The organism is Agrococcus sp. Marseille-Q4369, from assembly GCF_018308945.1.
Classification (GTDB): domain Bacteria; phylum Actinomycetota; class Actinomycetes; order Actinomycetales; family Microbacteriaceae; genus Agrococcus.
Map to the genome: position 1 here is coordinate 1,560,285 of NZ_CP070501.1, position 55,332 is coordinate 1,615,616.

A 55,332-nucleotide genomic window follows, 5' to 3' on the forward strand; every position below is an offset into this window, starting at 1 on the left:
GTCGAGCGGGCGACGGTCGCGCTCAACGAGCGAGCCTTCACGGGGCTCGACATCGACGACGAGGACGCGGCGGAGCTCGTGCGGCTCATCGCGCGGATGCGGAAGCGCGCGGGCGACTTCGAGGATCCGCGGCCGGTGGCGGAGCCGCTGTGAGCATCCCCGGCCTCAGCGGTGCTGGAACCTCGGCTCGCGCTTCTCACTGAACGCCGCCATCCCTTCCTTCTGGTCGGCCGTGTCGAACAGGCCGGTGAAGCGCTCGGCCTCGATGGCGAGCCCCTCGGCGAGCGGCACCTCGAGCGCCGCATCCATCGCCGCCTTCGCGGCGCGGAGCGCCGGCAGCGACTTCGCCGCGATGCCCGAGGCGACCTTCCCCGCCTCCTCGAGCAGCGCATCCGCCGCCACGACGCGCGAGACGAGCCCGATGCGCTCGGCCTCCTCGGCGCCCACCCGCCGCCCGGTCAGGATGATCTCGGCCGCCTTCGGGTAGCCGACGGCGCGCACGAGGCGCTGCGTGCCGCCGATGCCCGGGATCACGCCGAGGCCGACCTCGGGCAGGCCGAACGTCGCGGTGTCGGCGGCGAGGATGATGTCGCACATGAGCGCGAGCTCGCAGCCGCCGCCGAGCGCGTAGCCCGACACCGCCGCGATGACGGGCTTCTCGACGGCCGCGAACTCGAGCCACGCGTCGAAGTGGCCGTCGGCGCGCATCTCGGCGGTCGACTTGCCCGCCATCTCCTTGATGTCGGCGCCGGCGGCGAACGCGCGCTCCGAGCCGGTCACGACGATCGCGCCGATCGCGTCATCGGCGTCGAGCTCCTTCGCGACCGCGACGACCTCGCGCATGAGCTGCGCGTTGAGGGCGTTGAGCGCCTCGGGCCGGTCGAGGTGGATCCAGGCGACGCGGCCCTGCCGCTCGACGCGGATGGTCTCGTGCTCACTCATGCGTGCTCCTCGTGCGATCGGTGACGGCGGGCAGCTGCAGGTCGCCCTCCGGCGGCGCTGCGAAGCTCGCCTCCACCATGGCAGGCGTCACCTCCGCGAGCGACGATGGGCGCCACTTCGGAGCGCGATCCTTGTCGATGAGCTGCGCCCGCACTCCCTCGGCGAAGTCGGGCTGCAGCGTGGTCGCGCGCGAGACGCGGTACTCGTCGACGAGCGCCGCCTCGAGGCTCGGCAGGCCGCGCGCGCGGCGCAGCGCCGCGAGCGTCACGGTGACGGCGAAGGGCGAGCGCTTCCGGATCGTGGCAGCGATCGCCTGCCCCTCGGGGCCGGATGCGTCGAGCCGCTCGAGCAGGGCCGTCACGTCGTCGCCGGCGAGCGCCTCGTCGACGACGGCGCGCTCGCCCTCGAGCCGGCCCTCGGGCGGCTCGGCGGCGAAGCGGCCGATCGCGTCGTCGGGCTCCGCGGCCTCGAGCGCCGCGAGGAGCTCGGGGAGCCGGCGCTCTGGCACGTAGGTGTCGGCGAGCCCGAGCAGGATCGCGTCAGCGGCGCCGAAGTGGTCGCCGGTGAGCGCGGCGCGCGTGCCGAGCTCCCCGGGCTGCCTAGTGAGCAGCCACGTGGCGCCGACGTCGGGCACGAAGCCGATCGTCACCTCGGGGAAGCCGATGCGCGTCGAGTCGGTGACGACGCGGTGGCTCGCGTGCCCCGAGAGGCCGACGCCGCCGCCGAGCACGATGCCGTGCTGGATCGCGACGATCGGCTTCGGGTAGCGCGCGATCGCGGCGTTGAGCGCGTACTCGTCCCGCCAGAAGCGGCCGGCGCCCTCGCCGCCCGTCGCGCGGATGTCGTCCACGAGCGAGACGACGTCGCCGCCCGCGCAGAGCGCCCGCTCCCCCGCGCCCGTGATCGCCACGCGCTCGACGCGCGCGTCGTCCGCCCACTGCCGCAGCGCATCCGCCACCCCGAGCACCATCTCGTGCGTGAGCGCGTTGAGCGCCGGCTGCCGGTCGAGCACGATGACGCCGAGCGCGCCGCGCAGCTCCGTGCGGACGTGCTCGGTGCGCACGTGCCCGCCCGTCATCGAGCGCCCAGCAGCGAGCGGCCGACGATCATGCGCATCATCTCGTTCGTGCCCTCGAGGATGCGGTGCACGCGCAGGTCGCGCACGACGCGCTCGATGCCGTACTCGTGCAGGTAGCCGTAGCCGCCGTGCAGCTGGAGCGCCTCATCGGCGACCGTGAACGCCGCGTCGGTCGCGAATCGCTTCGCCATCGCGCACGCGGCGGGCGCGTCGGCCGCCTTCGCGTCGAGCTTCGCCGACGCCTGCACGAGCAGCGCCCGCGCCGCCTGCAGCTCGGTCTCCATGTCGGCGAGCTGGAACATGACGTGCTGCCGTCTCGCGAGCGGGGCACCGAACGTCGAGCGATCCTTGACGTAGGCGATCGTGCGCTCGAGTGCGAACTGCGCGCCGCCGATCGAGCACGCGGCGATGCCGAGCCTGCCGCCGTTGAGGCCGCGCATCGCGATGCCGAAGCCGTCGCCCTCCGCACCGAGCCGGTTCGCGCCCGGCACGCGCACGCCGTCGAGGATGACTTGCTTCGTCGGCTGCGCGTTCCAGCCCATCTTGTGCTCGTCGGGGCCGAACGAGAGGCCCGGTGCGTCGGCCGGCACGATGAACGCCGAGATGCCGCGCGCGCCGGCCTCGCCCGTGCGCGCCATGACGACGTAGACCGCCGAGCTGCCCGCGCCCGAGATGAACTGCTTCGTGCCGGTGAGCACGTAGTCGTCGCCGTCGCGCACGGCGCTCGTCGCGAGCGCCGCCGCGTCGGAGCCCGCGCCGGGCTCGGTGAGGCAGTAGCTCGCGAGGTGCTCCATCGAGCACAGCTTCGGCAGCCACGCGTGGCGCTGCTCGTCGGTGCCGAAGGTGTCGATCATCCACGCGACCATGTTGTGGATCGAGATGTAGGCCGCGATCGCGACGTCCCCGCGCGCGAGCTCCTCGTAGATCGCGGATGCGTCGACCCGGGCGAGACCGGATCCCCCGACGTCCTCGCGCACGACGATCGCGCCGAGGCCGAGGGAGCCCGCCTCGCGGAGCGTCTCGACGGGGAACTCGTGGTCGGCGTCGCGCTGGTTGGCGAACGGCGCGAGGCGCGCGTCGGCGAAGTCGCGCACCGCCTCGACGAGCGCGGCGCGCTCCTCGGCGCTGATCGCCGACGTCGCCTCGGCCGGGTGGGTCAGGGTGCTCACGGCACGACCTCCTCGTCGCATGCTTGCGCGTCCACTCAGTTCGGTGGACGTCCACATATCTACCACTCGCGGCGCGTGGCGCGCCACCCCGCTCTGTCTTCAACCGGACAGCCGGTGGGGCGAGGAGATATGTGTCGCGCCCCACCTGCTATCCGGTTGAAGACCTCTCAGTTGAGGTGGGGCGGATGCGCTCGCTAGGTTCAGGGGCGATGGTGCCGATGGCGGCGCCGCGAAGGGTGCGCATGGACATCACCGGGCAGGTCGCCCTCGTCACCGGCGGAGCATCGGGGCTGGGCCTCGCGACCACGCGCGCGCTGCTCGCCGCAGGCGCGAAGGTCGTCGTCGCCGACCTCGGCGGCACTCCGCAGGCCCAGGCCGTCGAGCAGCTCGAGGGCGCGCGCTTCGCGGCCACCGACGTGCGCGACGAGGCCGCGGTCGCCGCGGCGCTCGACGTCGCAGCCGAGCTCGGCGACCTCCGCCTCGTCGTCAACTGCGCCGGCGTCGCCGCCGCCGCGAAGGTGCTCGGCAAGCGCGGCGTCTTCTCGCTCGAGACCTTCCAGCGCGTCATCGACATCAACCTGGTGGGCACGTTCAACGTCATCCGGCTCGCCACCGAGCGGATGGCCGCGCTCGAGCCGATCGGTGAGGAGCGGGGCGTGATCGTGAGCACCGCATCCGTCGCCGCCTTCGACGGCCAGATCGGGCAAGCCGCCTACTCCGCGTCGAAGGCGGGCATCGCCGGCATGACCCTGCCGCTCGCGCGCGAGCTCGCGGCGCTCCAGATCCGCGTCATGACGATCGCGCCGGGCCTGTTCGAGACGCCGATGCTCGCGGGGCTCCCCGAGGCCGCGCAGGTCTCGCTCGGCCAGCAGGTGCCCCACCCCGCCCGGCTCGGGCGGCCTGCGGAGTACGCGCTGCTCGTCACGCAGATCGTCGCGAACCCCATGCTCAACGGCGAGACCATCCGGCTCGACGGCTCCATCCGAATGGCACCGAGGTAGGTCACGATGCGCTCCAGCTTCTACGACGACGAGCACGACGCGTTCCGCGAGAGCGTGCGCGAGTTCACCGCTCGCCACATCGCGCCCCACTACGCGCAGTGGGAGGAGGCGGGCATGATCGGCGACGAGCTCTACCCGCTCATGGGCGAGGCAGGGCTCATCGGCATCGCGGTGCCCGAGGAGCACGGCGGCATGGGCGTCGACGACTACCGCTTCCGCATGGTGATCAGCGAGGAGTTCGCCCGCATCGGTGCCGCCTCTGTCGACGCGACGCTCGGCGTGCACGACGACATCGTGCTGCCCTACCTCATGGACCTCTGCACCCCCGAGCAGCTCGAGCGCTGGCTGCCGCCGATGGCCGCCGGCACCTCGATCGGTGCGATCGGCATGACGGAGCCGGGAGCGGGCAGCGACCTGCAGGGCATCCACTCGAACGCCGTGCGCGACGGCGACGACTGGATCCTCAACGGCTCGAAGACGTTCATCACGAACGGCTTCCACGCCGACAAGGTGCTCGTCTTCGCCCGCACCGACCCAGCCGCCGGCTCGCGCGGCTTCACGCTCTTCCTGGTCGAGAACGGCATGGCCGGCTTCGAGCGCGGCCGCAAGCTCAAGAAGCTCGGCCTGCACGCGCAGGACACCGCCGAGCTGTTCTTCAAGGATGTGCGGATCCCGGCGGAGAACGTCGTGGGCGAGCCCGGTCGAGGCCTCGTCTACCTCATGGAGCGGCTGCCGCGCGAGCGGCTGTCGATCGCGTGCGGCGCGCTCGCGTCGGCCGAGGCCGCCTACGACTGGGGCCGCGAGTACGTCTTCCAGCGGCAGGCGTTCGGCGCCGCGATCGGCGACCTGTCGACGGTGCGCTTCACGCTCGCCGAGCTCGAGACCGAGCTCGACGTCACGCGCGCCTACGTCGAACGCTGCATCCTCGCGCTCAACGAGCAGCACCTGACGACCGTCGACGCGTCGAAGGCGAAGTGGTGGGCGACCGAGCTCGAGCAGCGCGTCATCACGCGCAGCCTCCAGCTGCACGGCGGCTACGGCTTCATGGACGAGTTCCCCATCTCGCGGGCGTTCCGCGACTCGCGCGTGCAGACGATCTACGGCGGCACGACCGAGATCATGAAGGAGATCATCGCGCGCGACATCGCGAAGCGGACCCGGGCGTAGCGGCGATCGACGGGGCGGCGGAGGGATGACGGATGCGTGAAGCAGTGATCGTCGACGTGGTGCGCACCGCGTCGGGCAAGGGCAAGCCGGGCGGGGCCCTGTTCGAGGTGCACCCGGTCGACCTGCTCGCGAGCGTGCTCGAGCAGCTCGTCGCGCGCACGGGCATCGACCCCGCGATCGTCGACGACGTGATCGGCGGGTGCGTGCAGCAGGTCGGCGAGCAGTCGGGCAACGTGACGCGCAACGCCCTGCTCGCCGCGGGCTTCCCCGAGCACGTGCCCGGCACATCCATCGACCGGCAGTGCGGATCGAGCCAGCAGGCGGCCACCTTCGCGGCGCAGGCGATCATGGCCGGCTCGCAGGACGTCGTGATCGCGTGCGGCGTCGAGTCGATGAGCCGGCTGCCGCTCGGCACGGCCGCGATCGAGCGCGACATCCACGGCTCGCGGCTCGCCGAGCGCTACCCCGACGGGCTCGTGCACCAGGGCATCTCGGCCGAGCTCATCGCCGCGAAGTGGGGCTTCAGCCGCGCCGAGCTCGACGACTTCGCCGCCCGCTCGCACGAGCTCGCCGCGGCGGCCGCGGCCGACGGCCGATTCGACGGCGAGGTCGTGCCGATCGCGACGCCCGCGGGCGAGCATCGGCTCGACGAGACGGTGCGCGCGTCGACGACGCGCGCGGGGCTCGCGGGTCTGAACCCGTCGTTCGAGCATCCGCGCTACGCGGAGCGCTTCCCCGAGATCGAGTGGCGCATCACGCCCGGCAACTCGTCACCGCTCACCGACGGCGCGTCGGCGGCGCTCATCATGTCGAAGGAGAAGGCGGATGCGCTGGGCCTCCGACCGCGCGCCCGCTTCGTCGCGTTCTCGGTCGTGGGCGACGACCCGATTATGATGCTCACCGGACCGATCCCGGCGACCGCGAAGGTGCTCGACCGGGCCGGCATGCGGATCGACGAGATCGATGCGTTCGAGGTGCACGAGGCGTTCGCGTCGGTGCCGCTCGCGTGGCTGCGCGAGACGGGCGCCGACCTCGATCGGCTCAACCCCCGCGGCGGCGCGATCGCGCTCGGGCACGCGCTCGGCTCGTCGGGCACGCGGCTGCTCGCGACGCTCGTGAACGAGCTCGAGCACAGCGGCGGGCGCTTCGGCCTGCAGACGATGTGCGAGGGCGCGGGCATGGCGAACGCGACGATCATCGAGCGCCTGGACTGACGCCCCTCAGCTACGCGGCGAGCGCCTGCTCCACCTGCGGCCGCAGCTCGGCGGGCGTCGTCGTCGGGGCGAAGCGCTCGATCACGCGGCCATCCCGGCCGACCAGGAACTTCGTGAAGTTCCACTTGATCGCGCCCCCGAGCATCCCCTTCTTCTCGTCCTTCAGCCACTGGAAGACGGGATGCGTCGACGGTCCGTTGACCTCGATCGGCGCGAACATCGGGAAGCTCACGCCGTAGTTCTGCTGGCACACCTCGGCGATCTGCTCGACCGAGTCGTGCTCCTGCTTGAACGAGTCGGAGGGGAAGCCGAGCACGACGAGCCCGTCCTCCTGCAGCTCGCGATAGAGCTGCTCGAGCCCCTCGAACTGGGGCGTCAGCCCGCACTGGCTTGCGGTGTTCACGACCAGCACGACCTTGCCCTCGAAGTCCTTCAGATCGACCTGCTCGCCCGTGAGGGCCTCTGCCTGGAAGTCGCTGAGCGTCGTCATGCCGCCACTCTGCCGCGCGTTGCTATGCGCGCACCGAGAGCCGCCCGCCCGCCCGACGCCGCGCAGAGTGCCGGAACTCTGCACTCTGCAGACCTCAAGACGACAGAGTGCCGGAACTCTGCGGTGCGGGGGCGGCGGGCGGCGCGTCGAGGCGGCGGCTCGACCACGCTGCGAGCGCCGCGACGAGCACGCCGGCCGCTGCCACCCCGACAAGCCAGCGGAAGTCGACGACCGTCAGCAGCGCGCTGCCGAGGGCGAGCATGAGCATCTGCGGCACGTTGATCGACACGTTGAGCGCCGCCGAGGTGCGGCCCTGCAGGCGCGGCGGCGTGAGCCGCATCCGCAGCGTCACGACGCCCACGATGATCCACGGCACGCAGAACCCGATGAGCGCTTGCGCGCCGCCCATCGCGCCCCAGCGCATCCATGCCTCCACGAGCGGCCACTGCACCGCGACGAACGCGAAGACCGTGCCGAGCCCGAGGAGCGCGAGCCCCGCCGCGACGAGCCGCCGCTCGCCGATGCGCCGCAGCACCGCCGCAGAGCACAGGCCGCCGAGCAGCCCGCCGACGCCCTGGATGCTTCGCAAGGGTCCTTTCGAAGAGATCGCCTCGGCGTGACGCGGGGCATGGAGAAGGCCCTCGCCGAGCAGGCGAGGGCCTTCGGGCGACGCGCGTCAGCGCATCGAGACGAGGATCTTCACCTCGTGCTCCTTGTTGTCGATGAGCTGACGGAATCCCTGCTCGACGATATCGTCGACGAGGATGCGTCCGGTGATGAAGGGCGCGAGGTCGACGGCGCCGCTGCGGGCGAGCTCGATCGCCTCGACGTGGTCGTTGGCGTAGCCGATCGACGCGCCCATGACGCGGTCCTGCATCGTGAGGCCCGCGGTGACGTCCAGCTCGTACGGCTTCGTGTGGATCGCGACGATCTCGAGCCGGCCCCCGGGCCCGAGCACGTCGAGCAGCTGCGTCACGACGGCGCCGACACCCGCCGCGTCGAACGCGACCTCCGCGCCGCGGCCCTCGGTGTCGGTGCGCACGACCTCGGCGAGGTCTTCCTTCGCCGGGTCGACCACGACATCCGCGACCCCGGTGTCGCGCGCCTTCTCGCGGCGCGCGGTCGACATCTCCGACACGATCACCCGCAGGCCCTTCGCCTTCAGCACCGCCGCGACGAGCAGGCCGATGGGGCCCGCGCCGCCGACGACGGCCGTCTGGCCCTCCTCGGCACCCGCGTGCTTGACGGCGTGCAGCGCGACGGCGAGCGGCTCGATGAGCGCCGCCTGGTCGAGCGGCAGGTCGCCGACGGGGTGCACCCAGCGACGATCGACGACGATGCGCTCGCTCAGCCCGCCGCCGAGGCCAGAGATGCCGATGAAGCCCATCTGCTCGCACAGGTTGTACTTCCCGGCTTGGCACGCGGGGCACGTGCCGTCGACCATGAGCGGCTCGACGACGACGCGATCGCCGACCTCGAGGCCGTCGACGCCCTCCCCGAGCTCCTCGACGACGCCCGAGAACTCGTGGCCCATGACGACCGGCAGCGTCTCGTTCGAGAGCGGATGCGGCTGGTCGGCCGAGGGCGCGGGCGGGATCGGGCCGTCGTGGTACAGGTGCAGATCGCTGCCGCAGATGCCGTTGAAGGCCGGCGCGATCTTGACGGTGCCGGGGCGCGTCTCGGGCTCCTCCACCTCCTCGACGCGGATGTCTTCCTTGCCGTAGTACATCGCCGCCTTCATGTCGCGACTCCCTTCGTCGATGGAGCCTCCACCATGGCGCGCGCGCATCAGAGCGCGCTGGACGCGCGCGTCAGCCTGCCGCGACGAGCTCCTCGCGGCGCAGCTCGATCCAGGGCCCCGCAGGGTTGATGACGATCGCGGCGAACGGCCCCTGCTGCAGCTGCTCGAGCACGTGCGTCGTGGTCGTCGTGACGATGCCGTCGCGCAGGTCACGGGCAGCGAGCTCGGGAGCCGACGTGTAGGCGACGAGCGCCGTGCTGCCGTCGTCGCGGCGCGTGACGCGCAGCTGCGGGGGCGCGTCGCTCTCCTGGCCCTCGGCCGGCTGACCGGCGAGCAGGAGCGGCCCCTCGGCGACGAGCGCGGTGATGACCTCCGCGCGCGAGCCGGTGCCCGCATCTGCCGCCGCGATCGCGGCGCTCAGCCGGTCGTTGCGCGGATGGCGCAGGGCGAAGTCGATGTCGGCCGCCGAGAGGGCTGCGGTCTTCTCGGCCGGGTCGATGTAGAGCCACGCGGCACCCTGGCGCTGCGCGAGCTCGAGCACCGCGGCCGCCGGCTGCGCGATCGACTGGTAGCGCGTGCCCTCCGGGTGGATGCGGGCGATCTCGGCGTTGCTCGTGAACGCGAGCAGCGCGCGCTGCCCGTCGGGCCCGACGCGCTGGTTGATGCGCAGCTTCGACCCCGTGTGGAGCCGGCCGTCGGAGATGTCGAGCTCGGAGCCTGTCACGTCGAGCAGCAGCTCTCCCGTGAGGCACGCGCGCAGCACGTCGATCATCGTCTCCTGCGAGCGGTCGGCGGCGAACGCCGCCACTGCCCGCCGCACCCGGCTGTTGTCCACGAGCTCTGCCATGCGACCACGCTAGCGATTTCTCGGGCCGCGCGGCAGAGAGTCTGCCGACGATGCACGATTCAGTCTTGACTTATATAAAGCACGATGCAACAGTGCTCGCATGCACGCGTTCGACGTCCTCGGCGATCCGGTGCGGCGACGCATCCTCGAGCTGCTCGCCGACGGCGAGTCGAGCGCGGGCGAGCTCGCCGAGACGATCGGTGCCGAGTTCGGCATCAGCCAGCCGGCGGTGAGCCAGCACTTGCGGGTGCTGCGCGAGCAGGGCTTCGCGAGCGTGCGGCCCGAGGGGCGACGGCGCCTCTACGCGGTCGATGCGGCCGGTCCGCGCGCGGCGAGCGAGTGGCTCAGCGCGTTCGACCGTTCCTGGGCGCCGCGGCTCGCGGCGCTCGACACCGAACTCGCGCGAGGACGCCGCCAGCGGCGGCTCGACGCCGAGCGCGACAGCACGACGGAGGGATGACCATGGTGGATGTCCAGGCACAGCTCGGCGCGGTGGAGCGCACGGTGGGGAGCACGGAGGTCGACGGCGCGCCCGCGCGCGTGCAGTCCCTCGCGCAGCGCTACCCCTCCCCGATCGACGACGTGTGGAGCGCCGTGACGGATCCCGCGCGCATCGGGCGCTGGTTCCTCCCGGTCTCTGGCGAGTTGCGGCTCGGCGGCCGCTACCAGACCGAGGGCAACGCGGGCGGCGAGATCCTCGAGTGCGAACCGCCCGCTGACGACCGCGCGCGCTATCGCGTGACGTGGGAGTTCGGCGGCGGCATGTCGTGCCTGGTTCGATCCCACCACCGGCCACCCACATGTGACGGGGCCGCGACACGCCGTCGTCGAGGTGCCGGCGACCCGGCAGCGTCGCCCGGGCTCGAGCTGACCCGTTCCCGCCGACGCGAGCCGTTGCAGCGGGTCGCGTCGCCGATAGGGGGTCGCCTGGGCGCTGCGAAGGGTCGCGTCGGCGAGACGGGGTCGGGTGGCTGCCGCGACGGGTCGAGTCGGCGCGAAGGGGTCGCGTCGGCCGGCCCGCCTGGCGTTCACCGGACGAGCAGGATCTTGCCGCCCGGCGCATCCGCCGAGCCCATGAGCGCGTGCGCCGCGCCGGCCTCGGCGAGCGGCATCGTCGTGCCGATCACGGGGCGGATCTCGCCGGTCGAGAAGAGCGGCCAGACGTGCTCGCGCACCTGGGCCACCGCATCCGCCTTCGAGCCGCGCCCCTCGATCGGGCGCGCGCGGAGCGTCATGGCGCGGAGCGTCACCCGGCGCTGCATGAGCCGGCGCAGGTCGATCTCCGCCCTCGAGCCACCCTGCACGGCGATGATCGTGAGCGACCCGTCGAGGGCGAGCGCGTCGAGGTTGCGGTCGAGGTAGTCGGCGCCGATGACGTCGAGCACGAGCTCGGCGCCGCGGCCCTCGGTCGCGCCGAGCACCGCCTCGACGAAGTCCTCCGAGCGGTAGTCGATCGCGAGCTCGGCGCCGAGCGAGCGCACGAGCTCGTGGTGGCGCGCGCTCGCGGTCGTCGCGACGCGCCAGCCGCGGGCGCGCAGCAGCAGGATCGCCATCGTGCCGATGCCGCCGGAGCCCCCGTGCACGAGCGCGACGCCGTCGGGCGAGGGCGGCGGCACGTCGCGGATGGCGGTCCAGACGGTGAGCACCGCCTCGGGGAGCGCCGCCGCCTCGTCGAGCGCGATGGCGGCAGGCACGGGCAGCACTTGCGTCGCCGGCACCGCGACCCGCTCGGCGTAGCCGCCGCCCGCGAGCAGCGCGCACACCGGCTCGCCGAGCGTGAACCCCTCCACGCCCTCGCCGAGCGCCGTGATCGTGCCCGAGCACTCGAGCCCGAGGATCTCGGAGGCGCCGGGCGGCGGCGGGTACTTGCCCGCCGCCTGCATGACATCGGCCCGGTTGACGGCGGTCGCGACGACGTCGATGACGACCTCGCCGTGCCCCGCGACGGGATCGGGCGCATCCTCCCACTCGAGCGGCGCGCCCGCCGCGCGCTGCCGGATCGCCTTCACGTCGTCAACGCACCGCGATCGTGAGCAGCAGCACCGCGTCGGTGAGCGCATCCACCGCGTGCGTCTCGTCGGGGATGTCGACGAGGTCGCCGGCCGCGAGCTCGACCGACGCGCTCCCCCACCGCAGCCGCACGCGGCCGACGAGCACGTGCAGCGTGCCCTCGCCGTTCGCGGAGTGGTCGTCCATGCCGTTGCCCTCGGTGAGCGCGAGCACCGTCTGCCGCAGCGAGAGCGCGCGGCCCGAGCGGGTCGACCGCCCGGCGCGGCCGCTCGAGGCCTCGCGCGCGGTCGCGAGCAGCTCGTCGGTCAGGGTGGGCAGGTGCACGGTGTCCATGCCCCCAGCATGCCGGGAATCGCGCCGGGGCTCTAGCCTGGCCGCGGAGGCGGACATGACGGATGCGGTGGGTCACGAGGGCGCGCTCGGCGCGCCTCGCGTCGTGGCCGACGGCGCAGCGCTCGCCGCGCGCACCGGCGCGGCCGACGAGCGCGGCGCGGTGTGGCGGCTCGCGGAGCCCGAGCGGCACCTCGACGCGAACGTCATCGCGCTCCCGCCGCTCGGGCGCATCGAGCCGCACGACGGGCCGGCCGAAGACGTGCTGTGGCACGTGCTCGCGGGCGCCGGCACGCTCGAGGGCGACGGCGAGCCGATCGAGCTGCGCGCCGGAGCGATCGTGTGGCTGCCGCGCGGCTCGCGGCGCGCGGTGACCGCGGGTGAGGAGGGCCTGCGCTACCTCTCGATGCATCGCCGGAAGGGCGGCCTCGGCATCGGCGGGCGGCCGGTCGGCTGACCCGGCTCAGCCCTCGATCAAGATCGCGGGCCCGCGGCGCGGGGAGGGCGCTCGCGCGCGCTACATTCGGCTCTCGTGAGCAACGTCGCGCCCTCCGCCGTCATCCTCGTACGCTCGCGCCGGTTCCGCGTGAACCCCGCGACGGCCGCCGACAACGCCTTCCAGGCCGACCCGCCCGCGGTCGACCCCGCGGCCCTGTCGGCGCAGGCGACGCGCGAGATGGACGCGGTCGCCGACGCGCTCCGCGCGGCGGGCGTGACGGTGCACGTCTTCGACGACGACGACCCCACGCGCCCCGACAGCGTCTTCCCCAACAACTGGATCTCGACGCATCCGGGTGGCATGGTCGGCGTCTTCCCGATGTTCGCCGCGAACCGCCGGCACGAGCGCCGCGGCGACGTGCTCGAGATGCTCAAGGCGCACTACCGGGTGCAGACGATCGTCGACTACTCGGGCCTCGAGGCCGACGGCATCTTCCTCGAAGGCACGGGCGCGATGGTGATCGACCACGACTCGCGCGTCGCCTACATGGCGCGCAGCCACCGCGCCGACCAGGTGGCACTCGAGCGCTTCTGCGCCGACTTCGCCTACGAGCCGATGGCGTTCGACGCCGTCGACTCGGGCGGCCTGCCGGTCTACCACACCAACGTGCTCGGCTGGATCGGCACCCGCATGGCGATGTTCGCGCTCGAGATGGTGCCGGATGCGTCGCGTCGCGAAGCGCTGCGCGAGCGGCTGTCGGTGCACGGTCGGCAGGTCGTCGAGCTCACCGAGGCGCAGGTGGGCGAGTTCGCGGGCAACGCGATCGAGCTGACCGGCCGGCACGCCGACGGCAGCTGGCGGCCGATCGTCGCGATGTCGGCGCGGGCGCGGCGCTCGCTGCGCGATGACCAGGTCGCCGCGATCGAGCGCTCGGCCGAGATCGTCGCGGTCGACATCCCGACGCTCGAGCTCTCAGGCGGCTCGGTGCGCTGCATGATCGCCGGCATCCACCTCGACCCGCGGCCGGGCGTGAAGCCCGGGCACGCGGCGGCGGACGACGCGCTCGCCGCGGAGGGCAGCGGGCTCCTCGCGTAGCCGAGGAACTCTCCGCCGGTCGCGCTTCGCGCGCGGACCGGCGCAGCCCGCGGGATGGGGCTCAGCCGCCGGCGGAGCGGTAGTGCGCCGCGAGGCGGCGGAGGCCCTCGTCGATCGAGACGCTCGGCGCCCAGTCGAGGTCGCGGCGCGTGTCGCGCTGGTCGAACCAGTGGGCGGTCGAGAGCTGCTCGGCGAGGAAGCGCGTCATGGGCGGCTCGTCCCGACCCGGCCGGATCGCCCAGGCGCGCTCGATCGCGCTGCCGGCCGCCTTCGCGAGCGCGGCTGGCACGCTGAAGCGCGGCGGCTGCACGCCTGCGGCGAGGCAGATGCCGGCCATGAGGTCGCCGACCGCGCGCGGCTCGCCGTTCGTGATGACGTAGGCCTTGCCGTGGGCGGTGTCGGCGCGGCGCAGCGCTGCGACGATCCCGGAGGCGGCGTTGTCGACGTAGGTCGAGTCGATGAGCGCGGTGCCGCCGTCGAGCAGCGGCACCGTGCCGCGGCGCGCGCGGTCGATGATGCGCTCGGTGAGCTGCGCGTCTCCCGGGCCCCACACGAGGTGCGGCCGCACGGCGACGACCCGCATCGAGGCGGAGTCGCGGGACAGCGCGAGCAGCTCGGCCTCCGCCTTCGTGCGCGCGTAGTCGCCGCGCGCGTGCTCGGGCGAGGCCGGCTCGGCGCCGACGCCCGCGAGCGCCGCGCCCGCGTGCGCGACCGAGGGTGACGAGACCTGCACGAAGCGCGAGACGCCCGCGCGCTCGGCGGCGTCGAGCATGGTGCGGGTGCCGTCGACGTTCACGCGCCGGAAGTCCGCCGGGTCGCCCGCGAGCGAGACCTTCGCGGCGAGGTGGATGACGCCCTCGGCGCCGTCGAGGGCGCGCGCGACGAGGGATGCGTCGGTGACGGAGCCCAGGACATCCGTCGCCCCGGGCACCTGCGACGGGCGCCGCTGGAACGTGCGCACCTCGTGCCCGGCCGCGACGAGCTCGGCGGCGACCGCGCGGCCGAGGAAGCCGGATGCGCCGGTGACGACGATCACGGCGCGCTCGGCTTCTCGCCCGCGAGCACGCGCTCGGCCCAGGCGGACAGGCGCGAGCGGTCGATCTTGGAGTTGTGGCGGATGTCGGTCGGCAGCTGCGGCACCGCGAGCACGGCGGCGAGCGGCACGCGGGAGCGCTCGCGCACGGCGGCGGCGAGCTCCGGCTCGGCGAGGCCCGGACGGGCGACAGGCGGGATCGTCTCGACGACCGCGACGGCCTGCCGCAGCCCGTGCGGGCCGACGCCGACGACGCCCGCGCGGCGCACGCCGTCGACCGACTCGGCGTCCTGCTCGGGGCCGACGGGCGCGATCGGGCCGTCGGCGGCGACGATGACATGCTGCGTGCGGCCCTCGATCCACACGCGCCCCTCGGCGTCGAGGTGGCCGAGGTCGCCGGTGCGGTGCCAGCGGGGCGCGTCCGCGTCGACGAGCGCCTCGGTCTCGCGCGCCGCCATCCGGTCGGTGAGCCAGAGGCGGTCGTAGTGGTCCTTGAGGTGCCCCGCGGCGATGACGATCTCGCCGAGCACGCCCGGCTCGGCGCTCGGCGCGCCGGTCGCGCGGCCCTCGGCGTCGAGCGCGCTCACGAGCACGCGATTGTCGCCGATGGGCTCCCCGACGCAGACGCCGGCGTCGGGGGCGGATGCGGCGGCCCGGATGCCCTCGAGCGTCACGTCGGTCACGAGCAGGCACTCGGTCATGCCGTAGGGCGTGTGCGGGGTCGCGTTCGGCATCACCTCGGCGGCCGAGGTGAGCAGGGCCTCGCCGATGGGCGCCCCGGTGGAGAGGAACGTGTGCACGCGCGCGAGCGCAGCGCGCTCGTCGGGACCGAGCGCATCCGCCGTCGCCACGACGTTGAGCACCGCCGCGGGCGAGAGGAACACGATGCCGGCCTCGGACTCGCGCACCGCCGCGGCCACCGCGGTCGCGGTGAGCGTGCGCGGCGCGGAGACGTCCATGTCGGGCGTCGCGGAGCGCGTGCCGAGCGCCGGGCCGAGGAGCGCGAACGGCGCGAAGCCCGTGACGAGGCCCGTTTCGGGCGTGATCTCGAGGTGGCGCGCGAGCACGTCGCGGAGGGCGCTCAGCTGGCCGTGGCGGTAGACGACGCCCTTCGCGGGGCCCGTGGAGCCGGAGGTGAAGAGGATCGCGGCGTCGTCGTCGGGGCCGGGTTCGGGCGGCGGCGCCGCGCCGCTCGAGCGGATCGCGGCGCCGAGCGCGGCGACCTGGCCGAGGCTGTGCGAGACGTCGAGCGCGGCCTTCGCGGCGTAGGGCAGCCGCTCGGCGGAGATGCGCATGCCGGGCCAGCCGAGCGCGCGGGCGGCGGTGAGGCCGAGCCGCTCGCCGATGATGGCGTCGGGCCACGCGCCGCGGACGGCGCGGGTGAGGCCCTTGACGCCGAGGCCCGCGTCGGCGACGACGACGACCGCGCCGATGCGGAGGCACGCGTAGATGACGGCGGTGAGGGTCGGGCCGGGCTTGACGAGGAGCGACACGCGGTCGCCGCGCTGCACCCCGAGCTCCGCGAGGCCCGCGGCGAGGTCGAGCACGCGGTCGTGGAGCTGGCGCCAGGTGACGCGGCGGGCGGGGCCGCGCTTCGTGGACATGTCGATGACGGCGACGTCGTCGTCGGTGGCGCGGGCGTCGAGGCCGGACCAGAGGGGGACGAAGTCCTCCGCCATCCCGTTGGTCGAGTAGTCGACCGCAGGACGACGCATCGAGACCGCGCTGCCGCTCAGCCACTGCAGGATCGCCTCTGCGTAGGGGCGCTCCTCAGCGATGAGGTGGTTCGCGCCCTCGAAGCGGTGCACGTCGGCGTGCGGCAGCCGGTCGACGAGGTCGTCGAGGTAGCGGTCGCTGAAGATCGGGTCCTTCGGCCCCCACAGCATGAGCGCCGGCACCTCGAGCGCCGCGACGCCCGCGGCGATGCGGTCGAGCTCCGCGCGACTCTCGTGCGAGGCATCGACGGGGATGTCGGCGACGAAGCCGCCGATGCCGCCGCGCCGATCGGCCGAGCCGTACGGCGCGCGGAACGCGTCCTTGACCTCAGCAGGCAGCGGCGGGCTCGCGAGCGTGAGCGTCGTGTCGAGGAACGCGGTCGTCGCGACGGTCGAGGCGGCGAGCACGCCGCGCGCGCCCGCGAGCCGCAGCGGCGCGGGGATCGGCACACCCTCCGGGTGGTGGATCGCCGTGTTGAGCAGCGTCACGCCCGCGAGCGGCCGCGGGTGGTCGACGGCCCAGCCGAGCGAGACGACGCCGCCCCAGTCGTGCCCGAGGGTGACGACCGGGCCCTCGAGCTGCAGCGCATCCGTCAGTCCCGAGAGGTCGGCGACGCGCTGCGCGAGCGGCCGGTGCATCCCGGTGCGCTCGGAGTAGCCCATCTCGAGCTGGTCGACGGCGATCACGCGCCACGCGGGCTCCCCCGCTGCAGCGGCCGCGACCGACGCGGCCAGCAGCGACCGCCACAGGTAGCTCCACGTCGGGTTGCCGTGCACCGCGAGGATCGTGCCGGCGCGGGCCGCGCCGAGGCGCTCGAGCTCACCACCCGTGTCCAGGACGTGCCACGTGCGGGTGCGTCCCGCATCCGCCCCCGTGCCCGGCACGGCGACGAGCCGGCTCCAGGCGGGGTCGAGCCCCGGCAGCCCCGTCGGCGGCAGCGCGGCGGGGGCGGCGGGAGCAGTCACCAGGCGAGCTCCATCATGGCCGTGTTGAGGCCCGAGCCGACGCCCATGAGCAGCACGCGATCGCCGCGCTGCAGGTGCTCCCGCTCCTCGACGAGCGTGATGGGGATGGATGCGGGGCCGACGTTGCCGAGGCGCGGGAAGGTCGTGGGCACGCGGGCCGGGTCGAGGCCCGCCGCCTTGATGATCGCGTTCGTGTGCACCGAGGAGACCTGGTGCGTGATGTAGCGATCCATCTTCGACCAGTTCCACTCGGGCGCGGCCTCGCGCCAAGCGGAGACGACGAGGTCGAGGCCGCCCTTCAGCAGCTCCTTCGCGTTCGTGTACATGCCGTCGACGCTTCCGACGCACAGGTCGTGGAACTGCGTCGCGGCGCGCGTGACGCCCCCGAGGATGCGGTGGCCGTCCGGGTGCTTGTCGGCGCGGCCGAGCACGGCGGCGGCGGAGCCGGAGCCGAGCGTGAGAGTGGCGAACTCGCTCAAGAAGCCCGTGCGGTCGACGTCGTCGCGCAGCAGCCGGTCGATCGTGTTGACCTGGATGTCGTCGGCATCCTCGCCGTTGACGACGATCGCGTAGTCGATCTGCCCGGCCTCGATCATGCCGCTCGCGAGGCTCATGCCGTTGACGAAGCCGAGGCACGCGTTCGCGACGTCGAAGTTGATCGCGCTCGTCGGCAGGCCGAGCTCATGGTGCAGGCGCACGGCGACGGAGGGCTCGAGGTGCTTGCGCGTGACGCTCGTGTTGATGAGGAGGCCGACCTGGCCCGGCTCGACGCCGGCTTCGGCGAGCGCGCGACGACCCGCGTCGACGGTCGCGGCGTCAGCGGACTCCCCCGCCGTCGCATCCCAGTTGCGGCGCTCGAGCACCCCCGCGACCCGGCGCAGCAGTCCGCCCTTGAGGCGCAGCCGCGAGAGCGCGTCATCGAGGCGGCGCTCGATGTCCTCGGAGGTCGTCACCCGGCTGGGCAGAGTGCTCGCGACCGACAGCAGGGCGACGTTGTCGAAGCGGGTGGTCGCGTTGCCTGTCATATGAGGTCTCCGTGGGAGGCGGCTGGGCGCGGTCGCGCACCGATAACGGTATCGACGCGACCTGTGGTCGATCTGCATGGGCGCGTGGGAAACGCCTCGGCTTCAGCGTGCCGGATGCCTGGGTGCGCGATCGCGCGCACCGAGCGTGCCGCTCGCACTGCGTCGCGCGAGCCAGCCTGCCGCGAGGCCGACGGCGACGCCGGCGAGGTCAGCCAACGCATCCCACGCATCGCCCGAGCGGCCGGGCAGCAGCAGGTGCTGCACGACCTCCGACAGCACGGCGTGCGCCGCGAGCGCCGCGCCGAGCCAGAGCGGCCGGAGCCCGGCGAGCACGCCGAGCAGCGCCGGCGCGGCGAACACTGCGAAGTGGACGAGCTTGTCGGAGCCCGGCGGCGCGGGGGTGCCCGACGGCGGGTCGGGCACGTAGAGCACCACGAGCTGCGCGACGAGCGCGAGCGCGAACAGCACCGCCGCGGTGCGGCGCCACGCTCGAGAGCTCATGCGTCGATCGTCGCACCCCGTACACGCCTGCAACCTCTCCCTCTACATGTAGCGCCGGATCGACTCGCGGATCGCTTCGGCGTGCGAGTAGATGTCCTCCAGGGAGTCGATCGGGTGGCGAGTCTCGACCTTCGCCTCGTCGAAGACGCCGATGTACTTCTGCTTCTTGTTGTTGAAGTGCAGTCGCGCGACCGGCTTGCGATTGTTGTCATCGAGGAGCACCGCGAAGTACGACTTCGCGTCGCGGTGAGCGATGCGCTGTGGCTTCACCTCGCTGCAGCCGATCGCCTTGATGATCTGGTAGCCCTCGAGCTCCTCGAGCGTGGTGTCGATCTCGGTATCGCGGTCGAGATCCTGCTCGGCCACTGGGCCGCTCGCGACCTCCGCCCCAGTCGCGGGGGAAACGACGGCAGGCGTGTACCCCGTCGCTGCCAGTGCCGTCTTCAGCCGATCGTTGACCTGGTCGCTCAGGAACTGCTTCGCTGCCTTGGTGACGAGACCCGTGAACTGCTCACGCACCTTCTGCGTGAACGCCTTGTCGTAAACGCGAGAGGTCAAGAATTTCACCCACTCGTCCGACGGCTCCTTGAACTGCGCCGCGATGACCCGCTTGATGGCACCGACGTACTTGAGTTCCTCCGCAGCGCTGATGATCGAGTCGAGATCGAAGTTCTCCTTCGTCAGCTTCCGCAGCTCCGGAACTACCGAGGGGTCGATGTCGCTGAGGTCGAGCACCAGGAACGGCTTCTCATCCATCCGGTTCGGCGCATCCAGGTCTGTGTAGAACTGGTAGACCTCCCCATTCGTGAGGATCGCAATGCGCGCGTTCGTCACGGCGAAGTAGCGGAAGAGCTGCGACGCGTGCTCGAGCTTCAGGTTGCCGACCGACGCCTTGCACTCTAGGAGCATCTGCACCTCACCGTCGCGCATGATGGCGTAGTCGATCTTCTCGCCCTTCTTGAGACCGACATCCGCCGTGAACTCCGGCACCACTTCGAGGGGGTTGAAGACGTCATAGCCCAGGATCGACGAGATGAACGGCATGATGAGGGCGTTCTTGGTCGCCTCTTCGGTCTGAATCGCAGACTTCTGGTTCTGCACCTTCACCGAAAGCGCTTCGAGCCGGTCGTTGAACTCCATCGTTCCTCCTCGCGTTGGGACGAACGTAGCGCGAGCTTGCGACATTTCTTCAGCACACCACCGCAGTGCTCGAATATCGCGGTGCGTCAAGGGAAAGCGCTGCTTCCAACGAGGCGTTCGCCCCGAGACGACGAGCCCGGGCGCACCTCCGAAGAAGCGCGCCCGGGCTCGGATCGTACGGATCTCTCAGCGTCACGGCGTCGGCATGCCGCCGTTCACGTTGAGCGTCTCGCCGATGACGTAGCTCGACTCGGGCGAGGCGAGGAACACGTAGGCGGGCGCGAGCTCGGTCGGCTGGCCGGCGCGGCCGAGCGGCGTCGACTTGCCGAACTCCGGCAGCTCCTCGGTCGGCTGGCCGTCGGTCGGCTGCAGCGGGGTCCAGATCGGTCCGGGCGCGACCGCGTTGACGCGGATGCCCTTCGGCGCGAGCTGCTGCCCGAGCCCCTTCGTGAAGTTGTTGATCGCGGCCTTCGTCGACGCGTAGTCGAGCAGCACCGGCGGCGCCATGTAGGCGACGACCGACGTGGTGTTGATGATCGTCGAGCCCGGCTGCAGGTGCCCCAGGGCCGCCTTCGTGATGCGGAACATCGCCAGCACGTTGACGGCGTAGGTGTCGACGAGCTGCTCGTCGTCGATGTCCTCGAGCGACTCCTGCGCGATCTGCTTGCCCGCGTTGTTCACGAGGATGTCGAGCCCGCCCAGGCCCTCCACCGCATCCGTCACGAGGGTCTCGCAGAAGGATGCGTCGGTGAGGTCACCGGGGAGGAGGACCGCCGTGCGCCCCTCGGCCTCGACGATGCCCTTGACCCACTGCGCGTCGGACTCCTCAGCCGGCAGGTAGTTGATGGCGACGTCGGCGCCCTCGCGCGCGAACGCGATCGCGACGGCCGCGCCGATGCCGGAGTCGGCGCCGGTGATGAGCGCCTTGCGGCCCTGCAGGCGGCCGGTGCCGCGGTACGAGTGCTCGCCGCGGTCGCTCTTCGGCGTCATCTCGGAGTCGAGGCCCGGCTCCTCCTGGTGCTGCTCGGGCGGCTCGATCGCGGGGTAGCGATCGACGGGGTTCTGGAACGTCAGCTGGTCGGTGGTCTCGAGGTGCGCGTCGTCGGCGTGCGTCTGGTCGGTCATGACTGGCTCCTTCGCGTCGGGATCAGCACGGTAGCCAGCCGGGCTGAGCGCGGTGTGCGGCTGGTGCACAGCGCGCGTGGAGGTGCGGGTTCTCCACAGGCCGCCATCCGAGCGTCACGTGGCCGCCCTGTTCGCGCGCATCCTTCGGTCATGAGAGCGGATGCGACCCACCGGTTCACCTTCGACGTCGAGGGAGGCGGGTCGTTCGAGTGCATCGCGCGCACGCGCTCCGAGGCCGAGCAGGTCGCGCGGCACGCGGGTGCGCCCGTACGGCTGCGCGAGCAGGCGCGGCTCGGCTCCGCGGAGGGCGACGTCGCAGGCAGGCGGGCGATCACCGGTTCACGACTCGGCAACCCGGTCTGGAAGCGCGACCTCCACGAGCTCGTGCAGGTGCTCGACCACGTGCGCCTGCGCGGTGGTGCCGCATCGGTCGTCCCGGTCGCCGCGCTCCTGCCCGACGAGATCGTCGCTCGGGGCCTGCAGCTGTGCTCAGAGCATGATCACGCGCCGTGGCCCGACGGCCGGGTGCCGGTCGATGCGCCGGCCGCGGTGACGATCGTGATGGAGCAGGACGGTGGCTGGGAGCTGCGCCTGATGCACTCCTCTCCGCTCCCCCAGCGCTTCGCCCAGCTCGAGTGGGAGCGGTGCGAGCACGGCAACCCAGCGGTCTCGATGGTGCCGGGCTGCTCGGTCTGGACCGTCGCTGCAGAGGTGATGATCGCGCTGCTGCTCTCGGTCGGCATGCGACCGGGCGAGCTCTCCGCGATGCCGATGACCTCGGACGCCCTCGCGAGCTGACATGGCGCGATCGGGACTTCTTCCCATTCTCGGGCAGCGGCGCTACCCTCGCCGCATGGATCGGGTCACCATCACCGCCGCGCGCGATCGGCTCTCGACGCTTGTCGACCGCGCGCGGACCGCACCCGTCTACCTCACTCGCCGCGACCGCGATGTCGCCGCGATCGTCGACGCCGACGTCCTGCGACGGCTGCTCGACGACGCGGAGGAGCTGGCCGACATCAGGGCAGCGGCGGCAGCAGAGGACGAGGCCGAGCGCCTCGACGAGGTGCCCGTGCCGTGGGATGAGGTGAGGCGCGACCTCGGCCTGTCGTGAAGCGCTACCGCGTTGGGCTGCTCCCCTCGGCAGCGCGCGCCCTTCGGAAGCTGCCGCCGGACGGCAAGCGCCGCGTGCAGGCGATGCTCGAGCTGCACGCCGAGGATCCGCGGCCGCCAGCAGCGAGGAAGCTCACCGGGCGGCCGGAGTGGCGGGTGCGCAGCGGCGACTACCGCGTCGTCTACGCGATCGAGGACGACCGCTTGCTCGTGGTCGTCGTGACCCTGGGCAGGCGCGACATGGTCTACCGCTGAACGAGCGCGGCGCGCAGGCGCTCGAGCGCGAACGACCACGGGATGCGCTCCTGCTCGAGGCGCACGTCGCCTTCGTCGCGCAAGCGGTCGAGCGCGGCCTGCTCAAACGGCTCGAGCGTCGGGTAGGCGCCCCGGGCCGGCTTCGGCTCCCGCACCCACAGGTCGCGATGCGCGAGCAGCGCCTCCTCATCCATCAGCACGCTGATCACCGAGGGCAGAGCGGATCGCAATCGGTGGAGGATCGCGAAGCCGTTCGAGTCGAGGTCGCCCCAGTAGAGCGCCCGCGTGCCCGTGAACCAAGGGATGCGCGCGAGCTCGACCGCCGAGTAGCCGACCCCGTGCACCCCGACGACGCCGGGCATCGGCGGCAGCGCGAGCAGCGTCTCGAGGTTCTCGAGCACGAGCACCGCGTCGACTTCGACTCGCAACGTCGTGAGCTCCTCCACGGACGTGCCGAAGGTGCGGGGAGCACCCGGCAGCATCCGGTCGTCGAGCAGGCGCACCCGGAACTGCTGCGCATCGCCGACGATGCCGAGCGACTCGCGACCGCTCGCGGCGAGCACGAGCGCCGACACGACCGCACGGTGGGCGCCGAACCACTTCGAGTCGACGCCGCGGATGGGCAGCTGTCGGGGCCGCATGCCATCGACCGGGTGCTCGGCGAGCCAGCGCGAGACGTCGAGCACCGCCCCGAACTCGTCGTCGCCGTAGGCGGCGAGCACGGTGGCGTGCGAGCGTGCGGCTGAGGCGACCGCCGCGCCGCCGCCCAGTCCGTCGATCGCGGCCGCGACCCGGTCGCGCACGCGCGCCCACGCACCCGCCGTCTCTCGCCCGGCGAAGCGGGCGAGCGCATCCGCTCCTTCGATGGCGACGCGCGCCGGCACCGACTGGGCGCCGAGACGGCTCCAGCTGCGGGTCGCCCACTCGAGCGCGACCCCGGGTTCGGTCGCGGCCGCCGTCCAGGCGTCGCGCCAGGCGATCACCGCCCCCTGCTGAGCGAGTGCGTCCCGCTCGCTCGGCGGGTGCAGCGCAACGCGCACGACCGCCTCGGCGGCGGCCCCCGGGTCGGCCGCCCAGTCGCGGGCGAGCGCCGTGACCCTCGCCGCCACGCGAGCGCGAGCCTCCTCGACGGAGATCACCGCGACCGCTCGAAGCCGAGCTGGTCGACGGTCGACTGCCGCTGCGTCGGGTTCTGCACCACCGCGACGCCGCCGATGTAGGGCTCGAGCGTCTGCAGCAGCTTGAGCGGGGTGGCGAGCACCATGTGGAAGCCGAACTCGACGAAGACGTCCATCGCCATGCGGGTGTAGCTGCTGTCGGCCTTGTCGAACGCCTCGTCGAGGATGACCGTGCCGTAGCGCGGCAGCTCAGCGCCGTCCTGCGTGAGCTGGTAGCGGAGCGCCGCCGCGAGGCAGAACACCACGAGCTTCTGCTGCTGGCCGCCCGAGAGCGACGCCCCGGAGTCGTAGGTCTCGAGCACGAGCCCGGCGCGGTCGACGACCTCGGCGAGGAACGAGACGTGCAACCGGGTGTCGAGGCACAGCTCGCGCCACTTGCGGTCGGGCGGCTCGCTCGAGGCCAAGCGCGCCATCAGCTGCGCGAGCACCTCGAATCGCCGCTCGGCCGACGCGGCGTCCTCGTCGTCCCAGCTGCCCTCGGCGATCTGTGCGAGCTCCTGCATGAACCGCTGCACGATGTCGCCCCGCGTGAGCTTGACGCGGATCCGCAGGAACCGGTCCCGGTCGAACTGCGACCGCCCGAGCGACTCGTTCACGGGCGCGATGCGCTCCCGCACCTCCTTCGGCGCGTCGAGCAGCTCCTTGCGCAGGAACCCGACGACGTCGCTCGACTTCGCCCGCAGCAGCCGCCGGAAGCTCTGCTCCTGCGAGGGCAGGTCGTTCGCCTCGATCGTGTCGAGCAGCGTTCGGAAGCCGGCGCGATCGTCGACGCGCGCGACGAAGTCGGCGGATGCGACGGCCCATCTCTCCTTGAAGCTCGTCGCGGCCGCTGCGAAGTCCTGGGCGGCGAGGTCGCGCTCGCCGATCGCGCGCTCGCGCTCTCGGCCGAGCCGCCCCTCGATCTCGCGCGCGGCGGTCGGGAGGTCGGCGAGCGTCACGCGCCGCCGCACCTCGCGGAACCGCGCCTCGAGCTGCTCGACCGGCTCGGACGTGAGCTCGCCCCGGCCGTCGGCCGCGATCGACCGCTCGGCCTCTGCGATCGCGGCGGCCAGGCTCTGCAGCTCGCGCTCGGTGGCGCGGTCTGCCGCGAGCGCCTCATCGGCGGCGGCGCGCGCGGCCGCCGCGGTGGCCCGGGCCTCCTGCTCGGCCGCTGCCGCGCGCTCGAGATCGCCGCTCGCACTCGTGAGCACGACCCGCTGCCGCTGAAGCTGCGCGACGCGCGCGGCCGCGCCGTCAGCGTCGTACTGCTCCCACGACTCGGTCACGAGCTGGCTGAGCTGCTGGCGTCGGCGAGTGCTGAGCGCGACGTCAGCCTGCAGCTGCTCGACCTCGCGGTGCGCGCGCTTCGCGTCGGCATCCGCTTCGGCGCGCTGAGCGAGGAGCGCCTCGTGGCGCGCTTCGCTCGAGCCGAGCAGCCACCGTGTCGGGTCGTCGATCGCGTGCGTGTCGTCCTTCTCGTAGCGCGTGGCGGAGCGCTTCACCTGTCCGCGGATCGTGACGGCGCGCGCGAAGCGGTCGAGCTCGTCGGCGGTCTCGACGCACGCGATGTCGTACTGCTCCGACAGCCGGTGCGCGAGCCAGTCGTGGAAGCCGCCGTCGGCGACCGCGACCTTCCGCACGAGCGACGCGTCGCTCGCGAGCGAGCGCGGCGACGACACGTCCGCCTCCACCGCCTCGAACACGAGCCGCGTCCCCAGCGACTCCGCGTCGATCCAACGCCGCGCGGCCCCCAGGTGCTCGGAGCGCACGAGCAGCGTCGTGGCGAGCGGCCGCAGCACCCGCTCGATCGCGCCCGTCCAGCGGCGCTCGCCCGGCAGCACCTCGAGCAGCTCGCCGGCGAACGGCACCGCCTGCTCGGGCACGCCGAGGTGCTCGGCGAGCCTCGCGCGCACACCCAAGCGCCGCGAGTCGACGTTGCTGCGGGAGTCGCGCAGCGCTTGCAGCTCGGCGTCGATGCGCCGACGCCGCTCGGTGGACTGCGCGAGCCGCTGCACCGCGGGGTGCTCCATGTCGAGTTTCGCCGCCGGTTGCTGGAGCTCGTCGGCAGCGAGCGTCCGCAGCTCGGCGAATTGCGCCTCGTCGCCGGGCGCACGGTCGATGCCGACGTCGGCGAGCTGGCGCGCGAGCCGCTCGAGCCGCGCTTGCCGGTGCCCGACCTCGCGCTCGGCGTCTCGGATGCGGCCGTCGAGCTGCACGAGATCGGCACCGCCTGCGCGATCGAGCGCCTGCTGCGCGATCCGGTGGTCGTCGGCCGCGGCCGCGTCGGCCGCTCGCGCCGCGGCGAGCGCCGCCCTCGCCTGCTGCGCGGCGATCTCGGCCGCCGCGCGCTCCTGCCGGGCGAGCCGCAGCCGCTCGCGCGCCTCGAACGGTCGCACGAGGTCGCGCAGCTCACCGGCGGCGGCGGCGCGTGCGGATGCGTCGTCGTAGCGGTCGCCGAGGTCGCGCATGACGGTGAGCGCGTCGCGCTGGCGCCGCAGGTCGACGACGTGCCGGTGTGCGGCGTCCAGCTCGCCGAACTGCTGCACCGCGTTGTCAGCGATCGCGAAGGTCGCGGGCCGATCGAGCATGAAGGTGCGGAAGAGGTGGTCGAGGCTGCCGAGGTTCTTCGCCGACTGTGTGCGGTGCAGCAGCTGCAGCGCGTTGTCGCCGCCGATGCCGAGCACGCTCTGCAGCCGCGCGTAGAACTTCGCATGCTTGCCGCTCGTCGTCAGCACCGCCTTCGGATGTGCGCGCTGCAGACCGCGGGTGTCGATGCCGTTCGCGCCGCTCGTGACGAAGCCGCGCAGCCGCTCGAGGTCGAGCTCGCCCTGCTCGAGCAAGTAGGCGTCGCGCAGGTCGCCCTTGTCGGTCGACGTGCCCTTCAGGAACATGAGCCGCGCGAGCGTCACCACCGCGTCGGCCCCGTCGTGGTAGCGCAGCAGCACCCCGCTCACGACCGTGCCCGGCCGCAGGAAGCGGCTGACGACGCGGTCCTGCTCCTCGTCGGCGGCCTTCGACCACGCGCCGCGCACATAGCTGACGATGCTGCGGTCGCCCCGCCCGCCGCCCGCGCCCTGCGCGGCCGCGTTGAACTGCAGCATGCCGTCGGGCGTGAGCACGGCGGCGATGCCATCGAGCAGCGACGACTTGCCAGAGCCCGAGCTGCCGGTGATGAGCTGCCCCTTGCGCGCGATCGGCACCCGGTGGAGGCCGTCGAAGGTGCCCCAGTTGAGCAGCTGCACCTCCGCGAGTCGCCACTGCACCGTCGGCTCGAGCAGCTCGAGCCCCTCGATCTCGAGCATCGTCACGGCGTCGGCTCCCGGTCGTCGGCGTCGATGGTGGCGTCCAGGTCGAGCGCCCCATCGCCTCGGCGCTCGAGCACCCGCTCGTACTCGCGGCGCAGAGACTGCACGCGGTCGTCGTCGAAGATGAGCCGCAGTGCGGGCGAGATCTCGACTCGCTCATCTCCGCCGGCGCGGTGGATGAGGCCGAGCTTGTTCATGAGCTTGGTCCAGGATGCGTTCATGCGGCGCTCGAAGTCGGCCTCGTCGCGCGCGACCCGGTAGGGCGCGAGCTGCTCGAAGACGTCGCTGCGATCGACGAACACGCGCCGTTCGCCGCGGGCGGCGAGCAGGTGCTGGCGCAGCACGAGCAGCATGAGCGTGTCCATGAACGTCAGCGCTCGCGAGCGCACGGCGAGCGGCACCGGGCGCTCCCCCGCGTCGACCGGACGCACGAACGCGATCTCGTCGTTCCGGTCGATCACGAGCTCGAGGAAGAGCTCGTGCAGCCGCGAGCGGATCTCATCGGCGTCGGCGAGCAGCGCGACCCACAGCCGACCGCGGTTGGAGGATGAGAGGTAGGGGCCCTGGATGAGCTCGAGCAGCGCGCGCCGGGAGTCCTCTCGGAGCCGGCCCGCGTCTCCCGGCCAGAGCGCCGAAGAGCCTGCCGACGCATCCGACCGGTTGTCTTCAGGGGTCGCGTGCTCGGAAGCGGTGTGCTCGAGCGCGGGCGCTGACGCGTGCGCATCGGTCATGTCGGGATCCTCTCGACGAAGCGGTGACTGCGCACCACGGCGCTGCGGGTCTCGCCGTCGACGCCGGGCCAGACGACCGTCTCGGTCTCGTCGCCCGAGACGTCGCCGTGCCGCATCGCGAGCGTCATGAGGCCGACGACGCTCGCGACGCCCTGGGTGGCGGGCCAGTCGGCGAGCAGTTGAGCGACCGTGAGCGGCTCGGCGCCGCGCAGCCGCGCGTTGACGACGCCGGCGAGCTCCTCGAAGTCGATCTCGGTCTCGCGCGCGAGAGCCTTGAGCTGCTCGTAGTCGGCGAGCCCGGGCTCGTGGGCGACGACGTGCTCGTCGATCGCGAACTCAGATGGGTCGTGAGGGGTGAGCGCGCCGATGCTCGAGAGCTCCACCGACGTGAGCGGCAGCTCCACGCCGCTCGCGTGGAACGGCTTGACGTGCTTGGCCGTCTGCAGCGCGGTCGCGAGCGTGGCGCGGATGCTGCGCTGCAGTGCGCGGTCGCGCTGGAAGTCCTGCGACTGCACGTAGCGACGCAAGCCGCGGGCGAACTCGGCGAGCACGCCGTGGATCTCGTGGCTGTGGAGCTTGAGCTCGCGGAGGAAGGTGCGCAGGAACCGGCGCTCGGACATCGACATCGCGTCGCCGAGGTCGCGCTCGAGCAGGCTCGCGATGTCGGCCTCGAAGGCCTCGCTGCGCTCGGCATCGAGCACGAGGGCCGAGAACGCGGCGAACGTGAGCCCCTCGTCGGTCTGCTCGATGAGGTCGACGCCACGGAAGATGTCTTCGAGCACGGTGCGCTGCGACTCGTCGGCGTCGAGGAGGCTCGCCATGAGCTCGTGGTTCAGCTCGTCGAAGCGGAATCGCACGCGCTGAAAGTCGGAGGGCACGTCCTCGGCGAGCCGCAGGATCTCGGCGACCCGCTCCTTCGTGCGCGCCGCATCGAGCGGCTCGAAGCGCCCCTCACCGATCGCTCGGATCTGCGCGTCGATCGCGGCGCGCTCGCGCTCGAGCGCCTCGCGCCGGCGCGCTCCGTCGGGGTCGGTCTCGATCGCGAGGCGCTGCACCTGGTCGCGGATGGTCATGAGCCGCGACTCCGTGGCGGTCGCCCGCGGCTGCTCGAGCTGCTCGAAGACGCGGATCGCCCGCAGCGCCGCCGGCGAGAGCTCGACGGTCTCGGCGCGCGCCTCGGCTGCGGGCCGCCGCACGAGCCAGCCCGCCGCGCGCCACGCGGCCGCGTAGGCCTTGCCGGTCTGCGGCAGCTCGAAGTGCGGTCGCAGCGCATCGAGGTCGGCGTCGACGAGGTCGATGAACTCCTCGGCCGGGCGGCGGCGCACGTCGCCGCCGAGCAGTCTCGAGAGGAGCGCGACGATGATCGGCGCGTGCTCCGCGCGCAGCAGCGCGAGCGCAGGGTCGTCGGCGACGAGCCGCTGCAAGCGCAGCGCGGCGCTGACCGTGGTCATCGTCGAGCCCCCATGACGTCCATTCTGGCGGAGGCCGGTGACGCGCACGCGACGAGCCCGCGAGCCGCGGGATGCGCTCCCGGCGCGCTTCAGCCGATGCCGGCCGCGGCGCGGAAGCCGCTCGCGCCCGGGTCGAGGTGCACCAGGCCCGGGATGCTCGCGAAGCCGCGATCCGCGGAGACGAGCGCTCGCACGTGGTCGCGGCGCTGAGCAACGGCCGCGAGCACGGCATCGAAGGCTCCGAGCGGCTCGTGCTCCCGGAAGAGGCGCAGCCCGGCCGAGAGATCGTCTGCGTCGACGCTGATCAGCGGAGCCAAGGCGGTCGCGTAGCGCTCGGTCAGCGCCGCGGCGTCGTCGCGCCCGCGCCGCCGAGCACGCACATGAGCGAACTCCTGCAGCACCTCCACCGTCGTCGTGGCCGCGAGCGTGCCGTCGCCGACGGCGGCGATGACGGCTCGGCACGGCTCGCGCAGCGGATGCTCTGCGCCGACGGCGTAGACGAGCACGCTCGTGTCGAGCAGGATCACGCGCCGCCCCGGAGCTCGTCGAGCTCTGCGCGGAGCGCCGCCGGATCGCCGACGGCCATGGGCTCGGCCGCGAGGATGTCGGCTGCCGCGGCGGCGCGGCGATCACCGTGCGGCGGGTACACCAGGTCGATCGCGTCCCTGACCAGGGCAGCCACCGAGACGCCGCGGTCGGCCGCCCGCTGCTCAAGCCGCACCCGCTGCTCGGTCTCGATCAGCACCTGCAGCCGCTCCGATTTCATGAGCATACTGTAGCAGGTGCATGGGCAGCCGGACCGGTCGAGCCGCTGGGATACTCGAGAGCGATGAAGACGCACGAGCGCGTGATGGCGTGGGTGACCGAGGAGCTGCAGAGCGGCCGGCTCACCATCGGCGACCACCTGCCGGGCGAGCGCGCGCTCGCCGAGGCGCTCGGCATCTCGCGCGGATCGCTGCGCGAGGCGCTGCGCGTGCTCGAAGCGCTCGGCACCATCCGCACGTCGACCGGATCGGGCCCGCGCTCGGGCACGATCCTCACCGCCGCGCCCGAGCAGGCGCTCGCGCTCGCCCTCAGCATGCAGCTCGCGACCCGGCACGTCGAGCACCGGCACATCTACGAAGCACGCCTGCTGCTCGAGACGTGGAGCGCCGAGCACGCCGAGCTCGGCGAGCGCGAAGTCGCGGCCGCCGCGGCGCTGCTCGACCGCATGGACGACCCCGCGCTCGCGGTGCCCGACTTCCTCGAGCTCGACGCCGAGTTCCATGTCACGATCGCGCGCGCCGCGCACAACCCGCTGCTGTCGACGCTGATGGATGCGCTCCGCACCTCGATCGCGGACCACACGCGGGAGCGCGCCGAGGCGCTCCCGGATTGGCCGTCGACCGCCGTGCGGCTGCGGAGCGAGCATCGCGGGATCCTCGAGCGGCTCCGGGCGAACGACCGCGACGGCGCCGCCGAGCGCATCCAGGCTCACATCCGCGGCTACTACCGCGAGACCTCGCAGAGCGCGCCGACGCCGGAAGAGTGATCCGCGCGGCACGCCCGCGAGCGCATCCGCCGCTTGACTTGACGGACACCGTCCCCCTACTGTCACTGTGGTTCGACCACATGGTTCGACCACATCCCGTGGACCTTCTCGAGGGAGAGAACTCTTGTCCAGCACGACTACTGCGGCCCCGCCGGAGCGCCTCAACTACCGCGTCCTCATCGGCAGCCTCTCGGGTTCCGTCATCGAGTGGTTCGACTTCCTCGTCTACGGCACCGTCGCGGCGCTCGTCTTCAACAAGACGTTCTTCCCGACCGACGACCCGTTCCTGTCGACGATGCTCGCCTACGCGTCGTTCTCGCTCACCTTCTTCTTCCGCCCCGTCGGCGGCATCGTCTTCGCCCACATCGGCGACCGCATCGGCCGCAAGAAGACGCTCTTCCTCACGCTCATGCTCATGGGCGGCGGCACGGTCGCGATCGGTCTGCTGCCCGACTACGCCGCGATCGGCATCGCGGCGCCCATCCTGCTGCTGCTGTTCCGCATCCTGCAGGGCATCGGCATCGGCGGCGAGTGGGGCGGCGCGCTGCTGCTCGCCTACGAGTACGCGCCGAAGCACCGGCGCGGCCTCTACGGCGCCGTGCCGCAGATGGGCATCTCGCTCGGCCTGCTGCTCGCCTCGGCCGTCGTCGCGCTGCTCACGCTCCTGCCCGAGGACCAGTTCCTCTCGTGGGGCTGGCGCGTGCCGTTCGTCGGCTCGATCGTGCTCGTCTTCATCGGCCTGTGGATCCGCAACGGCCTCGACGAGACGCCCGAGTTCAAGCGCATCCGCGAGACCGGCGCGCAGCTGCGCCTGCCGATCAAGGAGGTGCTGACGAAGCACTGGCGCGCCGTGCTCGTCTCCATCGGCGCGAAGGCCGCCGAGACCGGCCCGTTCTACATCTTCGGCACCTACGTCATCGCCTACGCGACGAACATCCTCGACGTGCGGCAGAACACGGTGCTGCTCGCGGTCGCCGCCGCCGCGCTCGTCGCGACGATCTGGATGCCGTTCTTCGGCCACCTCTCCGACAAGGTCGGCCGACCGGTGCTCTACCGCTTCTCGGCGATCACCACGATCGTGCTCGTCGTGCCCTACTACTGGGTGCTCAACATCGGCGAGACGTGGGCGGTCTTCGCCGCGACGATCGTCGCCTTCGGCATCCTGTGGGGCAGCGTCAACGCGATCCTCGGCACGCTCATCGCCGAGAGCTTCAGCCCGGAGGTGCGCTACACCGGCGCGACGCTCGGCTACCAGGTGGGCGCCGCGATCTTCGGCGGCACCGCACCGCTCATCGCCGCGTGGCTGCTCGAGGTCAGCGGCGGTCAGTGGTGGCCGATCGCCGCATACGTCGCGGTCTGCGCCTCGCTCTCGGTGATCGCGTCGTTCTTCATCAAGCACGTCGCGCACCGCGAGCCGACCGACTTCGACGTCGCCGCCCAGACCGTCGCTCGCTGAGCGACCCCACGCATCCACTCATCCCAGAAGGAACCAGGAGGCACAGCATGGTGAAGCGCCAGCTGCCCAAGCCGCTCGAGCTCATGGAGCTCATGCAGTTCAAGAAGCCCGACCTCGACGGCCGCCGCCGCCGGCTGAACAACGCGCTCACGATCGACGACCTGCGCGTCATCGCGAAGCGCCGCACGCCCGCGGCCGCCTTCGACTACACCGACGGCGCCGCCGACGGCGAGGTCTCGCTCGCTCGCGCGCGGCAGGCGTTCGAGGACGTCGAGTTCCACCCCGACATCCTGCGCCCGGCCGAGCGCGTCGACATGTCGACCCAGGTGCTCGGCGGCCCGAGCGCGATGCCGTTCGGCATCGCCCCGACGGGCTTCACGCGCCTCATGCAGACCGAGGGCGAGACGGCCGGCGCCGGTGCAGCGGCTGCCGCGGGCATCCCCTTCACGCTCTCGACGCTCGGCACGACGACGATCGAGGACGTCAAGGCGACGAACCCGCACGGCCGCAACTGGTTCCAGCTCTACGTCATGCGCCAGCGCGAGATCTCCTACGGCCTCGTCGAGCGCGCGGCCGCCGCGGGCTTCGACACCCTCATGTTCACGGTCGACACCCCGATCGCCGGCGCGCGCCTGCGCGACACGCGCAACGGCTTTTCGATCCCGCCGCAGCTGTCGATCAAGACGATCGCGAACGCGATCCCGCGGCCGTGGTGGTGGTTCGACTTCCTGACGACGCCGAAGCTCGAGTTCGCATCGCTCTCGACGACGGGCGGCACGGTCGGCGAGCTGCTGAACTCGGCGATGGACCCGACGATCTCGTACGAGGACCTCGACGTCATCCGCAGCATGTGGCCGGGCAAGCTCGTCGTGAAGGGCGTGCAGAACGTGCCCGACGCGGTGCGGCTCATCGACCTCGGCGTCGACGGCATCATCCTGTCGAACCACGGCGGCCGCCAGCTCGACCGAGCCCCCGTGCCGTTCCACCTGCTGCCGCAGGTCGTGCGCGAGGTCGGCAAGGATGCGACGGTCATGATCGACACGGGCATCATGAACGGCGCCGACATCGTCGCGTCGGTCGCGCTCGGCGCGAAGTTCACGCTCATCGGCCGCGCCTACCTCTACGGCCTCATGGCCGGCGGCCGCCAGGGCGTCGACCGCACGATCGCGATCCTCCGCTCCGAGATCGCCCGCACGATGGCGCTGCTCGGCGTCTCGTCGCTCGAGGAGCTCGAGCCCCGTCACGTCACGCAGCTGCGCCGGCTGATGCCGGTGCAGGCGGATGCGTCGGTGCCGTCGGTGCGCTGAGCTCGCGTCGCAACGTCAAGGGCCGCCCGTTCACCGGGCGGCCCTTCGGCATCTGCGGTCGGCTCAGCGCACGAGCAGCAGCTTCCCGCCCGGCGCGTCGGGCGAGCCGGTCTCACACGAGCTGCCCGCGTCGTTCGTGCAGGCGCTCATCGCGATGGGCTACCGCCCGGTGCCGCTGAGCGGCGAGGGCAAGATCGTCGACATCGCGATCCAGCGCACGGCCGAGGCGCTCGTCGACCGCGACGCCGACGTCATGCTGGTCAGCCACGACCGCGACTTCGCGCCGCAGATGGAGCGGCTGGCCGACGATGAGGAGCGCCGCGTCGGCGTGATCCTGCTCGAGTTCCTGTAGCGGCGGCGAGCGCGCGGCGTGCGCGCGTCGGCACCAGGTCGCGGATGCGGCTCAGACGAGCTCGGCCGTCTCGGCCAGGCGCACCATCGGCGCGAGCATGCCCATCAGTGCCACAGCCTGGTCGTGGGCCTCGTCGGTCGCGCCGGCACACGCATCCGTCACCACCGTGATCGCCTTGCCGGCGTCGACGGCGCCGAGCACGGTCGAGAGCACGCAGCAGTCGGTCGCGACGCCGCAGACGACCAGCTCGGGGTGCTCGGCGGTGAGCGCGGCGAGCTCGTCGCCCCACTTCGAGAAGGTCGGCAGCGAGAGCACTGCGTGCTCGTCGGCGACGGGCATCGTGAGATCCCACGCCGGCGAGTCGGGCTCGTCGCGGCACTCGTCCCAGCGCTCGTAGTAGGCGCGCCAGCTGCCGGGCTCGGCCGGGTCGCGCACGAAGCGGGTCCAGATCACGGGCCCCTCGGCGGCATCGACGAGCGCGCGGATGCGCTCGGCCGCCGCCTCGTAGCCGCCGGTCGCCCACTGGCTCGCGGGGTCGCGGAAGATCTGCTGCATGTCGATCACGACGAGCGCGGGCGGCACGGCCGACGGCCGGGGCTGCGCCCGGCCGCCGACGGCAGTGGAGTGCGTCACGCCGACACCGTATCGACCGGCGCCCCGCCCGCGGGCTGCCCGCTCGTCGCGTCGAACGTGCGCTGCGGCGCGGTCGCGCTGCGGCGGGCCAGCGGCGGCAGCTTGCGCACCACCAGGTAGGCGGCGGTCGCACCGATGGCGCCGGCCAGGTAGGAGACGTCGCCGAACTCGGCGAACACCCCCGCGAGCGGCCCGGTGAACAGGGTCGACTGCCAGAAGAGGGCCGAGAAGGCGCAGCCGATGATCCAGGCGACGAAGCCCCACTCGATGACGCGACGCTTGTCGAACAGCTCGCGCGTGCCCGCGGCGCCGAGCTTGCGCAGGCGCAGGAAGTAGTCGAGCAGCAGGATGGTGCTGAAGGGCACCACGAGGTAGGCGAGCACGAGCAGGAAGTCGTAGAAGCTGCCGTAGGGGTTGGTCTGCATGAGCAGCGTGATGCCGAGGCTGATCGCCGCGATCACGATGACGCCGACGATGCGACCGACCGGGATGTGGATCGTCAGCAGCGACAGTGAGCCGCCGTAGAGGTTCATGGCGCTCACCGGCAGCGTCGAGAGCACGACGGTCGCCATCGCGATCGGCGCCCAGCTGCCGGTGAGCTCGGCGAGCGCCGCGATCGCGTCGAGCTCGCCGGCGAAGCTCGAGACGAGCACGCCGATGCCGCCCAGCCACATCATCGCCACGAACGAGCCGCCGGCGGTGTAGAGGGTGACCTTCGTGTGCGAGGTCGAGCGCGGCAGGTAGCGCGAGAAGTCGGAGGCGAAGGGCGTCCACGTCATGACGTACGCGAAGAAGAAGCCCGCGAAGGTGAGCCAGCCGGCGAACTCGCCCATGTAGAACGGCGCGTCGGTGTTGACCGCCTGCGTCAGCTCCGCTCGCTGGAACGACAGCACCGTGATGACGGCGAACAGGATCGCCAGCACGACCGTGGCGATCTTGTTGATGAGGTGGATGAGGTTGTGGCCCCAGATGGCGAAGACCGCCTGCACCGCGAAGATCCCGATCGCCGCACCCCAGAAGGGCACGTCGACCAGCTGCTGCAGCGCGAGCACCGCGAAGACGGTGTTGACGGCCGTCCAGCCGATCGCCGAGACGATCGTCAGCAGCGCGATGGGCAGGAAGTTGCCGAAGTAGCCCATCGGGCCGCGGCCCTGCACCTGCTGGGGCACGCCCAGCTTGGTGCCGATGCCGGCGAGCACGCCCATGACGAGCGCGCCGAGCAGGGTGCCGACGGCGACCGCGCTCAGCCCCTGCCAGACGTTCAGGCCGAACAGCGATGAGAAGAAGCCCGAGACGAGCACGGCGAGCACCATGTTCGCGGCGAACCAGAGCGTGAACTGGTTGCGGGGGCGTCCGTGGCGCTCGGCGACCGGGATCTCCTCGGTCGCGAAGGGCTCGGTGCGCGTGAGCGACGAGCCGTAGGTGGGCGTCGGGTCGATGAAGGGGGTGTGGTCAGTCATGGCGTCATTGCCTTCTGCTGGGGTGGTGGGGTGGGGCGGATGCGTGGTGGCCGCTGGGCGGCCCGAGCTCGGTCGGCGAGGGGTCGTCAGAGCTCGGTGAGGGAGGCGCCGTCGTAGAACTGGCCCGCCTTGTAGACGATCGGCACGGCCTCCCCGACATCGGCGTGGATCACGCGCGCGATGAAGACGGTGTGGGTCTTCGCCTGGAAGCGCTCCTTGATCTCCGCCTCGATCGACGCGGCCGAGCCGTCGATGAGCGGCGAGCCCTTGGGCCCCGCGTGCCACTGCACGCTCGCGAACTTGTGGGGGTCGCGCGAGGCGAAGGTCGCGAGGGTGTCGCGCTGGTCGGTGCCGAGGATGTTGATGCCCAGGTGCTGCGAGTGGAACAGCGCCGGGTAGGTCGACGAGGTCTTCTGCACGCAGATGAGCACGAGCGGCGGGTCGAGCGAGACCGAGGCGTACGAGTTCGCGGCGAGCCCGCGGGGCCGGCCCTCCGCATCCGTCGTCGTCACGACCGTGACGCCGGTGATGAACTGGCGGTTGAAGCCCTTGAGCGCCTCGCGGGCGAAGTCGCCCGAGAGGTCGTCGACGATCGAGTCGGCGGTCGCGTCGAACGCGGCGCGCAGCGACGGCACGCCCAGGTCGGCGAGCATCTCGCTCTGATCCCACGTGACGCGCTCGAAGGCGATGCGGCCGTCGCGCAGGATGCCCTGGTTCGAGCCGCGCGTGTGCACGCGGGTGCCGGTGGCGGGCACCTCGCCCAGGTCGTTCGTGAAGGTGCCGGTGGTGCTCCAGAAAATGGCGAAGTCGTCGCCATCGATGATGAGCTTCTCAACGGTCGTCGTCAGGTCGGGGAACGCGGCCCGCACCTCGAGGATCTCGCGCTTGTGCCCGGCGAGGTCGGTACGGCTGCCCGAGGCGGCGCTCTCGCGCACGAAGTCGTCCGTCATCACCTCGTCGAGCCGATCGACCTCGCCGCGATCCCACGCGGCCTCCCACGCGGAGAGCACCGCGCTCCTGATGTCTGGCATACCAGCCCCCGTGATGTCTTGCATGCCAGTGATCGTAAGTGTCGACCAGTGGTTCGTCAAGTATCGCCAGTAAAATGCGGAAAATGAGCGGATGGGTTGCACGCATGTGGCATGCAAGGTACGTTGCTTGCATGCAAGAGACTTCCGAGCGATCCGGCAATGGAGCGGGCGCGGCCGAGACGCCGCTGCTCGATCGCCTGCGCACCCTCGTGCTCAGCGGCGACTACCAGCCGGGCGCGCCGCTGCCCGAGCTGTTCCTCGCGCAGGAGTTCCAGGTGAGCCGCACGCCCATCCGCGAGGCGCTCAAGCAGCTCGAGAACGAGGGGCTCGTCGAGATCCGCCCGCGCGTGGGCACCTTCGTGCGCCAGCCCACCCGTCGCGAGATCGTCGAGCTGTTCGAGCTCAAGAGCGGGCTCGAGGGGCTCGCCGCCGGCCTCTTCGCCCGCCGCGGCGCCGTGGCCGAGCTCGACGCGCTGCGGCGCAACCTGGCCGCCTCCGCCGACGCCGTCCGCCGCGGCGATGGCGCGCACTACGCCGCGCTCGTGCACGAGTTCCACCACGCGCTCATCGCCGGCGCCGACAACAGCAAGCTCAGCGAGCACTACGACCGGCTCATGAACCAGCTCGCCTACCACCGCCTCGTGCGCAAGGCCGTCGACCAGCCCGGCCGGCTGCGCGACTCGCAGCACGAGCACGAGAGCATCGTGCTCGCCATCGAGGCGCGCGACCACATCGGCGCCGAGCTGGCCACCCGCCGGCACGTCGACGCCTCGAGCGACGCGACCATGCGCGCGATCGCGCAGGAGGAGCTCGGCACCCCAGAGGCCGGCGCCGCCGGCCGCACGGCCGACGACGGCATCGACGCCACCGGCACGACCACAGGAGTACGGGCATGACCACGACCGCCACCGCGCCCGCGCGCATCGTCGACCTCTCGAGCAGCTCGACCCTGCACGGCTACGAGGCGATCGCGGCCGCGATCGGCCTGCGCAGCATCCGCACCATCACTGAGGAGCTGCCGGGCGTCGCCCGCGCCGCGCCCATCCTGCGCGCAGCCTCGATCGCCGTGATCGCGAACCCGTGGGCCGGCACCTCCGTGACGCACGACCTCGAGCCCGAGACGCAGCGCATCGCGCCGGTGCTCGCGAAGCTGCTCACCGACCGGCTGACCGACGTGCTCGGCGGGCCGGATGCGGTGCAGGCGTTCGGGAAGGCCGCGGTCGTCGGGCTCGACGGCGAGATCGAGCACGCCGGCGCGCTCATCCACACCCCCTACTTCGGCAACCTCATGCGCGAGGCGCTGGAGGGCACGTCGATCCTGTGCTTCTCCGACGCGCGCTCGGCCGCCGGCTCGAGCCACCGCATCCCCCTCTGGCACAAGACGGCGCCCGCCACACGCGACTTCTACCAGTCGCTCGAGGTGCACCTCGCCGACGCCCCCCACCCGGGCGAGCTCGCCGTCATCGCGGCGGCCTCCACCGGCCCCCGCCCGCACGCCCGCATCGGCGACCGCTCGACCGATCGCGTCATCACATCCGACATCCTGAAGGAGCTCCCGCTGTGACCGAGACCGCTGGCACCACTGCCGACACCACCGGCGCGCTGCACGTGCGCAAGATCACCACCTTCGTCGAGGAGATCGCCGCAGAGGGCGGGCGGCCGGTCGAGCCGGTCGCTCGCGTCGCGGTGGTCGCCGCCGTCATCGACAACCCGTGGCACGGGCAGGGCTTCGTCGACGACCTGAGCGGCGGCATCGACGCGGTCGCCTCCGACCTGGGCGCGCTGCTCGCGCCGCGCGTCGTCGCGGCGCTCGGCGCCACCGTCGAGGCCTACGGCAAGGCTGCGATCGTCGGCCTGGAGGGCGAGGTCGAGCACGGCTCGGCGCTCATCCACACGCTCAAGTTCGGCGACCACTTCCGCACTGCCGCGAGCGCCACGACGCTGCTGCCGGCGGTCGAGAAGCGCGCGCCGGCCGGCACGAGCTTCGACATCCCGCTCAAGCACATCACCGACGCCACGATCCGCTCGCACCACCAGAGCGTCGAGGTGCAGGTCGCCGACGCCCCGCACGCCGGCGAGATCCTCGTCGCCCTCGCGGCTGCCGCGCAGGGCCGACCCCAGCAGCGCCTCGCGGCGCTGGCGACCGAGCAGTAGCGAGCGGCGATGAGCGACGACGCTGCGATGGCGCAGCCCCGCGGCACGGGCGCGTCGGGCATCGCCCCGGTGGTGCTGCTGCACGGCGTGGGCCTCGACCGCACCATGTGGGATGCGGTGCGCGGCCTGCTCGGGCGCGGCCCGCTGGGTGCCGACGTCGTCGCGCTCGACCTGCCCGGCCACGGCGCGGAGCCGCCGCTGCGCTCGCCGCAGTCGCTCGCCGACCTCGCCGACGACGTGCTGGAGCGCCTGCCGGAGGCGGCCGGATCCGCCGGTGCGGTGCACCTGGTGGGCTTCTCGCTCGGCGCGCTCATCGCGCAGCGCATCGCGCGCTCCCACCCCGAGCGGGTCGCCACGCTCACGTGCGTGAGCTCGGTGTGCCGGCGCACACCCGAGGAGTCCGCCGCCGTCGAGGCGCGGCTCCAGGCCGCCCACGATGACTTCGCCGCGAGTGCCGCCGCCTCGATCGAGCGCTGGTACCCGGCCGGCACGACGGTGCCTGCCGAGACGATCGCCGCCACCGAGCGCGTGCTGCTCGCCAACGACGCCACCTCCTACCTGCACGCCTACGCGGTCTTCGCCCGCGGCGACCGCGAGATCTCGCCCGAGCTCGGCGGCATCGCCGCGCCGACGCTCGCGATCACCGGCGAGCTCGACCCGGGCTCCACGCCCGACATGTCGCGGCGGCTCGCCGACGCCATCCCCGGCGCCCGCGCCCGCATCGTGCCCGGCGCCCGCCACATGCTGCCGGTCGAGGACGCACCCGCGCTCGCCGCGGCACTCACCGACTTCATCGCATCCGCTTCAACCACCCAGAACGTCGAGGTATCGCAGCCATGACCACCGCCACGATGTCCACCGCGACCGAGCGACTGCAGCACTGGATCGGCGGCGAGCGCGTCGCCGGCAGCAGCGGCGAGCACTTCACGAGCATCAACCCCGCCACGCTCGAGCCGCTCTACGAGGCCGCGCGCGGCAACGAGGAGGACGTGCGCCGCGCCGTCGCCGCTGCGAAGGCGGCGTTCGAGAACCCCGCCTGGAGCCGGCTCAGCCCCACCAAGCGCGGCCGGCTGCTGCGCAACCTCGGCGACCTGATCGCCGCGAACGCCGAGGAGCTGGCCCGCTCGGAGAGCCTCGACAACGGCAAGCTGCTGCGCGAGATGCGCGGGCAGCTCGCGACGCTGCCGGAGTACTACTACTACTACGCCGGGCTCGCCGACAAGGTGCAGGGCGCCCAGATCCCCACCTCCACCTACGAGATCCTCAACTACACGCAGCGCGAGCCGCTCGGCGTGGTCGGCGCGATCACGCCGTGGAATTCGCCGCTGACGCTCACGACCTCGAAGATCGCGCCCGCGCTCGCCGCGGGCAACACCGTCGTCATCAAGCCCAGCGAGTACACCTCCCGCACCATCCTGCGGGTCGCGGAGCTCGCGACCGAGGCGGGCTTCCCCGACGGCGTCGTCAACGTCGTGACCGGCATGGGCGCCGAGGCCGGCGCGGCCCTCGTCGCGCATCCGGATCTCGCCAAGATCTCGTTCACCGGCTCGACCGCCACCGGCGCGCGCATCGCCGCGCAGGCTGCCAGCCGCTTCATCGGCTGCACGCTCGAGCTCGGCGGCAAGAGCCCCAACATCGTCTTCGACGACGCGGATGTCGCGAACGCGGCGATGGGCGTGATCGCCGGCATCTACGCCGCCGGCGGCCAGACCTGCATCGCCGGCAGCCGCGTCTTCGCCCACAAGGCTGTCTACGACGAGCTGCTCGAGCGGGTCTCGGAGCGCGCGCGATCGATCCGCATCGGCGACCCGCTCGCAGCTGAGACCGAGCTCGGCCCGCTCGCCTTCGCCGACCAGCTCGACAAGGTCGCCTCCTACGTCGACCTGGGCGTGACCGAGGGAGCGTCGGTGCGCGTCGGCGGCGGCCGGCCCGAGGGTCTGGACCTCCCCGGCTACTTCTACCAGCCGACCGTGCTCACGGATGTCGACAACTCGATGCGCGTCGTGCGGGAGGAGATCTTCGGCCCGGTCGCGGCCATCATGCCCTTCGAGACCGAGGACGAGCTCGTCGCGCTCGCCAACGACACCGAGTACGGCCTGGCCGCGGGCGTGTGGACGCAGAACCTCGCCCGCGCGCACCGCATGGCGCGGCGACTCGACGCCGGCACGATCTGGGTGAACACCTACCGGGCGATGTCGCCGATGTCGCCGCGGCAGGGCTTCAAGAGCTCGGGCGTGGGCATCGAGCACGGCCTCGAGTCGATGCACGAGTACACGCGCCTCAAGAGCGTGTGGATCAACACCGATGAGGGGCCGGTCGCCGACCCCTTCGTGATGCGGGGCTAGAGGCCAGGGCCATGCCGCTCATCGACGTCTCCATCGCTCGCGGGCGCACCCCCGAGCAGCTGCGCGCGCTCATGCACGCGCTCCACGCGGCCGCCGAGACCACCGTCGGTGCCGCATCCGAGAACATCACCGTCATCGTGCGCGAGGTCGAGCGCGAGCACTGGTCGCGCACCGACACCACCGTCGCCGAGCGCGACGCCAGCAGCACGTAGAGAGAAGGAGAGGATCATCATGCGCTTTTCGCTGTTTGTCCACATGGAGCGGTGGGACGACACCGTCCCGCACCAGCAGTCGTGGGAGGACCTCACCGAGCTCGTGCTCGCCGCCGAGGCCGGCGGCTTCGACAAGGTGTGGATCGGTGAGCACCACGCGATGGAGTACACCATCTCGCCCAACCCCATGCTGCAGCTGGCGTATCTCGCCGCCCGCACCGAGCGCATCCGCCTCGGTGCCGGCACGATCATCGCCCCGTTCTGGAACCCCATCCGGGCGGCGGGCGAAGCGGCGCTGCTCGACGTGATCAGCGGCGGCCGCGCCGAGATCGGCCTGGCGCGCGGCGCCTACCAGTTCGAGTTCGACCGCCTCGTGCCGGGCGTCGCCGCGACCGACGGCGGGGCGCACCTGCGCGAGATCGTGCCGGCGATCCGCAAGCTGTGGGAGGGCGACTACGCCCACGACGGCGACATCTGGCAGTTCCCGACCTCGACGAGCGTGCCCAAGCCCGTGCGCCCCGAGGGCCCGCCGATGTGGATCGCCGCGCGCGACGCCTCCTCGCACGACTTCGCGGTCGCGAACGGCTGCAACGTGATGGTGACGCCGCTGGCGAAGGGCGACGAGGAGGTGCAGGCGCTCGTCGACAAGTTCGAGACCGCGATCGCCGACCACCCCGAGGTCACTCGCCGCCCCGAGATCATGGTGCTGCGCCACACGCACGTGCACGCCGAGAGCGACCCCGAGGGCTGGCGCGCGCCGGCCGAGGCGATCAACCGCTTCTACCGCACCTTCGACGCGGTGTTCGGCAACAAGGTCGAGGCCGTCAACGGCTTCCACGAGCCGAGCCCGGAGTCGAAGTTCGCCGAGCGCCCCGAGTTCCAGCCCGAGAGCCTGCACCGCACGGCGATGATCGGCACGCCCGCCGAGGTCGTCGAGCGCCTGAAGCAGTACGAGGCGATGGGCGTCGACGAGTACGCCTTCTGGATCGACAACTCCATGTCGCACGAGGACAAGGCGGCATCGCTGCGCCTGTTCCTCGACGAGGTGGTGCCCGCCTTCCAGTGAGACCGAGGTGACGGATGCGCCGGGCGGCGCCCGCGCATCCGTCACCGCCCCAGACCACGACCCTTCCCCTCAGCACGACCCGACCCCAGCCGCAGCAGGCAACACAACGAAGTGGAGCACACCATGGACGAGCAGACGCCGCTCGAGACACGACCGGTCGGCCGAGGCGCCGGCTTCGACACCCGCCCGGACGACCCGCCCTTCGCTGGGCACGGCCTGGAGCCGAGCGGCGAGCTCAGCGAGGCGCAGGCGAGGGCCGAGGCGCTGAGGCACAAGCCCGGCGTCGTCTTCTGGCTCTCGATCGGGCTGATCCTGGCGTTCGTCGCGTGGGCGGCACTCTCGCCCGAGTCGCTCAACGAGACGATGACGACCGCGATCGGCTGGACCACCGACTCGCTCGGCTGGTCGTACCTGGTGGTCACGACCGGCTGCATCGCGCTGCTGGCCTACCTCGCGTTCAGCCGCTTCGGCCGCATCCGGCTCGGCGCCGACACCGACCGGCCCGAGTTCAGCACCTGGGCGTGGCTGGCGATGATCCTCTCGGCGGTGATGGGCATCGGCCTCATCAGCTACGGCGTCGCCGAGCCGATCTCGCACTTCATCACGCCCCCGCACGGCCTCGCCGAGGCCGGCACGCAGGAGGCGGCGGTCGTGGCGATGCAGTTCTCGTACTTCGACTGGGGCCCCCACGCATGGGCGGTGTTCGGCGTCTTCGGGCTCGCGATCGCCTACTCGACGCACCGCAAGGGCAACACCGGACTCGTCTCGCCGATGCTGCGGCCGGTGTTCGGCGACCGCGTCGACGGCCCGCTCGGCAACGTCATCGACGTGTTCGCGATCATCGCGACGCTCTTCGGCACCACCACGTCGCTCGGCCTGGGCGCCTCGCAGATCACCGAGGGCCTCAACCGCGTGCTGGGGCTGCCGACCGACATGTTCGTGCAGGTGCTCATCATCGCCGTGATCACCGCCATCTTCACGCTCTCGGCCCTCTCGGGCGTGAACCGCGGCATCAAGTACATCAGCCAGATCACGATGGGCATCTCGGTGCTGCTGGGCCTGTTCGTGTTCCTCGTCGGCCCGACGAGCTTCATCTCGAACCTGTTCGTGCGCTCGACCGGCTCCTACGTGGACAGCTTCTTCGAGATGAGCTTCATCACGCCGCTCTCCAGCAGCGACTCGGAGTGGATGCAGTGGTGGACGTACTTCATGATGGCCTGGTGGCTCAGCTGGGGCGCCTTCGTGGGCGTCTTCCTGGCGAAGATCTCGCGTGGGCGCACCGTGCGGCAGTTCGTGCTGGGCGTCATGATCGTGCCGAGCCTGGTCTTCTTCGGCTGGTTCACGATCTTCGGCGGCGCCGCGATCAGCTTCGACATGGAGAACGGCGGCCAGATCGGTGCCGCGACCGGCGAGAACATCAACTCGGCGTTCTTCGAGATGCTCGGCAACCTGCCGCTGCTGGGCATCACCTCGGTGGTCGCGATCATCCTGGTGGTGCTGTTCTTCATCTCGGGTGCCGACGCGAACACGTTCGTGCTCAGCATGCTGTCGTCGCGCGGCTCGCTCGATCCGACGAAGCCGGTGCTCACCATCTGGGGCGCGCTGACGGGCGTGTGCGCGGTGCTGCTGCTGCTCATGGGCGGACTCGGCGCGCTGCAGCAGGCGGCGATGCTCTCGGCCCTGCCGTTCACGATCATCGTGGCGCTGCTGGGCTACTCGCTCATCCACCAGCTGCGGCGCGACGCGCACTTCGACCGGATGCGCGACGTGCGCCGCGAGGAGCTGCGGACGGGGACGCTGCGGCTCAAGTAGAGCGCCGTTCGCCAGCCTCGACGGCGCCGGCCTCGCAATCGCGGGGCCGGCGCCGTCTTCGCGCGTCAGTGGGTCTGTCAGTGGGTCTGCATAGGTTCGCCACAGGTCGAGACGCCCCCAGCCGATCGGCCGCCTCTCCCTCCGACCCCCAGGCCGGTGGGTTCACCCTGTCAAGCGAGAGACCTCCATGTCCTACACCAACCCCCCGCAGGGCTCCGGCCCTGCACCGGCCGGCGGCAGCATGCCGCCGCAGCCGGCTCCGCAGTACGCCGCACCGGGCACCGCGCCCACTGCCACCGCACCCGTCGGCGGCTACCCGCCTGCGGCCGGGTACGCATCCGCCCCCGCGTTCAACGGACCGCAGGCGCCGCTCAAGAGCTTCATCGCGACGTGGCTGTTCGCGATGCTGCTGGGCGTGCTCGGCGTCGACCGCTTCTACCTCGGGAAGGTCGGCACGGGCATCGCGAAGCTGCTCACGTTCGGCGGGCTCGGGATCTGGGCGCTCGTCGACCTGATCATCACGCTCGTCGGCAAGCAGACCGACAAGCTCGGCCGGCCGCTCGAAGGCTACGAGCATTACAAGAAGATCGCGTGGATCGTGACCGCGGCGTGGGTGCTGCTCGGCGTCGTGGTCGGCGCCGTGAACGGCGCCACCGCCGGCAGCCGGATGCCCGCCGCGCTGCCCGAGGTGTCGCAGCCCGCGCCGGAGCCGGCTGCTGAGGTCGAGGAGGAGGCTGAGCCGGCAGCGCCGGCCGAAGAGCCCGCTGAGGAGCCCGCCGCTCCTGTGGAGGTGCCGGTCGACGACACCGCCTCGTGGGCGGCCGACACATACGGTACGTTCGACGCCGTGACGCAGCAGGGCTCGGGCGACTCGATCATCGAGCTGCCCGCCGGCGCGGGCATCGTCACCGCCTCGCACAACGGGTCGGCGAACTTCATCGTGCAGGTGCTCGACGCGAGCAACGGGATGACCGGCGACCTGCTCGTGGACACCATCGGTGCCTACAGCGGCACCGCGGCGTACGGCATCACCGCGTTCGGCGAGGGCGCCCGGCTGCAGGTGACCGCCGACGGCGCGTGGGAGCTGACGATCGCCCCCATCGCGAGCGCGCCCGAGCTCGCGGAGTCCGGCGCCGGTGACGGCGTGTTCCTCTACGGCGGCGACGCCACGGCCGCCACGCTCACGCATGACGGCTCCGCGAACTTCATCGTGCAGCAGCACAGCGACGACTTCCTCGCGATGGGGCTACTCGTGAACGACATCGGCGCCTACTCGGGCACCGTGCCGCTGGGCGCCGGCCCCTCCGTCGTCACCGTGATGGCCGACGGCAGCTGGACGATCTCGCTGCCGTAGCTCGAGATCGTCAGAGGGCGTCGGGCGCGCATGCGCTCGACGCCCTCGTCGCGGTCAGACCGTCACGGCCGCTCGGCCGGTGGAGCTATGCCGTAGCGCTCAGCGAGCGCATCGAGCTCAGCCCGCACGTCGGCAGGCAGCTGCACTCCCGATGCGCCGATGGTCTCCGCGCGCTCGTGCGACCGCGACCTGTTCGCCTCCTGCTACCGCCGCAGCCTCGAGGTCGCCGACGAGCTGGGAGCCGCAACCGTCGCGTTCCCGCTCGTCAGCGCAGGCATCTACGGCTGGCCGAAGGAGGATGCGTTCGACGTCGCCGTGTCCACGATCACGACATCCGTCTCGCGCGTCACGCGCGTGCACCTCGTCGCTTTCGACGACGCGACGGCGCAGCAGATGCGCAGCCGACTCCAGTCCTGAAAGTCAGACGTCGCTGCGGTGCTACGCCAACGATCTTGACGAAGCGGCTTGCGAAACCGCCGAAACCTCCGCGACGACATGTTCTGCCTCTCCCGCAGAACGGAAATGTCCGCCGGCACGAAGTTCGGCTCCCGCCAGAAGTTCGTCATGTCTAGAGAGACGTTTTCAGGAAGCAGTCGTCCGCGCGGTAGATCTCGAATGCGCAGATACCACGTCGCACCGCGCGAGGGTCTTGAATCGGTCCGTTGAGGCAAGGAGCGATCCTGCTCGGCCACGCATCCTGTCCTTTGGTGGCTCATCGCATTTGAGGGTGTAGCAGCGGCCTGAAGCCGCCGGCCTCGAGCAACGATCTCGCGATGTAGTTGGTGAGGTTGCGGAAGCCGAGCGCGGAGCCGCGGAGGTGCTCGAGGCGGCCGTTGATCGCCTCCGTCGGACCGTTCGAGGTCCCGGGTCGGTCGAAGTAGGCGAGCACGTCGAGGGCTCGCTGCTTGAGTGTTCGCCCGAGCGTGATCACCTCGCGCAGCGCCGCGGGCACGCCGCTGCTGACCGTGTTGATCAGCTCGGTCATGAGCGTGCGCGCGGCGGCGCGGTCGGGTTCCCGGTAGGCGGCGACCATGCGCTGATAGATGCCCCAGGTGACCTCGACCGCGAGATGCCGCTCGTCAGCGAAGAGCGCGTCGAGCCGTTGCTGCTGCCGCAGCGTGTGGAGCGCCGCGCCGGTGTGGAGGGTGCGGCGAGCGGCGTAGAGCGGATCGCCCTTTCTGCCCCGATGCCCGTGGATCTGCTGCTGGATCCGCCGCCGGCAGCTGTCGAGCGCGTTCCCGGCGAGCCGGACGACGTGGAACGGATCCATCACGGCGACCGCCTCGGGCAGCTCCTCGGTGGTGGCGGTCTTGAAGCCGGAGAACCCGTCCATCGCGACGACCTCGACCCGGTCGCGCCAGGCCTGGGATCGGGCGGCGAGCCAGTGCTGGAACGCCTGCTTCGAGCGGCCCTCGACCATGTCCAGCAGCCGCGCCGGCCCCGTCCCGTCGCGGATCGGCGTGAGGTCGATGATGACGGTCACGTAGCGGTCGCCGTGACGCGTGTGGCGCCAGACGTGCTCGTCCACGCCCAGCACCGCCACGCCGTCGAAGCGGGCAGGATCATCGAGCAGGCGCCGCCTGCCCTCCTCGAGCACGGCGGTGTTGGCGGTGTGCCAGGCGACGCCGAGCCCGGCCGCGACGCGCGAGACCGTGAGGTGGTCGAGCACCAGCGCGTCCAGCGCCCACCGCAGACCGGTGCGAGAGATCTTCGACCGCGGCTCCGCCGCCCGCGTGGTGTCCTGCCGCCAGATGCGGCCGCAGCCGGTGCAGCGGTAGCGGCGGACGCGGACCAGCAGCGTGGTGGGCCGGTGCCCGAACGGCGCGTGCGCCAGCCGCCGCGTGACCGTGTCGCGCGGCACCCCTTGGCAGCCGCAGTCGCGGCACCACTGGTCGGCCTGCACGACCCGGCAGAAGAGCACCGCGCGGTCGGGCTCGAGGCGTCGGCCGATGGCTTCTAAGCCGAGCTCGTCGAGTCGGCAGAACGTGGTCAGGCAGGGCGCGTCAAAGGTAGCGTTGGACACGTCGAGGTCTTTCGGACGGTGAGCGTAGGAACTTCCATCCTGGAAGACCTCGACCCCTACCCGGCCAGCGACGCACCTCGACCGTCTACACCGTCAACTGCGATGAGCCCCTTTGGTTAGCGTAGGGGGATGAGCAGCATCCCAGAGCGAGTGTTAAACGATGGGCGCCGAATTCCAGCAATCGGCTTTGGCACAAATGAGGTAACTGGGAGCATCGGCAGGACCGCCATCACCTCGGCGATCGACCTTGGCTATCGCCTGATCGACACTGCACGGAACTACCGAAACGAACGGGATCTCGGCATTGCACTGCGATTCGCTTCGGTAGACCGCAGGCAACTCTTCATCTCGACCAAGATTCCTGGCCGCTACCACGGCTTTGACGAGACCATCACCGGCCTCCACAAGTCACTTGACGACCTCGGCCTCGACTACGTGGATCTGCTCCTCATCCACTGGCCACTCCCCCGCATCGACAAGTACGTCGACTCCTGGAAGGCGATGATCGAGCTTCGCGACCGCGGCCTCGTGCGCTCCATCGGCGTGAGCAACTTCACGCAGAAGTACCTGCAGCGACTGATCGACGAGACCGGGGTGACGCCCGCGGTGAATCAGATCGAGCTGCACCCCTACTTTCCGCAGCCTGAGATGCGCGCGTTCCACCAGCAGCACGGCATCGTGACGCAGAGCTGGAGCCCGATCGGTAAGAAGAGCGATCTGCTCGCGCAGCCGGAGGTGGCCGACATCGCGGGGCAGCACGCGGTCACGCCGGCCCAGGTGGTGCTGCGCTGGCAGGTGCAGCTCGGCAACATCCCCATCCCGAAGGCGCTCGATGCGCGGCACCAGGCCGAGAACCTGCAGGTCTTCGACTGGAGTCTGACCGATGCTGAGGTCGAGCGCCTCAGCGGCCTCGAGCGCGGCAGGCTCTGGGGCGGCGATCCCGTGACGAAAGAGGAGTTCTAAGCCCGACGGCGCTCAACGCCACGGAAGCGGCTTGCGCAGCACCGCGTCGATACGTGCGATGACGCCGTCGAAGTCCATGTCGGAAACGATGCTGTGCCGCGGCCGAGGGTCAGCCCCGTCAGCGTGCACGCCCGCCAGGTAGCGCTGACCCGAGACCGGGTCAGCGAAGGTCGCGAGCGGGCGCGACACGGCTGCCGTGATCAGTGACGGCTGCAGCACGCTCGCGACGGCGATGCTGTCGTTGATGCCCATGACGCGGATGTCGCCAGGCTGCGGGTACACGCGTGAATAGAAGTCTGCGTAGACCTCGCTGATCTGCGCGATCAGGGCGGCTGGCCGCGAGGCGCCCGTCGCTGCGATATCGCGCACGAGCGATTCCGGTATCACCACCTGTCGCGTCACATACGGGCCGCACCACGTGATGCTGCCGTGCTGTCGAGCGACGAGCTGTGCGGCATCGAAGTCTCGAGTGACGTTGCCGTCTCGCGAGACGCGGAATCGGCGGTCGAGCCACGGCTCGGTGTCGTGCAGCATCGCGGGCCCCAACGAGCCCAGGATCGTGATGCTCCGCAGGCGCTGCGTGATGTCGGGGCGGCGCTGGATCGCGGCCGCGAGGTTGGTGAGCGGGCCGAGGGCGATGTAGTCGATGTCGTGCGGATGCGTTGCAACGAGTTCGAGCAGGATGTCGACCGCGCGCGGCTCAGCAGCGACCGGCGTCTGGGGCCGCAGCCCGGTGTTGCCGAAGCCATCACGGCCGTGGATGCCCCAGGAGGACTCCCGGGCCTGCGCCAACGGCTGCGCGCATCCGCGGTATACGGGCACGTCCTGACGCTCGCACACATCGAGCGTGTAGCGCGCATTGTCGGCCGTCTGGGCTGCGGTCGCGGTACCGAACACACTCAGCACCGCCAAGAGCTCGACATTCTCGTTTGCGGCGAGCAGCATGAGGGCGAGCGCGTCGTCGACACCGGCGTCGGTATCGACCACGACGGTGCGCATGGCTCGGCTCCCCCGAGCCTCCTGACGTGCGCGGGGGTCAGCTGCGATGGGTATCACGGCCTTCGAGCACCGTGCGAGTCACGCGCGAACGGAAGCGATGCTTGGCGAACGGAGTGTTGCGCGACTTGCTCACCGGAGCGGGCGGCAGGCGCGGCGAGCTCTCGGTCTCGACGACGCAGAAGGTGGCCGCATCACCGACCCGCAGCTGCGACACCGATTCCGGTGGCAGCGAGCCGATCGCTGCCGGTCGATAGGCGAGCACCTGCGCCACGGCCGCCCAATCGGTGCGACCCGCATGATCGACGAGCACGTCGGCGACCACGCTCAATGCCGTCTCGAACCCGATCAGGCCGAAGGCGGCATCCTGCAGTGAACCTTGCTTCGCGACGAGCGGATGCGGTGCGTGGTCGGTCGCGACGATGTCGATCGTGCCGTCACGCAGTGCCTCGCGCAGTGCGGCGACGTCGGCGGCTTCCCGCAGCGGCGGATTGACCTTGAGGGCTGCGCCCTCCCGCACGACGTCTTCGTCGGTCAGCACGAGGTGGTGCGGCGTGACCTCCGAGGTCACACGCAGCCTCTTGCGCTTCGCCTCGCGGATGAGCTCCACCGCTCCTCGAGTGGAGATGTGGCAGACGTGCAGGTGGCCTCCGACCTCGGCGAGCAGGCCGAGGTCTCGCGCGATGACGGCTTCCTCGCCGAGTGCTGGCCAGCCCTCGACCCCGAGCTGACCGGCGATGCGGCTGTGCACAACGCCGCTACCGGCGAGTTCACGGCTCTGCGCGTGCTGCGCGAAGACGCCGCCGCTCGCCGAGGTCGCGGCGAGGATCTGGGCGACGAGCGCAGGATCATCGACGCACGAGCCGTCGTCAGAGAAGACCCTGACGCCGTGGCTGAGCAGGCTCACGACGTCGACGAGCTCTGTGCCCTGCCGGCCGAGCGTCACCGCCGCGATCGGGTGCACACGCGCGCTCGCACCCGCGCGCACAATGCGTTCGAGAGCCTCCACGCGCTCGACGGAATCCATCGCCGGCTCGGTGTTCGGCATCGCGAAGACGTCGGTGAAGCCGCCCGTTGCCGCAGCTCGGGTGCCGCTGGCGACCGTCTCGGCCGCTTCCTGGCCCGGTTCCCGCAGGTGCGCGTGCAGGTCGACGAGGCCGGGCAGCAGCACGCGGTCGGCGACCGCGGGGGCAGCCGCAGCCGGCCTGATGTCTGCGATCACCGAGCCCTCGACGAGCACGTCGACGACGTCGCCCCGGCCGAGGATGCGCACAGCTTCGATCAGCATCTACACCTCGACTCGGAAGACCGGCCCGTCGACGCACACGAGCGGACCCTCGCGATCCGGGCGCGAGCGCATCGGCGCAGCGCAGCCGTGGCAGTAGCCGATGCCGCACGCCATGTTGGCCTCGAGCGACACCTGCAGGTCGGCTCCCCACGACTCGGCAAGCGTCGTACCGAGCACTGTGAGCCGTTGCGAGCCGCAGACCATGACCACTTGCGGCGGGGACGTGTCAAACCGTTCCCGCAGCATCCGCTCGAGTGTCTCAGGGGCGCTGTTGCCAGCAGCGTCGTCGACCCGGAAAGCCTCGGCCCCGAGCTCGTCGCAATCGTCGAGACCGATCGCCGTCTCCGGGGAGCGGCTGCTGATGACCATGGTTGCCCGCACTCCCGACAGCTGTGCGTCTTCAGCGACACCCATGACGGAGCACACCCCGATGCCGCGACCGATCAAAAGCACGGATGTCGCATCCGGCGGTGTCGAGAAAGCGTTGCCCAGCGGGCCGGTGATCGTGAGCGATTCGCCGGCAGCGATCGATGCCAGTGCCCGCGTGCCGCGGCCGACCACCTTGAAGATCACTTCGAAGAGCCCCGCATCGGGGTAGCGCCGGTGGATGGCCATCGGTCGAGGCAGCAGGATCTGCCCCTCTGCGCCACCGGGCACGGTGATCATGACGAACTCGCCGGCCTGGGCGTTGCGTGCGATCCATTCGCCGGTCAGCAGCAGACGGTGCTGGGATGCCCCCAGATCAGTGTTGCTGCGCACGGTCGCTTCCGTGATGCGCGGAGCCGCGCGGCGCGCGTTCGGCAGCAGCTGCAGCCGGTCTTCGAGTGCAGAGGTTCCGCTCATGGCTGCGCATCCAATCGTCGCATCGCGGCGAGCAGCACGTCGGTGCCGCGCGCGATCTGTTCTGCCGACGTGAATTCGTCGGGCACATGGCTCAGTCCGCCAGCGCTCGGCACGAAGATCATGCCCGTCGGGATGATGTGGCTGATCTGCTGCGCGTCATGGCTGGCCCCGCTCGGCATACGCAGCGGGCGCGTGTCCAGCGCGATCGCTGCCTGCTCGACCACATCGACGACCGCGGCCTGCAGCGAGACGGGCGACGTGTCGCCGATCTGCTCGATGCGCACGGTCGTGCCGTTCTCAGCGGCGCACTCCCGGTAGAGCTGCTCGAGCTGTCGCGCGACGCCACGCTGGCGCTCCCCGTCGATGTCGCGGATGTCGACCGTGAAGGTGACGACTCCGGGAATGGTGGTGATCGAGTTGGGCTGCACGTCGATGTCCCCCACACTGACGCGAGTGCCCTCGTTCGCGGGGTCGTTCGCGATCGCGTCGCCGGCGAGCACGCAGCGCGATGCGGTCACGAGCGCATCCCTGCGGCCGCGCATAGGCGTGCCTCCCGTGTGCGATGAGCGCCCTTCGACGTGCACGCGCATGCGGGTGCTGCCCGAGATCGAATCCACGACCCCGATCGCACGTTCATCGCGCTCGAGCACGTCGCCCTGCTCGATGTGCAGTTCGACGAACGCGTGCCAGTCTGCGGCATCCCACACAGCGGTCGCGGCAGCTTCTGGGCGTAGGCCGAGCTCGAGCAGCGCAGCCGCAACCGAGACACCGTCACCGTCGGTGAGCGCTTCGAGATCGGCGGCCGTCGTCAGCCCCGCGATGACTCGGCTGCCCGTGCAGGCCTGGCCGAACCGTGCGCCCTCCTCACCTGCGAACACGACGAACTTCCATGGGCGGCGCCGGGGCTGTCCATCCTGCACCGCCAGTCGAGCGACTTCTACCGCCGCGGCCACGCCGGCGATGCCGTCGAAACGGCCGCCCTGCGGCACGCTGTCGAGGTGCGAACCCGTGCCGATTGCTGCAGCGGATGCCGCCGTGTCACCCTCGGGCAGCAACGTCGCGATCGTGTTGCCCACGGCATCCGTCTCTACCGTCAGTCCGAGCTCGGTCATCGCCTCGCGGAACCGCTCATGCGCGGTGCGCTCCAAGGGTGAGTACGCGAGCCGTGTCACGCCCGGGCCGCCAGCAGACATCTGCGCGAACTCGTCGATCAGACTGCCGATCGCCTCGGCGCTCGCACGGCCGTCGCGCGGCAAGGTGTCACTCGTTGTCATGCTGCTCGGGCTCCATAGCTGCCGCATCCGACAGGTGCAACTCGACGACCTCGACGATGCTCGAATCGTGCGTCTCGAGCACGCCCGCGACCACGTCGTTCGCCATCGACGACGCCTTGGCGCACGAGACGACCGCGACGCGGCTGCCGGCCGGTACTGCGTGTGAGAGCCACAGGAGCCCTTCCTGCGAGCGCAGGATCACCCGTGTTGCGCCGAGCGCGCGTGCAACGAGGTGCGCGAGCACGGCATCTTCCTCGTTCTCGAAGCTGAGCACGACCGTCGGCTGCGATGGGCGAAGCTGCTCGGCAATGCGCTGCGCGATCAGTTCGGCGGCCTCCGGGTCGAGACCGAAGTCGAGCCACCGGCGGGCGCCGTCGCTCTCGATGACTCGTGCCAGCAGGTCGGCGTTCTCTTGCAGTTCCATTTCCTGACTCCTCCGCATTGGATCAGCAGACGTTCACGGTGTTCTTCGTCATGGCGCGGTGCTCTTCAGCCCGCGCGCACAAGCGATGCTTCATGAAACGCTTGCAGGTATTGCTCATCCGGTCGAGTTCGCAGTTCACCTTCGAACCCCATCGCCCGGGACATCGATCGCGCGGCTGAGAGTGCCGACTGCGTGATGGCGACTCGAGTGTCGACAGAGCGTACTCGCGACTCGGCGGCCGCGACCGTCAGTGCCCACTGCACGCTGTTGTCGAACCCGTACACCGGCGCGGCGACCGCCCAGACGTTGCGGTCGAGCTCGCTGTCGCAGACGTCGAACCCTCGCTCGCGAATCTCGGCGAGGTGATCGATCAGCTTGTTGACGTCGCGAATGGTCCCCGGCGTGAACGACGTCATGCTGAGCGAGCTGAGTAGGCGCTCGACGAGCTTCGGCTTGGCGTACGCCAGCAGCGTGCGAGCGGATGCCGCCGCGTGCAGGGGCAGCTGCTGCCCTCGCTTCACGAACAGTCGTAGGTTGTGCTTCGACTCGACGAGCGAGACGCACTCGACCGCATCGCCGCGAAGCGCCGCCAAGAACGCTGTCTCGCCGGTCTCGTCGGCAGCGGTCGTCAAAGCGGCTGGCGCCGACTTCGTGATTTCAGACGAGCCGCCCAGCCTGCGCGTTGCGGCACCGAGCTCGAACCTGCGGGTCACCTCCGAGCGAGCGACGAAGTCGTGCTCGTGCAGCGCCGACAGGATCCTGTGGCACGTCCCGATGGGGATGCGCAGCGTCTCGTGGATCTGCTGCAGCGTCAGCCCTTCGGGGTGCTCCGACAAGCAGGTCAGGATCGACAGCCCGCGCAGCAGCAGTCGGCTGCCGCCGGTCGACTCGCCCGACTGCGAAACGTCATCAAGGTCTGTAGACATCAGGCCGCTCCATACGCAGCAGCGCCGGCAGCGTCTCGGCGCCCGCACGCTGCACACGTGCTCGCAAGTCTCTGGCGATCTGCACCATCGCCATGGGGTTCCCGAAGTTCGCAGTGCCGACCTGCACCGCCTTCGCGCCGAGCGCGAGATAGTCGAGCGCATCGTCGGCGTTCGAGACACCACCGCAAGCCACGACGGGAATCGACACGGCCTGCGCCGACAGCCACACGTGGCGGCTGACGATCGGTTTGATGCTCGGCCCTGACAGCCCGCCGATCCGGTTGCCGAGCGCGAAGCGGCGCTCGCGCTCGTGCAACGGCAGCACCGGCACCGAGTTCGCGACGCACACCGCGTCAGCACCCGCCGCCTCTGCGGCGATCGCGCAGTCGGCGATCGATGACAGCATCGACGGCATCTTCACGAGGATCGGGCGCGTCGTCACCCGACGCACCGCCTGCACGACCTGCGCGACGTTGTGTGGATCGGCACCGATGTCGGCGCCTTGTGCGTCGAGGTTCGGGCACGACACGTTGAGCTCGAACGCGGATGCGTTACCATCGCCGATCGCTTCGACGAGCGGCGCGTACTCGGTGACCCTGTGGCCGCCGACGCTGACGATCGAGGGCACGCCGAGCTCGGCGTACTCCTCGCGGAGCCCTGACAGATAGCCGCTCGCACCGTAGCTGGGGATCCCCACACTGTTGATCATGCCGACGGGCAGCTCGGAGACGCGATCGATCGGATTGCCGCCGCGCTGTTCGGCGAACACTGTCTTCGTGACCGAGGCACCGATCTCCTCGACCGAGATCAATCGCCCCAGTTCAGGACCGAAGCATCCCGAC

At 71.4% G+C, this 55,332-nt stretch carries 57 protein-coding genes and 1 pseudogene (2 of these 58 running past the window's edge); 26 read left to right on the plus strand and 32 right to left on the minus strand.

The window, feature by feature from the left end; translation table 11 throughout:
* On the plus strand, positions 1-153 hold the 3' end of the coding sequence (locus JSQ78_RS07805; RefSeq protein ID WP_249295539.1) for a MarR family winged helix-turn-helix transcriptional regulator. Its footprint begins 396 nt before the window's first position; 153 of the gene's 549 nt are visible here — the last part of the coding sequence; its start codon lies off the left edge, out of view; its stop codon occupies positions 151-153.
* A 12-nt stretch (positions 154-165) separates the two neighbouring features.
* Here JSQ78_RS07805 and JSQ78_RS07810 read toward each other — a convergent pair whose 3' ends face one another.
* The 3 genes from JSQ78_RS07810 to JSQ78_RS07820 are packed head-to-tail and all read right to left on the minus strand — an operon-like array spanning position 166 to position 3,189.
* The gene (locus JSQ78_RS07810) at positions 166-942 is read right to left on the minus strand and encodes an enoyl-CoA hydratase-related protein (RefSeq protein ID WP_211446835.1); all 777 of its coding nucleotides are present in this window, start codon (positions 940-942) and stop codon (positions 166-168) included.
* Complete coding sequence (locus JSQ78_RS07815; protein WP_249295540.1) at positions 935-2,005, minus strand: 3-hydroxyisobutyryl-CoA hydrolase; 1,071 nt, start codon at positions 2,003-2,005, stop codon at positions 935-937. The genes JSQ78_RS07810 and JSQ78_RS07815 overlap by 8 nt, the downstream gene beginning before the upstream one ends.
* 11 nt (positions 2,006-2,016) lie before the next feature.
* Entirely contained in the window at positions 2,017-3,189 is a 1,173-nt protein-coding gene (locus JSQ78_RS07820; protein WP_249295541.1) for an acyl-CoA dehydrogenase family protein, read from the minus strand.
* A gap of 242 nt (positions 3,190-3,431) precedes the next feature.
* Here JSQ78_RS07820 and JSQ78_RS07825 point away from each other — a divergent pair, with 242 nt between their 5' ends.
* The 3 genes from JSQ78_RS07825 to JSQ78_RS07835 are packed head-to-tail and all read left to right on the plus strand — an operon-like array spanning position 3,432 to position 6,571.
* Positions 3,432-4,190, plus strand: coding sequence for an SDR family NAD(P)-dependent oxidoreductase (locus tag JSQ78_RS07825; protein WP_211446840.1), 759 nt, complete (start codon positions 3,432-3,434; stop codon positions 4,188-4,190).
* Positions 4,191-4,196: 6 nt separating this feature from the next.
* Positions 4,197-5,357 (plus strand): acyl-CoA dehydrogenase family protein, encoded by a 1,161-nt coding sequence (locus JSQ78_RS07830; protein ID WP_211446841.1) that lies wholly within the window; start codon positions 4,197-4,199, stop codon positions 5,355-5,357.
* Positions 5,358-5,389: 32 nt separating this feature from the next.
* Complete coding sequence (locus JSQ78_RS07835) at positions 5,390-6,571, plus strand: thiolase family protein (RefSeq protein WP_211446842.1); 1,182 nt, start codon at positions 5,390-5,392, stop codon at positions 6,569-6,571.
* 10 nt (positions 6,572-6,581) lie between these two features.
* Here JSQ78_RS07835 and JSQ78_RS07840 read toward each other — a convergent pair whose 3' ends face one another.
* From JSQ78_RS07840 to JSQ78_RS07855, 4 genes are all read right to left on the minus strand, one after another.
* Positions 6,582-7,061 carry a glutathione peroxidase gene (locus JSQ78_RS07840; protein ID WP_211446843.1) on the minus strand — a complete coding sequence of 160 codons (480 nt, stop codon included), beginning with the start codon at positions 7,059-7,061 and terminating at the stop codon, positions 6,582-6,584.
* A 94-nt stretch (positions 7,062-7,155) separates the two neighbouring features.
* A complete protein-coding gene (locus JSQ78_RS07845) occupies positions 7,156-7,650 on the minus strand; it encodes an MFS transporter (RefSeq protein ID WP_211446844.1) in 495 nt (164 codons plus the stop codon).
* An 87-nt stretch (positions 7,651-7,737) separates the two neighbouring features.
* The gene (locus JSQ78_RS07850; protein WP_211446845.1) at positions 7,738-8,802 is read right to left on the minus strand and encodes a 2,3-butanediol dehydrogenase; all 1,065 of its coding nucleotides are present in this window, start codon (positions 8,800-8,802) and stop codon (positions 7,738-7,740) included.
* A gap of 70 nt (positions 8,803-8,872) precedes the next feature.
* Positions 8,873-9,649 (minus strand): SseB family protein, encoded by a 777-nt coding sequence (locus JSQ78_RS07855; protein WP_211446846.1) that lies wholly within the window; start codon positions 9,647-9,649, stop codon positions 8,873-8,875.
* A gap of 100 nt (positions 9,650-9,749) precedes the next feature.
* Here JSQ78_RS07855 and JSQ78_RS07860 point away from each other — a divergent pair, with 100 nt between their 5' ends.
* Complete coding sequence (locus JSQ78_RS07860; protein WP_211446847.1) at positions 9,750-10,109, plus strand: ArsR/SmtB family transcription factor; 360 nt, start codon at positions 9,750-9,752, stop codon at positions 10,107-10,109.
* A 2-nt stretch (positions 10,110-10,111) separates the two neighbouring features.
* Positions 10,112-10,303: pseudogene (locus JSQ78_RS14075) on the plus strand (polyketide cyclase); the annotation flags it as partial.
* A 374-nt stretch (positions 10,304-10,677) separates the two neighbouring features.
* On the opposite strand, the gene JSQ78_RS07870 reads toward JSQ78_RS14075, so the two are convergent.
* Together JSQ78_RS07870 and JSQ78_RS07875 are read right to left on the minus strand one after the other, a co-directional pair.
* Positions 10,678-11,658, minus strand: coding sequence for an NAD(P)H-quinone oxidoreductase (locus JSQ78_RS07870; RefSeq protein ID WP_211446849.1), 981 nt, complete (start codon positions 11,656-11,658; stop codon positions 10,678-10,680).
* Positions 11,659-11,662: 4 nt separating this feature from the next.
* Positions 11,663-11,992 (minus strand): cupin domain-containing protein, encoded by a 330-nt coding sequence (locus JSQ78_RS07875; RefSeq protein ID WP_211446850.1) that lies wholly within the window; start codon positions 11,990-11,992, stop codon positions 11,663-11,665.
* A gap of 55 nt (positions 11,993-12,047) precedes the next feature.
* Here JSQ78_RS07875 and JSQ78_RS07880 point away from each other — a divergent pair, with 55 nt between their 5' ends.
* Complete coding sequence (locus tag JSQ78_RS07880) at positions 12,048-12,446, plus strand: cupin domain-containing protein (protein ID WP_211446851.1); 399 nt, start codon at positions 12,048-12,050, stop codon at positions 12,444-12,446.
* A gap of 75 nt (positions 12,447-12,521) precedes the next feature.
* Positions 12,522-13,523, plus strand: coding sequence for a citrulline utilization hydrolase CtlX (gene ctlX / locus JSQ78_RS07885; RefSeq protein WP_211446852.1), 1,002 nt, complete (start codon positions 12,522-12,524; stop codon positions 13,521-13,523).
* A 61-nt stretch (positions 13,524-13,584) separates the two neighbouring features.
* Here the strand turns inward: ctlX and JSQ78_RS07890 are convergent, their stop codons facing one another.
* From JSQ78_RS07890 to JSQ78_RS07915, 6 genes are all read right to left on the minus strand, one after another.
* Positions 13,585-14,559, minus strand: coding sequence for an NAD-dependent epimerase/dehydratase family protein (locus JSQ78_RS07890; RefSeq protein WP_211450664.1), 975 nt, complete (start codon positions 14,557-14,559; stop codon positions 13,585-13,587).
* Entirely contained in the window at positions 14,556-17,237 is a 2,682-nt protein-coding gene (locus JSQ78_RS07895; RefSeq protein WP_211446853.1) for an alpha/beta fold hydrolase, read from the minus strand. Before JSQ78_RS07895 ends, JSQ78_RS07890 begins: the two co-directional genes overlap by 4 nt.
* Positions 17,234-18,262, minus strand: coding sequence for a 3-oxoacyl-ACP synthase III (locus tag JSQ78_RS07900; RefSeq protein WP_211446854.1), 1,029 nt, complete (start codon positions 18,260-18,262; stop codon positions 17,234-17,236). The genes JSQ78_RS07895 and JSQ78_RS07900 overlap by 4 nt, the downstream gene beginning before the upstream one ends.
* Before the next feature lie 102 nt (positions 18,263-18,364).
* Positions 18,365-18,763: a VanZ family protein gene (locus JSQ78_RS07905; protein ID WP_211446855.1), complete on the minus strand. Its 399-nt coding sequence runs from the start codon at positions 18,761-18,763 to the stop codon at positions 18,365-18,367.
* Positions 18,764-18,805: 42 nt separating this feature from the next.
* The gene (locus JSQ78_RS07910; RefSeq protein ID WP_211446857.1) at positions 18,806-19,903 is read right to left on the minus strand and encodes a type I restriction endonuclease; all 1,098 of its coding nucleotides are present in this window, start codon (positions 19,901-19,903) and stop codon (positions 18,806-18,808) included.
* A gap of 192 nt (positions 19,904-20,095) precedes the next feature.
* On the minus strand, positions 20,096-21,028 hold the full coding sequence (locus JSQ78_RS07915) for an SDR family oxidoreductase (RefSeq protein WP_211446859.1): 933 nt from the start codon (positions 21,026-21,028) through the stop codon (positions 20,096-20,098).
* 150 nt (positions 21,029-21,178) lie between these two features.
* On the opposite strand from JSQ78_RS07915, the gene JSQ78_RS07920 reads away from it, so the two are divergent.
* From JSQ78_RS07920 to JSQ78_RS07930, 3 genes are read left to right on the plus strand one after another with little or no spacing between them, the layout of a single operon-like run.
* Complete coding sequence (locus JSQ78_RS07920; protein WP_211446861.1) at positions 21,179-21,826, plus strand: hypothetical protein; 648 nt, start codon at positions 21,179-21,181, stop codon at positions 21,824-21,826.
* 55 nt (positions 21,827-21,881) lie between these two features.
* Positions 21,882-22,142 carry a type II toxin-antitoxin system prevent-host-death family antitoxin gene (locus tag JSQ78_RS07925; RefSeq protein ID WP_211446862.1) on the plus strand — a complete coding sequence of 87 codons (261 nt, stop codon included), beginning with the start codon at positions 21,882-21,884 and terminating at the stop codon, positions 22,140-22,142.
* On the plus strand, positions 22,139-22,396 hold the full coding sequence (locus JSQ78_RS07930) for a type II toxin-antitoxin system RelE family toxin (protein WP_249295543.1): 258 nt from the start codon (positions 22,139-22,141) through the stop codon (positions 22,394-22,396). The genes JSQ78_RS07925 and JSQ78_RS07930 overlap by 4 nt, the downstream gene beginning before the upstream one ends.
* Here JSQ78_RS07930 and JSQ78_RS07935 read toward each other — a convergent pair.
* The 6 genes from JSQ78_RS07935 to JSQ78_RS07960 form a co-directional block, all read right to left on the minus strand.
* Positions 22,387-23,505, minus strand: a complete 1,119-nt coding sequence (locus tag JSQ78_RS07935) for a Wadjet anti-phage system protein JetD domain-containing protein (protein WP_211446864.1) — start codon at positions 23,503-23,505, stop codon at positions 22,387-22,389. The two genes, JSQ78_RS07930 and JSQ78_RS07935, sit on opposite strands and share 10 nt — an antisense overlap.
* Positions 23,506-23,531: 26 nt before the next feature.
* A complete protein-coding gene (locus tag JSQ78_RS07940; RefSeq protein WP_249296018.1) occupies positions 23,532-26,855 on the minus strand; it encodes an ATP-binding protein in 3,324 nt (1,107 codons plus the stop codon).
* 2 nt (positions 26,856-26,857) lie between these two features.
* Positions 26,858-27,589, minus strand: a complete 732-nt coding sequence (locus JSQ78_RS07945; protein ID WP_211446868.1) for a DUF4194 domain-containing protein — start codon at positions 27,587-27,589, stop codon at positions 26,858-26,860.
* Positions 27,586-29,040, minus strand: coding sequence for a DUF3375 domain-containing protein (locus tag JSQ78_RS07950; protein ID WP_211446870.1), 1,455 nt, complete (start codon positions 29,038-29,040; stop codon positions 27,586-27,588). Before JSQ78_RS07950 ends, JSQ78_RS07945 begins: the two co-directional genes overlap by 4 nt.
* A gap of 89 nt (positions 29,041-29,129) precedes the next feature.
* A complete protein-coding gene (locus JSQ78_RS07955; protein ID WP_026373128.1) occupies positions 29,130-29,567 on the minus strand; it encodes a type II toxin-antitoxin system VapC family toxin in 438 nt (145 codons plus the stop codon).
* The gene (locus tag JSQ78_RS07960; protein WP_211446872.1) at positions 29,564-29,785 is read right to left on the minus strand and encodes a hypothetical protein; all 222 of its coding nucleotides are present in this window, start codon (positions 29,783-29,785) and stop codon (positions 29,564-29,566) included. The genes JSQ78_RS07955 and JSQ78_RS07960 overlap by 4 nt, the downstream gene beginning before the upstream one ends.
* An 84-nt stretch (positions 29,786-29,869) precedes the next feature.
* Here JSQ78_RS07960 and JSQ78_RS07965 point away from each other — a divergent pair, with 84 nt between their 5' ends.
* The 4 genes from JSQ78_RS07965 to JSQ78_RS13840 all read left to right on the plus strand — a co-directional run bounded on the left by JSQ78_RS07965 (position 29,870) and on the right by JSQ78_RS13840 (position 33,686).
* The gene (locus JSQ78_RS07965; protein ID WP_211446873.1) at positions 29,870-30,571 is read left to right on the plus strand and encodes a FadR/GntR family transcriptional regulator; all 702 of its coding nucleotides are present in this window, start codon (positions 29,870-29,872) and stop codon (positions 30,569-30,571) included.
* A gap of 124 nt (positions 30,572-30,695) precedes the next feature.
* Positions 30,696-32,027 carry an MFS transporter gene (locus tag JSQ78_RS07970; protein WP_211446875.1) on the plus strand — a complete coding sequence of 444 codons (1,332 nt, stop codon included), beginning with the start codon at positions 30,696-30,698 and terminating at the stop codon, positions 32,025-32,027.
* 47 nt (positions 32,028-32,074) lie between these two features.
* Positions 32,075-33,334, plus strand: a complete 1,260-nt coding sequence (locus JSQ78_RS07975) for an alpha-hydroxy acid oxidase (RefSeq protein ID WP_211446876.1) — start codon at positions 32,075-32,077, stop codon at positions 33,332-33,334.
* A gap of 136 nt (positions 33,335-33,470) precedes the next feature.
* Positions 33,471-33,686 (plus strand): hypothetical protein, encoded by a 216-nt coding sequence (locus tag JSQ78_RS13840; RefSeq protein ID WP_502756121.1) that lies wholly within the window; start codon positions 33,471-33,473, stop codon positions 33,684-33,686.
* A gap of 51 nt (positions 33,687-33,737) precedes the next feature.
* On the opposite strand, the gene JSQ78_RS07985 is transcribed toward JSQ78_RS13840, so the two are convergent.
* From JSQ78_RS07985 to JSQ78_RS07995, 3 genes are all read right to left on the minus strand, one after another.
* Entirely contained in the window at positions 33,738-34,319 is a 582-nt protein-coding gene (locus tag JSQ78_RS07985; RefSeq protein ID WP_211446878.1) for a cysteine hydrolase family protein, read from the minus strand.
* Positions 34,316-35,779: a purine-cytosine permease family protein gene (locus JSQ78_RS07990; protein ID WP_211446879.1), complete on the minus strand. Its 1,464-nt coding sequence runs from the start codon at positions 35,777-35,779 to the stop codon at positions 34,316-34,318. Before JSQ78_RS07990 ends, JSQ78_RS07985 begins: the two co-directional genes overlap by 4 nt.
* A gap of 86 nt (positions 35,780-35,865) precedes the next feature.
* Entirely contained in the window at positions 35,866-36,810 is a 945-nt protein-coding gene (locus JSQ78_RS07995) for a flavin reductase (RefSeq protein ID WP_211446880.1), read from the minus strand.
* A 131-nt stretch (positions 36,811-36,941) separates the two neighbouring features.
* Here JSQ78_RS07995 and JSQ78_RS08000 point away from each other — a divergent pair, with 131 nt between their 5' ends.
* The 10 genes from JSQ78_RS08000 to JSQ78_RS08045 all read left to right on the plus strand — a co-directional run bounded on the left by JSQ78_RS08000 (position 36,942) and on the right by JSQ78_RS08045 (position 46,170).
* On the plus strand, positions 36,942-37,706 hold the full coding sequence (locus tag JSQ78_RS08000; protein ID WP_211446881.1) for a GntR family transcriptional regulator: 765 nt from the start codon (positions 36,942-36,944) through the stop codon (positions 37,704-37,706).
* The gene (locus tag JSQ78_RS08005) at positions 37,703-38,374 is read left to right on the plus strand and encodes an amino acid synthesis family protein (RefSeq protein WP_211446882.1); all 672 of its coding nucleotides are present in this window, start codon (positions 37,703-37,705) and stop codon (positions 38,372-38,374) included. Before JSQ78_RS08000 ends, JSQ78_RS08005 begins: the two co-directional genes overlap by 4 nt.
* Positions 38,371-38,964 (plus strand): amino acid synthesis family protein, encoded by a 594-nt coding sequence (locus JSQ78_RS08010; RefSeq protein ID WP_249295545.1) that lies wholly within the window; start codon positions 38,371-38,373, stop codon positions 38,962-38,964. The genes JSQ78_RS08005 and JSQ78_RS08010 overlap by 4 nt, the downstream gene beginning before the upstream one ends.
* A 9-nt stretch (positions 38,965-38,973) precedes the next feature.
* Complete coding sequence (locus JSQ78_RS08015; RefSeq protein WP_249295547.1) at positions 38,974-39,804, plus strand: alpha/beta fold hydrolase; 831 nt, start codon at positions 38,974-38,976, stop codon at positions 39,802-39,804.
* The gene (locus JSQ78_RS08020) at positions 39,801-41,309 is read left to right on the plus strand and encodes an aldehyde dehydrogenase (protein WP_249295550.1); all 1,509 of its coding nucleotides are present in this window, start codon (positions 39,801-39,803) and stop codon (positions 41,307-41,309) included. The genes JSQ78_RS08015 and JSQ78_RS08020 overlap by 4 nt, the downstream gene beginning before the upstream one ends.
* 11 nt (positions 41,310-41,320) lie before the next feature.
* Entirely contained in the window at positions 41,321-41,521 is a 201-nt protein-coding gene (locus JSQ78_RS08025) for a tautomerase family protein (RefSeq protein ID WP_211446884.1), read from the plus strand.
* Between the two features lie 19 nt (positions 41,522-41,540).
* Complete coding sequence (locus tag JSQ78_RS08030; protein WP_211446886.1) at positions 41,541-42,587, plus strand: LLM class flavin-dependent oxidoreductase; 1,047 nt, start codon at positions 41,541-41,543, stop codon at positions 42,585-42,587.
* A 123-nt stretch (positions 42,588-42,710) separates the two neighbouring features.
* Complete coding sequence (locus JSQ78_RS08035; protein WP_211446888.1) at positions 42,711-44,399, plus strand: BCCT family transporter; 1,689 nt, start codon at positions 42,711-42,713, stop codon at positions 44,397-44,399.
* Positions 44,400-44,586: 187 nt separating this feature from the next.
* The gene (locus JSQ78_RS08040) at positions 44,587-45,753 is read left to right on the plus strand and encodes a TM2 domain-containing protein (RefSeq protein WP_249295552.1); all 1,167 of its coding nucleotides are present in this window, start codon (positions 44,587-44,589) and stop codon (positions 45,751-45,753) included.
* Between the two features lie 159 nt (positions 45,754-45,912).
* On the plus strand, positions 45,913-46,170 hold the full coding sequence (locus JSQ78_RS08045) for a macro domain-containing protein (protein ID WP_211446890.1): 258 nt from the start codon (positions 45,913-45,915) through the stop codon (positions 46,168-46,170).
* Between the two features lie 295 nt (positions 46,171-46,465).
* Here the strand turns inward: JSQ78_RS08045 and JSQ78_RS08050 are convergent, their stop codons facing one another.
* Positions 46,466-47,776: an ISL3 family transposase gene (locus JSQ78_RS08050; RefSeq protein WP_211446891.1), complete on the minus strand. Its 1,311-nt coding sequence runs from the start codon at positions 47,774-47,776 to the stop codon at positions 46,466-46,468.
* A gap of 129 nt (positions 47,777-47,905) precedes the next feature.
* Here JSQ78_RS08050 and JSQ78_RS08055 point away from each other — a divergent pair, with 129 nt between their 5' ends.
* Positions 47,906-48,739 (plus strand): aldo/keto reductase, encoded by an 834-nt coding sequence (locus JSQ78_RS08055; protein WP_211446893.1) that lies wholly within the window; start codon positions 47,906-47,908, stop codon positions 48,737-48,739.
* A 12-nt stretch (positions 48,740-48,751) separates the two neighbouring features.
* Here JSQ78_RS08055 and JSQ78_RS08060 read toward each other — a convergent pair whose 3' ends face one another.
* The 7 genes in view from JSQ78_RS08060 to JSQ78_RS08090 are tightly spaced (at most 48 nt apart) and all read right to left on the minus strand, a layout consistent with a single transcriptional unit that may run on beyond the window.
* Positions 48,752-49,738: a nucleoside hydrolase gene (locus JSQ78_RS08060; protein WP_211446895.1), complete on the minus strand. Its 987-nt coding sequence runs from the start codon at positions 49,736-49,738 to the stop codon at positions 48,752-48,754.
* Positions 49,739-49,775: 37 nt separating this feature from the next.
* Complete coding sequence (locus JSQ78_RS08065) at positions 49,776-50,975, minus strand: dihydroorotase (RefSeq protein ID WP_211446897.1); 1,200 nt, start codon at positions 50,973-50,975, stop codon at positions 49,776-49,778.
* A gap of 48 nt (positions 50,976-51,023) precedes the next feature.
* On the minus strand, positions 51,024-51,866 hold the full coding sequence (locus tag JSQ78_RS08070; protein ID WP_211446899.1) for an iron-sulfur cluster-binding protein: 843 nt from the start codon (positions 51,864-51,866) through the stop codon (positions 51,024-51,026).
* Positions 51,863-53,140 carry a Zn-dependent hydrolase gene (locus JSQ78_RS08075; RefSeq protein WP_211446901.1) on the minus strand — a complete coding sequence of 426 codons (1,278 nt, stop codon included), beginning with the start codon at positions 53,138-53,140 and terminating at the stop codon, positions 51,863-51,865. The genes JSQ78_RS08070 and JSQ78_RS08075 overlap by 4 nt, the downstream gene beginning before the upstream one ends.
* Positions 53,127-53,582, minus strand: coding sequence for a hypothetical protein (locus JSQ78_RS08080; protein WP_211446902.1), 456 nt, complete (start codon positions 53,580-53,582; stop codon positions 53,127-53,129). The genes JSQ78_RS08075 and JSQ78_RS08080 overlap by 14 nt, the downstream gene beginning before the upstream one ends.
* 47 nt (positions 53,583-53,629) lie before the next feature.
* A complete protein-coding gene (locus JSQ78_RS08085) occupies positions 53,630-54,490 on the minus strand; it encodes an IclR family transcriptional regulator (RefSeq protein ID WP_211446903.1) in 861 nt (286 codons plus the stop codon).
* A protein-coding gene (locus JSQ78_RS08090; protein WP_211446904.1) for a nitronate monooxygenase crosses the window boundary here: on the minus strand, positions 54,474-55,332 show its 3' portion. 92 nt of this gene lie beyond the right edge of the window; the window shows 859 of its 951 coding nt (coding positions 93-951); its start codon lies off the right edge, out of view — the gene reads right to left on this strand; its stop codon occupies positions 54,474-54,476. Before JSQ78_RS08090 ends, JSQ78_RS08085 begins: the two co-directional genes overlap by 17 nt.

Bases quoted from the DNA above. Each gene is read 5' to 3' on its own strand.
- JSQ78_RS07810 (WP_211446835.1), bottom strand. From the start codon at position 942: ATGAGTGAGCACGAGACCATCCGCGTCGAGCGGCAGGGCCGCGTCGCC.
- JSQ78_RS07825 (WP_211446840.1), top strand. From the start codon at position 3,432: ATGGACATCACCGGGCAGGTCGCCCTCGTCACCGGCGGAGCATCGGGG.
- JSQ78_RS07830 (WP_211446841.1), top strand. From the start codon at position 4,197: ATGCGCTCCAGCTTCTACGACGACGAGCACGACGCGTTCCGCGAGAGC.
- JSQ78_RS07835 (WP_211446842.1), top strand. From the start codon at position 5,390: ATGCGTGAAGCAGTGATCGTCGACGTGGTGCGCACCGCGTCGGGCAAG.
- JSQ78_RS07840 (WP_211446843.1), bottom strand. From the start codon at position 7,061: ATGACGACGCTCAGCGACTTCCAGGCAGAGGCCCTCACGGGCGAGCAG.
- JSQ78_RS07850 (WP_211446845.1), bottom strand. From the start codon at position 8,802: ATGAAGGCGGCGATGTACTACGGCAAGGAAGACATCCGCGTCGAGGAG.
- JSQ78_RS07855 (WP_211446846.1), bottom strand. From the start codon at position 9,649: ATGGCAGAGCTCGTGGACAACAGCCGGGTGCGGCGGGCAGTGGCGGCG.
- JSQ78_RS07860 (WP_211446847.1), top strand. From the start codon at position 9,750: ATGCACGCGTTCGACGTCCTCGGCGATCCGGTGCGGCGACGCATCCTC.
- JSQ78_RS07875 (WP_211446850.1), bottom strand. From the start codon at position 11,992: ATGGACACCGTGCACCTGCCCACCCTGACCGACGAGCTGCTCGCGACC.
- JSQ78_RS07880 (WP_211446851.1), top strand. From the start codon at position 12,048: ATGACGGATGCGGTGGGTCACGAGGGCGCGCTCGGCGCGCCTCGCGTC.
- JSQ78_RS07900 (WP_211446854.1), bottom strand. From the start codon at position 18,262: ATGACAGGCAACGCGACCACCCGCTTCGACAACGTCGCCCTGCTGTCG.
- JSQ78_RS07905 (WP_211446855.1), bottom strand. From the start codon at position 18,763: ATGAGCTCTCGAGCGTGGCGCCGCACCGCGGCGGTGCTGTTCGCGCTC.
- JSQ78_RS07910 (WP_211446857.1), bottom strand. From the start codon at position 19,903: ATGGAGTTCAACGACCGGCTCGAAGCGCTTTCGGTGAAGGTGCAGAAC.
- JSQ78_RS07915 (WP_211446859.1), bottom strand. From the start codon at position 21,028: ATGACCGACCAGACGCACGCCGACGACGCGCACCTCGAGACCACCGAC.
- JSQ78_RS07920 (WP_211446861.1), top strand. From the start codon at position 21,179: ATGAGAGCGGATGCGACCCACCGGTTCACCTTCGACGTCGAGGGAGGC.
- JSQ78_RS07925 (WP_211446862.1), top strand. From the start codon at position 21,882: ATGGATCGGGTCACCATCACCGCCGCGCGCGATCGGCTCTCGACGCTT.
- JSQ78_RS07940 (WP_249296018.1), bottom strand. From the start codon at position 26,855: ATGCTCGAGATCGAGGGGCTCGAGCTGCTCGAGCCGACGGTGCAGTGG.
- JSQ78_RS07945 (WP_211446868.1), bottom strand. From the start codon at position 27,589: ATGACCGATGCGCACGCGTCAGCGCCCGCGCTCGAGCACACCGCTTCC.
- JSQ78_RS07950 (WP_211446870.1), bottom strand. From the start codon at position 29,040: ATGACCACGGTCAGCGCCGCGCTGCGCTTGCAGCGGCTCGTCGCCGAC.
- JSQ78_RS07965 (WP_211446873.1), top strand. From the start codon at position 29,870: ATGAAGACGCACGAGCGCGTGATGGCGTGGGTGACCGAGGAGCTGCAG.
- JSQ78_RS07975 (WP_211446876.1), top strand. From the start codon at position 32,075: ATGGTGAAGCGCCAGCTGCCCAAGCCGCTCGAGCTCATGGAGCTCATG.
- JSQ78_RS07990 (WP_211446879.1), bottom strand. From the start codon at position 35,779: ATGACTGACCACACCCCCTTCATCGACCCGACGCCCACCTACGGCTCG.
- JSQ78_RS07995 (WP_211446880.1), bottom strand. From the start codon at position 36,810: ATGCCAGACATCAGGAGCGCGGTGCTCTCCGCGTGGGAGGCCGCGTGG.
- JSQ78_RS08000 (WP_211446881.1), top strand. From the start codon at position 36,942: ATGCAAGAGACTTCCGAGCGATCCGGCAATGGAGCGGGCGCGGCCGAG.
- JSQ78_RS08005 (WP_211446882.1), top strand. From the start codon at position 37,703: ATGACCACGACCGCCACCGCGCCCGCGCGCATCGTCGACCTCTCGAGC.
- JSQ78_RS08015 (WP_249295547.1), top strand. From the start codon at position 38,974: ATGAGCGACGACGCTGCGATGGCGCAGCCCCGCGGCACGGGCGCGTCG.
- JSQ78_RS08020 (WP_249295550.1), top strand. From the start codon at position 39,801: ATGACCACCGCCACGATGTCCACCGCGACCGAGCGACTGCAGCACTGG.
- JSQ78_RS08025 (WP_211446884.1), top strand. From the start codon at position 41,321: ATGCCGCTCATCGACGTCTCCATCGCTCGCGGGCGCACCCCCGAGCAG.
- JSQ78_RS08030 (WP_211446886.1), top strand. From the start codon at position 41,541: ATGCGCTTTTCGCTGTTTGTCCACATGGAGCGGTGGGACGACACCGTC.
- JSQ78_RS08035 (WP_211446888.1), top strand. From the start codon at position 42,711: ATGGACGAGCAGACGCCGCTCGAGACACGACCGGTCGGCCGAGGCGCC.
- JSQ78_RS08040 (WP_249295552.1), top strand. From the start codon at position 44,587: ATGTCCTACACCAACCCCCCGCAGGGCTCCGGCCCTGCACCGGCCGGC.
- JSQ78_RS08045 (WP_211446890.1), top strand. From the start codon at position 45,913: ATGGTCTCCGCGCGCTCGTGCGACCGCGACCTGTTCGCCTCCTGCTAC.
- JSQ78_RS08055 (WP_211446893.1), top strand. From the start codon at position 47,906: ATGAGCAGCATCCCAGAGCGAGTGTTAAACGATGGGCGCCGAATTCCA.
- JSQ78_RS08060 (WP_211446895.1), bottom strand. From the start codon at position 49,738: ATGCGCACCGTCGTGGTCGATACCGACGCCGGTGTCGACGACGCGCTC.
- JSQ78_RS08070 (WP_211446899.1), bottom strand. From the start codon at position 51,866: ATGAGCGGAACCTCTGCACTCGAAGACCGGCTGCAGCTGCTGCCGAAC.
- JSQ78_RS08075 (WP_211446901.1), bottom strand. From the start codon at position 53,140: ATGACAACGAGTGACACCTTGCCGCGCGACGGCCGTGCGAGCGCCGAG.
- JSQ78_RS08080 (WP_211446902.1), bottom strand. From the start codon at position 53,582: ATGCGGAGGAGTCAGGAAATGGAACTGCAAGAGAACGCCGACCTGCTG.
- JSQ78_RS08085 (WP_211446903.1), bottom strand. From the start codon at position 54,490: ATGTCTACAGACCTTGATGACGTTTCGCAGTCGGGCGAGTCGACCGGC.